General features: G+C 71.0%; 48 protein-coding genes, 3 tRNA genes and 1 riboswitch (1 of these 52 running past the window's edge). Of the genes, 23 read left to right on the forward strand and 28 right to left on the reverse strand.

Annotated elements, in window-relative coordinates; genetic code table 11:
• The first annotated feature begins 269 nt into the window (after positions 1-269).
• The 9 genes from dnaA to TBIS_RS00050 all read left to right on the forward strand — a co-directional run bounded on the left by dnaA (position 270) and on the right by TBIS_RS00050 (position 12,577).
• Positions 270-1,853 carry a chromosomal replication initiator protein DnaA gene (gene dnaA / locus TBIS_RS00010; RefSeq protein WP_013130271.1) on the forward strand — a complete coding sequence of 528 codons (1,584 nt, stop codon included), beginning with the start codon at positions 270-272 and terminating at the stop codon, positions 1,851-1,853.
• A 536-nt stretch (positions 1,854-2,389) separates the two neighbouring features.
• Positions 2,390-3,526 carry a DNA polymerase III subunit beta gene (gene dnaN, locus TBIS_RS00015; protein ID WP_013130272.1) on the forward strand — a complete coding sequence of 379 codons (1,137 nt, stop codon included), beginning with the start codon at positions 2,390-2,392 and terminating at the stop codon, positions 3,524-3,526.
• Between the two features lie 110 nt (positions 3,527-3,636).
• Positions 3,637-4,581, forward strand: coding sequence for a phosphogluconate dehydrogenase (NAD(+)-dependent, decarboxylating) (gene gnd / locus TBIS_RS00020; protein WP_013130273.1), 945 nt, complete (start codon positions 3,637-3,639; stop codon positions 4,579-4,581).
• Between the two features lie 137 nt (positions 4,582-4,718).
• On the forward strand, positions 4,719-5,924 hold the full coding sequence (gene recF, locus TBIS_RS00025; RefSeq protein WP_013130274.1) for a DNA replication/repair protein RecF: 1,206 nt from the start codon (positions 4,719-4,721) through the stop codon (positions 5,922-5,924).
• Positions 5,914-6,465, forward strand: coding sequence for a DciA family protein (locus TBIS_RS00030; RefSeq protein ID WP_013130275.1), 552 nt, complete (start codon positions 5,914-5,916; stop codon positions 6,463-6,465). Before recF ends, TBIS_RS00030 begins: the two co-directional genes overlap by 11 nt.
• Positions 6,466-6,960: 495 nt before the next feature.
• Positions 6,961-8,904: a DNA topoisomerase (ATP-hydrolyzing) subunit B gene (gene gyrB, locus TBIS_RS00035; protein ID WP_013130276.1), complete on the forward strand. Its 1,944-nt coding sequence runs from the start codon at positions 6,961-6,963 to the stop codon at positions 8,902-8,904.
• Positions 8,905-8,932: 28 nt separating this feature from the next.
• The gene (gene gyrA, locus TBIS_RS00040) at positions 8,933-11,437 is read left to right on the forward strand and encodes a DNA gyrase subunit A (protein WP_013130277.1); all 2,505 of its coding nucleotides are present in this window, start codon (positions 8,933-8,935) and stop codon (positions 11,435-11,437) included.
• Positions 11,438-11,528: 91 nt separating this feature from the next.
• On the forward strand, positions 11,529-12,353 hold the full coding sequence (locus TBIS_RS18395; protein ID WP_013130278.1) for a DUF3566 domain-containing protein: 825 nt from the start codon (positions 11,529-11,531) through the stop codon (positions 12,351-12,353).
• Positions 12,354-12,503: 150 nt separating this feature from the next.
• Positions 12,504-12,577, forward strand: a tRNA-Ile gene (locus tag TBIS_RS00050).
• Between the two features lie 365 nt (positions 12,578-12,942).
• Here the strand turns inward: TBIS_RS00050 and TBIS_RS00055 are convergent.
• Positions 12,943-13,275 (reverse strand): YnfA family protein, encoded by a 333-nt coding sequence (locus TBIS_RS00055; RefSeq protein WP_013130279.1) that lies wholly within the window; start codon positions 13,273-13,275, stop codon positions 12,943-12,945.
• A gap of 232 nt (positions 13,276-13,507) precedes the next feature.
• Complete coding sequence (locus TBIS_RS00060) at positions 13,508-14,290, reverse strand: helical backbone metal receptor (RefSeq protein WP_241019784.1); 783 nt, start codon at positions 14,288-14,290, stop codon at positions 13,508-13,510.
• Positions 14,291-14,698: 408 nt separating this feature from the next.
• On the opposite strand from TBIS_RS00060, the gene TBIS_RS18895 reads away from it, so the two are divergent.
• On the forward strand, positions 14,699-15,592 hold the full coding sequence (locus tag TBIS_RS18895) for a hypothetical protein (RefSeq protein ID WP_013130281.1): 894 nt from the start codon (positions 14,699-14,701) through the stop codon (positions 15,590-15,592).
• Positions 15,589-15,990: a type II toxin-antitoxin system VapC family toxin gene (locus TBIS_RS00070; protein ID WP_013130282.1), complete on the forward strand. Its 402-nt coding sequence runs from the start codon at positions 15,589-15,591 to the stop codon at positions 15,988-15,990. Before TBIS_RS18895 ends, TBIS_RS00070 begins: the two co-directional genes overlap by 4 nt.
• Positions 15,991-16,060: 70 nt before the next feature.
• Here the strand turns inward: TBIS_RS00070 and TBIS_RS00075 are convergent, their stop codons facing one another.
• From TBIS_RS00075 to TBIS_RS00090, 4 genes are all read right to left on the reverse strand, one after another.
• Positions 16,061-18,298: a heavy metal translocating P-type ATPase gene (locus TBIS_RS00075; protein ID WP_013130283.1), complete on the reverse strand. Its 2,238-nt coding sequence runs from the start codon at positions 18,296-18,298 to the stop codon at positions 16,061-16,063.
• A gap of 196 nt (positions 18,299-18,494) precedes the next feature.
• Entirely contained in the window at positions 18,495-18,722 is a 228-nt protein-coding gene (locus TBIS_RS00080; RefSeq protein ID WP_013130284.1) for a heavy-metal-associated domain-containing protein, read from the reverse strand.
• Positions 18,723-19,034: 312 nt separating this feature from the next.
• Entirely contained in the window at positions 19,035-20,330 is a 1,296-nt protein-coding gene (locus TBIS_RS00085; RefSeq protein WP_013130285.1) for an ArsB/NhaD family transporter, read from the reverse strand.
• Positions 20,327-20,770: a CBS domain-containing protein gene (locus TBIS_RS00090; RefSeq protein WP_013130286.1), complete on the reverse strand. Its 444-nt coding sequence runs from the start codon at positions 20,768-20,770 to the stop codon at positions 20,327-20,329. The genes TBIS_RS00085 and TBIS_RS00090 overlap by 4 nt, the downstream gene beginning before the upstream one ends.
• 463 nt (positions 20,771-21,233) lie before the next feature.
• Here TBIS_RS00090 and TBIS_RS00095 point away from each other — a divergent pair, with 463 nt between their 5' ends.
• The gene (locus tag TBIS_RS00095; protein ID WP_041430989.1) at positions 21,234-21,773 is read left to right on the forward strand and encodes a DUF488 domain-containing protein; all 540 of its coding nucleotides are present in this window, start codon (positions 21,234-21,236) and stop codon (positions 21,771-21,773) included.
• 31 nt (positions 21,774-21,804) lie between these two features.
• On the opposite strand, the gene TBIS_RS00100 is transcribed toward TBIS_RS00095, so the two are convergent.
• The 4 genes from TBIS_RS00100 to TBIS_RS00115 are packed head-to-tail and all read right to left on the reverse strand — an operon-like array spanning position 21,805 to position 25,512.
• Positions 21,805-22,563: an iron ABC transporter ATP-binding protein gene (locus tag TBIS_RS00100; protein ID WP_013130288.1), complete on the reverse strand. Its 759-nt coding sequence runs from the start codon at positions 22,561-22,563 to the stop codon at positions 21,805-21,807.
• On the reverse strand, positions 22,560-23,594 hold the full coding sequence (locus TBIS_RS00105) for an iron chelate uptake ABC transporter family permease subunit (RefSeq protein WP_013130289.1): 1,035 nt from the start codon (positions 23,592-23,594) through the stop codon (positions 22,560-22,562). The genes TBIS_RS00100 and TBIS_RS00105 overlap by 4 nt, the downstream gene beginning before the upstream one ends.
• A complete protein-coding gene (locus tag TBIS_RS00110) occupies positions 23,591-24,586 on the reverse strand; it encodes an ABC transporter permease (protein WP_013130290.1) in 996 nt (331 codons plus the stop codon). Before TBIS_RS00110 ends, TBIS_RS00105 begins: the two co-directional genes overlap by 4 nt.
• Positions 24,586-25,512 (reverse strand): siderophore ABC transporter substrate-binding protein, encoded by a 927-nt coding sequence (locus TBIS_RS00115; RefSeq protein ID WP_050760364.1) that lies wholly within the window; start codon positions 25,510-25,512, stop codon positions 24,586-24,588. The genes TBIS_RS00110 and TBIS_RS00115 overlap by 1 nt, the downstream gene beginning before the upstream one ends.
• Before the next feature lie 605 nt (positions 25,513-26,117).
• Here TBIS_RS00115 and TBIS_RS00120 point away from each other — a divergent pair.
• Positions 26,118-26,618, forward strand: a complete 501-nt coding sequence (locus TBIS_RS00120; protein ID WP_013130292.1) for a hypothetical protein — start codon at positions 26,118-26,120, stop codon at positions 26,616-26,618.
• Positions 26,619-27,245: 627 nt separating this feature from the next.
• On the opposite strand, the gene TBIS_RS17940 is transcribed toward TBIS_RS00120, so the two are convergent.
• From TBIS_RS17940 to TBIS_RS17950, 3 genes are all read right to left on the reverse strand, one after another.
• Positions 27,246-28,928 (reverse strand): serine/threonine protein kinase, encoded by a 1,683-nt coding sequence (locus TBIS_RS17940; RefSeq protein WP_013130293.1) that lies wholly within the window; start codon positions 28,926-28,928, stop codon positions 27,246-27,248.
• The gene (locus TBIS_RS17945) at positions 28,888-30,606 is read right to left on the reverse strand and encodes a serine/threonine protein kinase (protein ID WP_013130294.1); all 1,719 of its coding nucleotides are present in this window, start codon (positions 30,604-30,606) and stop codon (positions 28,888-28,890) included. Before TBIS_RS17945 ends, TBIS_RS17940 begins: the two co-directional genes overlap by 41 nt.
• Positions 30,607-31,385: 779 nt before the next feature.
• On the reverse strand, positions 31,386-31,928 hold the full coding sequence (locus tag TBIS_RS17950) for an ATP-binding protein (RefSeq protein ID WP_050760368.1): 543 nt from the start codon (positions 31,926-31,928) through the stop codon (positions 31,386-31,388).
• A 722-nt stretch (positions 31,929-32,650) separates the two neighbouring features.
• On the opposite strand from TBIS_RS17950, the gene TBIS_RS19625 reads away from it, so the two are divergent.
• From TBIS_RS19625 to TBIS_RS00145, 3 genes are all read left to right on the forward strand, one after another.
• Positions 32,651-32,770 (forward strand): DLW-39 family protein, encoded by a 120-nt coding sequence (locus TBIS_RS19625; RefSeq protein ID WP_013130296.1) that lies wholly within the window; start codon positions 32,651-32,653, stop codon positions 32,768-32,770.
• A 39-nt stretch (positions 32,771-32,809) separates the two neighbouring features.
• A complete protein-coding gene (locus TBIS_RS00140) occupies positions 32,810-33,526 on the forward strand; it encodes an HAD-IA family hydrolase (RefSeq protein ID WP_013130297.1) in 717 nt (238 codons plus the stop codon).
• A 119-nt stretch (positions 33,527-33,645) separates the two neighbouring features.
• A tRNA-Ala gene (locus tag TBIS_RS00145) sits at positions 33,646-33,718 on the forward strand.
• A gap of 238 nt (positions 33,719-33,956) precedes the next feature.
• On the opposite strand, the gene TBIS_RS00150 is transcribed toward TBIS_RS00145, so the two are convergent.
• The 4 genes from TBIS_RS00150 to TBIS_RS00165 form a co-directional block, all read right to left on the reverse strand.
• On the reverse strand, positions 33,957-34,805 hold the full coding sequence (locus tag TBIS_RS00150; protein WP_013130298.1) for a hypothetical protein: 849 nt from the start codon (positions 34,803-34,805) through the stop codon (positions 33,957-33,959).
• 27 nt (positions 34,806-34,832) lie between these two features.
• Positions 34,833-35,183 (reverse strand): hypothetical protein, encoded by a 351-nt coding sequence (locus TBIS_RS00155; protein WP_148231409.1) that lies wholly within the window; start codon positions 35,181-35,183, stop codon positions 34,833-34,835.
• Positions 35,184-36,116: 933 nt separating this feature from the next.
• A complete protein-coding gene (locus tag TBIS_RS00160) occupies positions 36,117-36,611 on the reverse strand; it encodes a hypothetical protein (protein ID WP_013130300.1) in 495 nt (164 codons plus the stop codon).
• Between the two features lie 186 nt (positions 36,612-36,797).
• A complete protein-coding gene (locus TBIS_RS00165; protein ID WP_050760369.1) occupies positions 36,798-38,645 on the reverse strand; it encodes a hypothetical protein in 1,848 nt (615 codons plus the stop codon).
• Positions 38,646-39,577: 932 nt separating this feature from the next.
• Here TBIS_RS00165 and TBIS_RS00170 point away from each other — a divergent pair.
• On the forward strand, positions 39,578-41,599 hold the full coding sequence (locus TBIS_RS00170) for a hypothetical protein (RefSeq protein ID WP_148231411.1): 2,022 nt from the start codon (positions 39,578-39,580) through the stop codon (positions 41,597-41,599).
• On the opposite strand, the gene mptB is transcribed toward TBIS_RS00170, so the two are convergent.
• Genes mptB through TBIS_RS00200 form a run of 3 tightly spaced genes read right to left on the reverse strand, consistent with a single transcriptional unit; the run spans position 41,499 to position 44,309 of the window.
• The gene (gene mptB / locus TBIS_RS19630; RefSeq protein ID WP_013130303.1) at positions 41,499-43,154 is read right to left on the reverse strand and encodes a polyprenol phosphomannose-dependent alpha 1,6 mannosyltransferase MptB; all 1,656 of its coding nucleotides are present in this window, start codon (positions 43,152-43,154) and stop codon (positions 41,499-41,501) included. The genes TBIS_RS00170 and mptB overlap by 101 nt on opposite strands.
• A 57-nt stretch (positions 43,155-43,211) precedes the next feature.
• Entirely contained in the window at positions 43,212-43,952 is a 741-nt protein-coding gene (locus tag TBIS_RS00195) for a glycosyltransferase family 2 protein (RefSeq protein ID WP_013130304.1), read from the reverse strand.
• 6 nt (positions 43,953-43,958) lie between these two features.
• Positions 43,959-44,309 carry an STAS domain-containing protein gene (locus TBIS_RS00200; protein WP_013130305.1) on the reverse strand — a complete coding sequence of 117 codons (351 nt, stop codon included), beginning with the start codon at positions 44,307-44,309 and terminating at the stop codon, positions 43,959-43,961.
• Between the two features lie 222 nt (positions 44,310-44,531).
• Here TBIS_RS00200 and TBIS_RS00205 point away from each other — a divergent pair, with 222 nt between their 5' ends.
• The gene (locus TBIS_RS00205) at positions 44,532-45,068 is read left to right on the forward strand and encodes a hypothetical protein (RefSeq protein WP_241019788.1); all 537 of its coding nucleotides are present in this window, start codon (positions 44,532-44,534) and stop codon (positions 45,066-45,068) included.
• A gap of 39 nt (positions 45,069-45,107) precedes the next feature.
• A complete protein-coding gene (locus TBIS_RS19390; protein ID WP_013130307.1) occupies positions 45,108-45,281 on the forward strand; it encodes a hypothetical protein in 174 nt (57 codons plus the stop codon).
• 160 nt (positions 45,282-45,441) lie between these two features.
• Here the strand turns inward: TBIS_RS19390 and TBIS_RS00210 are convergent, their stop codons facing one another.
• Complete coding sequence (locus TBIS_RS00210; RefSeq protein WP_148231412.1) at positions 45,442-45,918, reverse strand: ATP-binding protein; 477 nt, start codon at positions 45,916-45,918, stop codon at positions 45,442-45,444.
• 107 nt (positions 45,919-46,025) lie between these two features.
• Positions 46,026-47,942 (reverse strand): PAS domain S-box protein, encoded by a 1,917-nt coding sequence (locus TBIS_RS00215; RefSeq protein ID WP_013130309.1) that lies wholly within the window; start codon positions 47,940-47,942, stop codon positions 46,026-46,028.
• Between the two features lie 96 nt (positions 47,943-48,038).
• Here TBIS_RS00215 and TBIS_RS00220 point away from each other — a divergent pair, with 96 nt between their 5' ends.
• Positions 48,039-48,602, forward strand: coding sequence for a methylated-DNA--[protein]-cysteine S-methyltransferase (locus tag TBIS_RS00220; RefSeq protein ID WP_013130310.1), 564 nt, complete (start codon positions 48,039-48,041; stop codon positions 48,600-48,602).
• 65 nt (positions 48,603-48,667) lie between these two features.
• Here TBIS_RS00220 and TBIS_RS00225 read toward each other — a convergent pair whose 3' ends face one another.
• The 4 genes from TBIS_RS00225 to TBIS_RS00240 form a co-directional block, all read right to left on the reverse strand.
• On the reverse strand, positions 48,668-50,041 hold the full coding sequence (locus tag TBIS_RS00225) for a purine-cytosine permease family protein (RefSeq protein ID WP_013130311.1): 1,374 nt from the start codon (positions 50,039-50,041) through the stop codon (positions 48,668-48,670).
• Positions 50,031-50,147, reverse strand: a riboswitch (TPP riboswitch). Its footprint overlaps the gene before it by 11 nt.
• A gap of 178 nt (positions 50,148-50,325) precedes the next feature.
• Positions 50,326-50,658, reverse strand: a complete 333-nt coding sequence (locus TBIS_RS00230; protein WP_041431003.1) for a rhodanese-like domain-containing protein — start codon at positions 50,656-50,658, stop codon at positions 50,326-50,328.
• Positions 50,659-50,791: 133 nt separating this feature from the next.
• Positions 50,792-51,670, reverse strand: coding sequence for an Fpg/Nei family DNA glycosylase (locus TBIS_RS00235; RefSeq protein ID WP_013130313.1), 879 nt, complete (start codon positions 51,668-51,670; stop codon positions 50,792-50,794).
• A gap of 58 nt (positions 51,671-51,728) precedes the next feature.
• A complete protein-coding gene (locus TBIS_RS00240; protein ID WP_041431006.1) occupies positions 51,729-52,337 on the reverse strand; it encodes a TenA family protein in 609 nt (202 codons plus the stop codon).
• Positions 52,338-52,384: 47 nt separating this feature from the next.
• Here TBIS_RS00240 and TBIS_RS00245 point away from each other — a divergent pair, with 47 nt between their 5' ends.
• The gene (locus TBIS_RS00245; protein WP_013130315.1) at positions 52,385-53,041 is read left to right on the forward strand and encodes a GOLPH3/VPS74 family protein; all 657 of its coding nucleotides are present in this window, start codon (positions 52,385-52,387) and stop codon (positions 53,039-53,041) included.
• 151 nt (positions 53,042-53,192) lie between these two features.
• Here the strand turns inward: TBIS_RS00245 and TBIS_RS00250 are convergent, their stop codons facing one another.
• Positions 53,193-54,128 (reverse strand): LCP family protein, encoded by a 936-nt coding sequence (locus TBIS_RS00250; RefSeq protein WP_241019793.1) that lies wholly within the window; start codon positions 54,126-54,128, stop codon positions 53,193-53,195.
• 511 nt (positions 54,129-54,639) lie between these two features.
• On the opposite strand from TBIS_RS00250, the gene TBIS_RS00255 reads away from it, so the two are divergent.
• Together TBIS_RS00255 and TBIS_RS00260 are read left to right on the forward strand one after the other, a co-directional pair.
• A complete protein-coding gene (locus TBIS_RS00255) occupies positions 54,640-56,202 on the forward strand; it encodes a hemolysin family protein (RefSeq protein WP_013130317.1) in 1,563 nt (520 codons plus the stop codon).
• Complete coding sequence (locus TBIS_RS00260) at positions 56,199-57,203, forward strand: CNNM domain-containing protein (RefSeq protein WP_013130318.1); 1,005 nt, start codon at positions 56,199-56,201, stop codon at positions 57,201-57,203. Before TBIS_RS00255 ends, TBIS_RS00260 begins: the two co-directional genes overlap by 4 nt.
• A gap of 410 nt (positions 57,204-57,613) precedes the next feature.
• On the opposite strand, the gene TBIS_RS00265 is transcribed toward TBIS_RS00260, so the two are convergent.
• Positions 57,614-57,671 (reverse strand) — tRNA-Leu (locus tag TBIS_RS00265); it runs 26 nt beyond the window's last position.

Raw genomic sequence — 57,671 nt, forward strand, 5'->3', positions numbered from 1 at the left:
GTCTTGAAGGCGGGCTGCGCGCCCCGCTACTGTCGTTCGGCCCCGGCCTTCTCTTCATCTCAGCGCTCGTCATCGGCGCTGGCGCGCCCGGGTGGCGCGACCTGCGCCGGCGCGTCCGGGAAGCGCCTGGGCAAGGGACGTGCGGGGGCCGCGTACCGCCAGGCGGATCCGGTTGCGGATCCCTCGGGGGCCGCCCGCGAACGGGTGATGGACGGCGAACGGAACGCCGAGAGCGGCGGGACCGCGGTGAAGGGAGGAGGGGCCGAGCCATGGAAGGCGTGGATCTCGACGCTGTATGGGCTCGGGCGCTCAGAACCCTGCTGGACGAGGGCGTGTCCGGGCAGCAGCGCGCGTTCCTCCAGATGACCCAGCCATCCGGGCTGATCAACGACACGATCCTGCTGGCCGCTCCCAATGACTTCGCCAAAGAGGTCATCGAGGTACGGCTCCGGCCGCTGATCGCGCACGCGCTGGCGCAGGAGCTCGGGCGGCCGGTGCGCATCGCCGTCATGGTCGACCCGAGCGCGGTCCCCGACGCCGGTGTGGACCGGCCCGACCGGCAGCCGATGACGCAGCCGGGCCAGACGGGATATCCACAGCACCGCCCGCAGACGCAGCCCGGTTTCTCCACAGGGCTCACCACCGGTTCCCCAGGTCTCGCCACGGGTGGGGAGAGCGCGGCACGGCATGAGGCCGGGCCGTACTCGTCCTCGGTCCCGCGGCCCGGCGGGCTCGCGGGCGAGCCGCGGCCCGAGCCCAGGCCCGAACCGGCGCACCAGCGGTGGGACAGCCGGCCGAGCCGGTCGTCCAGTGAGCCCGCCCGGCTCAACGCGAAGTACACCTTCGAGACCTTCGTCATCGGGGCGAGCAACCGGTTCGCCCACGCCGCGGCCGTGGCGGTCGCCGAGGCGCCGGCGAAGGCGTACAACCCGTTGTTCATCTACGGCGACTCCGGCCTGGGCAAGACGCACCTGCTCCACGCGATCGGCCACTACGCGCAGAGCCTCTACGACGGCGCCCGCGTGCGGTACGTGAGCTCGGAGGAGTTCACCAACGAGTTCATCAACTCGATCCGCGATCACAAGGCGGACGAGTTCCGCGCGCGGTACCGCGCAGTCGACATCCTGCTCGTGGACGACATCCAGTTCCTGGAGGGCAAGGAGCAGACCCAGGAGGAGTTCTTCCACACCTTCAACACCCTCCACAACGCCAGCAAGCAGATCGTCATCTCCAGCGACCGCGCCCCCAAGCAGCTCGTGACGCTGGAGGACCGGCTGCGCAACCGCTTCGAGTGGGGCCTGATCACCGACGTCCAGCCGCCCGAGCTGGAGACCCGCATCGCGATCCTGCGGAAGAAGGCGGTCCAGGAGGGCCTCGCCGCGCCGCCCGAGGTGCTCGAGTACATCGCGAGCCGGATCTCGACGAACATCCGTGAGCTCGAGGGCGCCTTAATCCGGGTCACGGCGTTCGCCAGCCTCAACCGGCAGCCTGTGGACATCGAGCTCGCCGAGATGGTCCTCAAGGACCTGATCAGCGAGGAGTCCAGCCCCGAGATCACCATTTCGCTCATCATGTCGACGACGGCCGAGTACTTCGGCGTCTCGATCGACGACCTGTGCGGCAGCTCCCGCTCGCGGGCCCTCGTCACCGCGCGTCAGATCGCCATGTACCTCGCCCGTGAGCTCACCGACCTGTCCCTCCCCAAGATCGGCCAGCAGTTCGGCGGCCGGGACCACACCACCGTGATGCACGCCGAGCGGAAGATCCGTTCGCTCATGGCGGAGCGGCGCTCGATGTACAACCAGGTCAACGAGCTGACCACCCGCATCAAGCAGCGTGCGCGCAACGGTTGATACACACCCTGTGGATATCTCTGTGGACTGATCCTTCCTGCTGTGATCGCGCCGTTCGCCCGGCTCCCGGCCCGCCCATTACACCCAATCGGCATCCACAGGTGGGGATGGTCCTGGGGAACTCTTGGGGATTGCCTGAGGAAGGCTTGGGGAAGACTCGTGGATGACCTGGGGACGCCCTGTGCGCAGCCGATTCGGCGCCGCGATCTCCCGTCATCCACCCGTGGACAACCGGTGGAAATCCCGTGGATGACTCGTGGACGAGAGGGCGCCGGCCCGGGGATGCGCTGTGGGGACGGCGCGCCGGTACACAGGAAGCCGCGCTCGTCCACCGCTTCCCGCACACCGCCGGTGGACAGAGAACCCGCCGTGAGCTGGGAGGATATCGGCCATCCACATATCCACCGGTCCTACTTAAGATGACGTGCTTTCTCTCTCCCAGATTGAACGAAGAACCATAGAAGGGCTGCCGGAGGCACCGAGGTGCGGGAGAGTGAAGCCTTGACGATGCAGCGACACCCAGGAGGCTGATCCACGTGTTGTTCCGGATCGACCGCGACCAGCTCGCCGAAGCCGTGGCGTGGACGGCGCGCAGTCTTCCCACCCGGCCGTCGATGCCGGTGCTCGCCGGCATGCGGCTGGAGGTCACCGACGACCATCGGCTGAAGCTCTCCGGCTTCGACTACGAGGTGTCCGCGGAGGTCACCCTCGACCTGGAGACCGGGGAGCCCGGTGTGGTGCTCGTCTCCGGCAGGCTCCTGGCCGAGATCACCAGGGCGCTCCCCGCCCAGCCGGTCAACTTCACCCTCGACGGGGCCAAGGCGGTCGTCACCTGCGGCAGCACCCGGTTCACCCTCCTCACCATGCCGGTGGAGGACTATCCGTCGCTCCCGGTCATGCCCCCGGCCGCCGGGCGGGTCGGCAGCGACGTGTTCGCCTCGGCCGTCGCCCAGGTCGCCGTGGCGGTGGGCAAGGACGACACCCTGCCCATGCTCACCGGGGTGCGGATGGAGATCGAGGGCGATCTGATCACGCTCGCCGCCACCGACCGCTACCGGCTCGCCGTGCGCGAGCTGAAGTGGGAGCCGGCGCAGCCCGGCCTCCAGGCGGTCGCCATGATCCCGGGCCGTACGCTCGCCGACATCGCCAAGGCGCTGGGCGGCACCGGCGCCGAGGTGGAGATCGCGCTCAGCTCCGGCGGGACCGGCGAGGGGATGATCGGGTTCTCCAGCGCGGGGCGGCGCACCACCACCCGGCTGCTCGATCCGGAGTTCCCCAAGTACCGCTCGCTCCTGCCCACCGAGTTCAGCGCCCGCGCCGACGTGGCCACGAGCGCGTTCGTCGAGGCGGTCAAGCGCGTCGCGCTCGTCGCCGAGCGGAACACCCCGGTGCGGCTCACCTTCCGCGGCGGCGAGGTGGTGCTGGAGGCGGGCAGCGGCGACGAGGCCCAGGCGGTGGAGGTGCTCCCGGTCGACTTCGAGGGGGACGAGATCACCATCGCCTTCAACCACCAGTACCTGCTGGACGGCCTCGCCGTGCTCGACTCGGATGTGGCGCGGATGCAGTTCACCACGCCCACCAAGCCGGCGATCATCACGGCCGGCAAGCCCGCGGGTGAGGAGGCGGCCAGCGACTACCGCTACCTGATCATGCCGATCCGCCTGTCGAGCTGAGCCTCGCCCGGTGCGCCGCGGCGGGCATGGTCCGGTCCGGTACGGGTACGCGCCCCTTGCGAAGACGTACACAGGTTTTCCCCAAAAACTGTGGATAAAGGGGGCGCGGGATGCAGATCGGCATGGTCGGGCTCGGCAAGATGGGCGGGAACATGGCCGAGCGGCTCCGCCGCGGCGGGCACGAGGTGGTCGGCTACGACCGCAACCCCGCGATCAGCGACGTCGGCAGCCTCCGCGAGCTCGTCGACCGGCTTCAGGCGCCCCGCACCGTCTGGGTGATGGTCCCGGCCGGTGACCCGACCAGGACGACGATCGAGCGCCTCGGCGAGCTGCTCTCGGCCGGCGACCTCGTGGTCGACGGCGGCAACTCGCACTACCGGGACGACCAGGTGCACGCGGACCGGCTCGGCGCCCGCGGGATCGGGTTCGTCGACGTGGGCGTCAGCGGCGGGGTCTGGGGGCTGCGCGAGGGCTACGCGCTCATGGCCGGAGGCGCCCCCGAGCACATCGAGCGCCTCATGCCGATCTTCACGACCCTCAAGCCGCCGGGGGAGGACGGGTTCGTCCACGCGGGCAAGGTGGGCGCGGGCCACTTCGTGAAGATGGTCCACAACGGCATCGAATACGGCATGATGCAGTCCCTCGCCGAGGGGTGGGAGCTCCTCGAGGCGAGCGATCTCGTCACCGACGTCCTCGCCACCTTCCGGAGCTGGCGCAGCGGGACCGTGATCCGCTCCTGGCTGCTGGAGCTGCTCGTCCGCGCGCTCGAGGAGGACCCGCACCTGTCCGAGCTGAAGGGCTACGCGGAGGACTCCGGCGAGGGCAGGTGGACGGTGCAGGCCGCGGTCGAGCACGCGGTGCCCCTCCCGGCCATCACCGCGGCGCTGTACGCCCGGTTCACCTCCCGCCAGGCCGACTCCCCCGCGATGAAGATGATCGCGGCGCTGCGCAACCAGTTCGGCGGTCATCCGGTCGCCTCGGCCGAGGGCCAGACCGGCAAGGGGGCCGACTCCCCCGGCGCGGACGTCATCCCACCGGCCGAGGCCGAGCGCTGAGCCCGCCGGGCCGCGCGGGCGCCGGTTTTCCACAGCCCGCGGGCGGGTGTGCACACGTCCCGGGGCCGCGCCGTACGCTCCCGGCATGCCGTGCGCGAGGGTGCCGGAGGGCCCGCACCGGGTAATAGCCTTGCCACGTGTACGTGGCGAGCCTGTCCCTCACCGATTTCCGGTCGTACGCCGGGGTCGAGCTGGAGCTCGAGCCCGGGGTCTCGGCCTTCATCGGGGCGAACGGGCAGGGCAAGACCAACCTGGTCGAGGCGCTGGGGTACGTGGCCACGCACACCAGCCACCGGGTCGCCACCGACGCGCCGCTGGTCCGGCACGGCGCGCAGCGGGCGATCGTCCGGGCGGCCGTGGTCCGGGACGGCCGCCGGGCGCTGATCGAGCTGGAGATCAACCCGGGCCGCGCCAACCGCGCCAGGGTGAACCGCGCCCTGATGCCCCGGCCGCGGGACGCGCTGGGGCTGCTGCGGACCGTGCTGTTCGCCCCCGAGGACATCGCCCTGGTCAAGGGGGATCCGGCGGAGCGGCGCCGGTACCTGGACGAGCTCCTCATCGCCCGCGCGCCCCGGTTCGCCGGGGTGCGCGCCGACTACGAGCGGGTGCTGCGGCAGCGCAACGCCCTGCTCCGCTCGGCGGCCGCGGCCCGGAGCGGCCGGCGCGGCGCGCGCCGGGCGGAGGACGAGGCCGCGTTCGCCGCGATCGGCGCCGGTGACGTGCTCGCCACGCTCGACGTCTGGGACGCCCACCTGGTACGGCACGGCGCGGAGCTGACCGCGGCCCGGATGGAGCTGGTCGACGCGCTCCGCTCGCTCACCGCCAAGGCGTACGCCGCGCTCGCCCCGTCCTCCGGAGCGGTGGATCTGGAATACCGGAGCGCGGCTGTGGACGCTGCGGCCGCGGCGCCGTCCACAGGCGGTCCCGGGGGTGGGGATCGCCGCGAGGCCGTGGCCGAATGGCTGCGCGCCGCGCTCGCGCAGGCCCGCCAGGCGGAGCTGGAGCGCGGCGTGACCTTGGTCGGCCCGCACCGGGACGACCTGCTGCTCACCCTCAAGGGCATGCCCGCGCGCGGGTACGCGAGCCACGGCGAGGCGTGGTCGTTCGCGCTCGCCCTCAGGCTCGCCGCCTACGAGCTCCTCCGCGCCGACGGCGGCGACCCGGTGCTGATCCTCGACGACGTCTTCGCCGAGCTCGACCACGACCGGCGCCGGCGGCTCGCGGAGATCGTCGCACCGGCCGAGCAGGTGCTGATCACCGCGGCGGTGCCGGACGACGTTCCGGACGAGCTCAGCGGTGCCCGTTTCGACGTGACCGGGGGGTGCGTGACCCGTGTCCGATGAGACCCCGGAGGTTCCCCGTTCCATCGGCGAGGGACGGCAGTCGCCGGCAGCGGCGGCCGCCCGGGGCGCCGCGCTGGCGCGGGCGAAGCTCGCCGAGGCCAAGGCCGACGCGGCGCGGCGGGGGCGGCTCCCCCGGACCGAGCCGCGGCGGGACGGCGGCGCCCGGCCGCAGCCGCGGGGCTCCGGCGATCCGCAGCCGTTCGCCCGGGCGATCCGCGAGCTGCTCGCCGCCCGGGGGTGGGAGCGGCAGGCCGCGATCGGCGGGGTGTTCGGCCGCTGGGCGGAGATCGTCGGCCCCGAGCTCGCCGCGCACACCCGGCCGGTGAGCTTCGCCGACGGCGAGCTGGTGGTGGCCACGGACTCGACCGCGTGGGCCACCCAGGTGCGGCTGCTCGCGGGCACGCTCGTCCGGCGGCTCAACGAGGAACTCGGCGACGGCACGGTCGCCCGGGTCAAGGTGCACGGCCCCGGCACCGGGCCGCGCCCGGCGGGCCCGCTGCGGGTGCGCGGCGGCCGCGGCCCGCGCGACACCTACGGCTGAGCCCACGCCACCTACGGCTGAGCCCGCGCCGCACCGCGGCGGCGCGAGGGCCGGTCTTCGCCTCGACGGTGGCAGTGCCGCTCCCGGGCCCGCACCGCGGCGGCACGGGGCCGAGCAGCCGGCGCCGCCCGCCGCCGGGCCGGGCCCGCGCCCGTATCGGTGGGAGCCCCACCCGTACCCGCGGAAGCCGTACCGGGCCCCGAAATCGCGTCTGAGGCCCGGAATGCCGCCCCGCGTAGGGCCTGTCGCTTCCGCGTTCTCCATGCGACAGGGGCATCTCAGCCGCTGTCAATGCCCCTTGGGGTCAATCTCAACGGTAGAATGACTATGGACTTAACGAAGACGTCCGGTTTGCGTCACCCGGGCCCGGCGGGCCATGAACTCCCCGATCTCCCTGGGTGAGCGCATCGGGGCACTCACGACGGTGACGGGCACGGCAGAGGTAGCCATTTCAGGGGGCCACCGCCGCGTGTCCGCGGCAGGAGGATTCAGCACTTGTCCTACGACGCTAGCTCTATCACCGTTCTCGAGGGCCTGGAAGCGGTCCGCAAGCGCCCGGGGATGTACATCGGATCTACGGGTGAGCGCGGCCTGCACCACCTGGTGTACGAGATCGTCGACAATGCGGTCGACGAGGCACTCGCAGGGCACAACGACCGCATCGACGTGACCCTGCTCGCCGACGGCGGTGTCCGCGTCGCGGACCGCGGGCGGGGCATCCCGGTCGGCATCGTCCCCTCCGAGGGACGGCCGGCCGTCGAGGTCGTGTTCACCGTGCTCCACGCGGGCGGCAAGTTCGACCGCAAGTCCTACGCCGTCTCCGGCGGCCTGCACGGGGTCGGCGCCTCGGTCGTCAACGCCCTGTCCAAGCGGCTCGAGGTCGAGGTCCGCACCGACGGGCACGTCTGGCGGCAGTCGTACGTCCAGGCGAAGCCGACCGGGCCCCTGCAGAAGGGCGAGCCCACCGACGACCACGGCACGACGGTCACCTTCTGGCCCGACGAGACCATCTTCGAGACCACCACCTGGAACTTCGAGACGCTCTCGCGCCGGTTCCAGGAGATGGCCTTCCTCAACAAGGGTCTGACGATCACCCTCACCGACGAGCGGCCGGAGTACATCAACGGCGAACCCAAGGTGGTGACGTACCACTACGAGGGCGGTCTCGCCGACTTCGTCACCTACCTCAACTCCAAGAAGGAGCCGATCCACGGCTCGGTCATCTACTTCGAGGAGCACGGGGACGGGATCTCGGTCGAGGTCGCCATGCAGTGGAACGCCTCGTACACCGAGTCCGTCTACACGTTCGCCAACACGATCAACACGGCCGAGGGCGGCACCCACGAGGAGGGCTTCCGCGCCGCGCTGACCAGCGTGGTCAACCGGTACGCGCGCGAGCAGCGGTACCTCAAGGAAGGCAAGGACGACAACCTCACCGGCGACGACGTCCGCGAGGGCCTCGCCGCGATCATCTCGGTGAAGCTCGCCAACCCTCAGTTCGAGGGGCAGACCAAGACCAAGCTCGGCAACACCGAGGCGAAGTCGTTCGTCCAGAAGGCCTGCAACGACCACCTGCGCGACTGGTTCGAGCGGAACCCGGGCGAGGCGAAGGAGATCATCAACAAGGCGATCCAGGCCTCCCGCGCCCGGATCGCCGCCCGGCAGGCGCGCGATCTCACCCGGCGGAAGTCGCTGCTGGAGAGCGGCTCCGGGCTGCCCGGCAAGCTCGCCGACTGCCAGTGGTCGGATCCGGAGAAGTGCGAGCTGTTCATCGTCGAGGGCGACTCGGCCGGCGGCTCGGCCAAGGGCGGCCGCGACCCCCGGTTCCAGGCGATCCTGCCGATCCGGGGGAAGATCCTCAACGTCGAGAAGGCGCGGATCGACAAGGTCCTCCGGAACAACGAGATCCAGGCGCTGATCACGGCGCTCGGCACCGGGGTCCACGACGACTTCGACATCTCGAAGCTCCGGTACCACAAGCTGATCCTGATGGCCGACGCCGACGTCGACGGGCAGCACATCACCACGCTCCTGCTCACCCTGCTGTTCCGCTTCATGCGTCCGCTGATCGAGGCCGGCCACGTCTACCTCGCCCAGCCGCCCCTCTACAAGATCAAGTGGGACCGCAAGGGCGAGGATGCCTCGTACGCCTACTCGGACCGGGAGCGCGACGCGATCATCGAGGCCGGGATCGCGCAGGGCAAGCGGGATCCGCGGCTCCACGACGGCGTGCAGCGCTTCAAGGGTCTCGGTGAGATGAACGCCTCCCAGCTCTGGGAGACCACGATGAACCCGGAGACCCGGATCCTCCGGCAGGTCACCCTCGACGACGCCGCCCAGGCGGACGAGCTGTTCAGCGTCCTCATGGGCGAGGACGTCGAGGCGCGCCGCCAGTTCATCATTCGCAACGCCCGTGACGTCCGCTTCCTTGACGTCTGAGCGAGCCCCTAGGCAGTAAGGACTTTCCGTGACCGAAGTGAACACTCCGCCTGGCCCGCCCGCCGATCGCATCGAAGTGATCGACCTCCAGGCCGAGATGCAGCGTAGCTACATGGACTACGCGATGTCGGTCATCGTGTCCAGGGCGCTGCCGGATGTACGTGACGGCCTCAAGCCCGTGCACCGCCGCGTGCTGTACGCGATGTTCGAGGGCGGGTACCGGCCTGATCGCGGTTACTTCAAGAGCTCGCGCATCGTCGGCGACGTCATGGGCTCCTACCACCCCCACGGCGACGCCTCGATCTACGACACGGTGGTACGGCTCGCGCAGCCGTGGTCGCTGCGTTACCCGCTCGTCGACGGCCAGGGCAACTTCGGCTCCCCGGGCAACGACCCGGCGGCGGCCATGCGGTACACCGAGAGCCGCATGGCGCCGATCGCCATGGAGATGCTCCGGGACATCGACAAGGACACCGTCGACTTCCAGCCGAACTACGACGGGCGGTCCCGGGAGCCGGTGGTCCTGCCGTCCCGCTTCCCCAACCTGCTGGTGAACGGCTCGTCCGGCATCGCGGTCGGCATGGCGACGAACATCCCGCCGCACAACCTCCGCGAGACCGGCGAGGCGGTCCAGTGGGCGCTCGAGCACCCCGAGCTCAGCGACGAGGAGCTCCTCGAAGGGCTGATCGAGCGGATCAAGGGCCCGGACTTCCCCACCGGCGCGCTCATCGTCGGCAGGCGCGGGATCGAGGAGGCCTACCGGACCGGGCGCGGCTCGATCATCATGCGCGCGGTGGTCGAGCTGGAGGAGGACGCCAAGGGGCGGCAGTGCCTGGTCGTCACCGAGCTGCCGTACATGGTCAACCCGGACAACCTCGCGCTCACCATCGCCGAGCTGGTCCGGGAAGGCAAGATCTCCGGCATCGCGGACGTCCGGGACGAGAGCTCCTCGCGCACCGGCCAGCGCCTGGTGATCGTGCTCAAGCGGGACGCGGTGCCGAAGGTCGTCCTGAACAACCTCTACAAGCACACGCAGCTCCAGACGACGTTCGGCGCCAACATGATCGCGCTGGTGGACGGCGTCCCGCGGACGCTGCGGCTGGACCAGTTCGTCCGGCACTACATCCGGCACCAGATCGACGTCGTCGTCCGCCGCACCAGGTTCCTGCTCCGCAAGGCGGAGGAGCGCGCCCACATCCTGCGCGGCCTGCTCAAGGCGCTGGAGCGGATCGACGAGGTCATCGAGCTCATCCGGCGCTCCCCGTCCGCCACGGAGGCGCAGACCGGGCTGATGGCGCTGCTCGAGATCGATGAGGTGCAGGCGCAGGCCATCCTCGACATGCAGCTCCGCAAGCTGGCCGCGCTCGAGCGGCAGCAGATCCAGGACGAGTACGACGGCCTGATGGCGCAGATCGCCGACTACAACGACATCCTCGGCTCGGAGATGCGCCAGCGGCGGCTCGTCTCGGAGGAGCTCGGCGAGATCATCGCCAAGTACGGCGACGAGCGGCGGACGAAGATCACGGCCTACGAGGGCGACATGTCCGAGGAGGACCTGATCGCCGAGGAGGACGTGGTCGTCACCATCACCCGCGGCGGCTACGCCAAGCGCACCAGCATCGACGCGTACCGGGCGCAGCGGCGCGGCGGCAAGGGCGTGCGCGGCGCCCAGCTCCGCCAGGACGACATCGTCGAGCACTTCTTCGTCACCTCGACCCACCACTGGCTGCTCGCCTTCACCAACAAGGGGCGGGTCTACCGGTTCAAGGCGTACGAGCTGCCCGAGGCCGCCCGGGACGCCCGCGGCCAGCACCTGGCGAACCTGCTCGCCATGCAGCCGGACGAGCACGTCATGGAGATCCTCTCGCTGCGGAACTACGACGAGGCGCCGTACCTGGTGCTCGCGACCCGCAGCGGCATGGTGAAGAAGACCCGGCTGGCCGAGTACGACTCGCCGCGCTCCGGCGGCCTGATCGCCATCAACCTGCGCGACGACGACGAGGTGATCGCGGCGCGGCTCGTCTCGGAGGAGGACGACCTGCTGCTCGTCTCCAAGAACGCGCAGGCGATCCGGTTCAAGGCCACCGACGAGGTGCTCCGCCCGATGGGCCGGGCCACCGCGGGCGTGATCGGCATGCGGTTCGCCGAGGGCGACGAGCTGCTCGCCATGGAGGTGATCCGGGACGGCGACGAGGAGGTGCTCGTCGCGACCGAGGGCGGGTACGCCAAGCGCACCCCGGCCGATCAGTACCCGGTTCAGGGCCGTGGCGGTAAGGGAGTGCTGACCGCCAAGATCGTGCAATCGCGTGGCAAGCTCATCGGTGCCATCATGGTGCGTCCCGAGGACGAGGTCTTCGCGATCACGTCCAACGGCGGGGTGATCCGGACCAGGGCGGCCGAGATCAAGCGGTCGGGCCGCCAGACCATGGGGGTGCGGTTGATGCACCTCTCGGAAGGTGACAGTCTTGTCGCCCTCGCCCGGAACGCCGAGTCGTTGAACAACGAGGAGAACGGGGCAGGAGACGGGGTATGAGCGAGCGAAGCCGTGAGCGCGCCGGCCTCCGCGCGCCACGTCGCGCACCATGGACCGGATCCGATCCCGGGCCGCTAGTCGAGGACGAGTCATGAGCGAGACCGGCAAACCGCGGACGCCCGGCGCACCCGTGGAGGGCGCGGCACGCCCGGCGTCGTCGTCGAAGCAGGATGCGGTGAGCGAGGCCAAGGGCGTCACCGGCGCCACGTCGGCCTCCGCCAAGGCGGCACCTGCCGATAAGGCCACCGAGACGGTCCGCGTCCGTCCGCCGGCGGCGGACCGGAAGTGGCAGGGAGAGCCGGCCAGGAACGGCGGCGAGCCTGCGGACGGTGCCAGCGGCACCGAGTCGACCGCGGTCTACCCGAGGCCCTCGTTCGACCGGCCGGTGGCCTCGGGCGGTTCGCCCACGCCCGGCGCACCTCCCGCGGGGCCCGCACCGGCCAGGTCCGGGGCGGACGGCGCGGCGCAGCAGGGTCAGCGCCCGGCCGCCTTCGGCGCCGCCGAGAGCCAGGCGGCGGGCCAGAAGAGCAACCGCACCCCGCGGCGGGCGCACCTCGTGGTGCGCCGGATCGAGCCGTGGTCGGCGATGAAGTTCAGCTTCATCATCTCCCTCGTCGCCTTCGTGGTGCTGTTCGTCGCGGTGGCCGTGCTGTACGGCGTCCTGTCGTCGCTCGGCGTCTTCTCGACGATCATCGACACCGTGACCCAGCTCACCGGCAGCGGGGAGAACGGCCAGCAGCCCGTGTTCGACATCGCGAGCTGGTTCGACCCGGTGCGGATCCTCGGCTACACCGCACTGGTCGGCGCGGTGAACGTCGTGCTCATCACCGCCCTCTCGACGATCGGTGCCGTGATCTACAACCTGTCGGCCGAACTGGTCGGCGGTATCGAGGTCACGCTCACCGAGTCCGAGTGACCCGCGTACGGCTGCCGCGGGAGCGCGGTGGCCGTACGAAACGGGCCGGGAGAGCACGATCAGGTGTCCGGATGCGGTACGCTTTACCCAGTGCGAGGACCGATTCGCCACCGGCGACGGAATACGGTAACGTTCCTACCGCACGGACAGGGGGCTATAGCTCAGTCGGTTAGAGCGCTTCCCTGATAAGGAAGAGGTCTCTGGTTCAAGTCCAGATAGCCCCACTTCGAGGAACGCCCCGGACGGCACAACCCGGGGCGTTTCGCTGTTCCGGGCACCTGCGTTCGGGTACGGCAGGCGGGCTCGGGCACTCCCCTGGTGGATCCGCCGCCCTGCCGGGCGCTCCCGCCGATCGATGGCCGTCGGCCGTCACGTCCCCGGATGCGTCCCACGTATCCACAGCCGAGGCGCTGCCGGTGGACGGGCGACCGTGCGGGGCCACGGCGTTCTTCGCCGGATCCGGCCGGGGCAGCCGGCCCAACCCCGCTCCGGCCGTTCTCGCGGGCTTTCCGCGGCACGCGGGCGCTGCGGCAGGCCTGCGGTACGCGCGGGGACCCCACCAAGAACCTCGGCCGTTTGGCGGCTCCGGCTAGCCGCGCGGCGCGTACATGATGACCCCGACCCCGAGCAGGCAGATGGCCGCGCCGATCAGGTCCCAGCGGTCCGGGCGGAAGCCGTCCACCACCATCCCCCAGATCAGCGAGCCGGCGACGAACACGCCCCCGTAGGCGGCGAGGATCCGGCCGAAGTGGGGGTCGGGCTGGAAGGTCGCCACCAAGCCGTACAGGCCGAGGACGAGGAAGCCCGCACCGGCCCACCACAGGCCGCGCTGCTCCCGCACTCCCTGCCACACCAGCCAGGCCCCGCCGATCTCGGCGAGCGCGGCGAGCACGAACAGCAGGATGGAACGCGCGATGGTCATGGCCGCGACTCTAGACGGGCCGGACAGGCGTCTCGGCGGGCGGTCGCGGCTTCTCCTACGGCCTGGCGCCTCTCCTACGGCCTGGCCGCTGAAGGGCCTTGCACCGTCCAGCGGGCGGCCGCAGGCGCGTCCTCCCGCGGCCCGCAGGCGGCGCGGCGGGAGCACGGACGTCCACCTCACCGGATCGCCTCGCCCGGAACCGGGAGACCGCGCGGGCCCGGTCCGGCCGCGCTCAGCCCGCGCTCCGCGCCTTGGCGTCGCGGAGCTGCCCGGTGAGCAGCCCGGGCGCCTCGATCAGGGACGGCCCGTACCAGGAGAGATGCCGGCCGCTGACCAAGGCGGCCGGGATCCCGGGGAAGCACTCGGGCCCGTCGTCCTCGGTGAACCGGTACGGCTCATCCGGCAGGACCACGAGGTCGGGCTCGGTCTCCCGGATCCGGTCGAGCGGCATCTTCGGGTACCGCTCCGGGTGGCCGGAGAAGACGTTGGTGACGCCCAGCCGGGCGAGCACGTCCCCGGTGAAGGTGTCCCGGCCGACGACCATCCACGGCCGCCGCCACACCACGATCGCGGCCCGGCGCGCGGGGGCGAACGCGGGGGCCGGCGCCCGCCAGGCCTCGGCCGCCCGGTCGAGCCAGGCCGGCCGGGGCAGCCGGCAGGCCACGGTGAGCATGCGGTCGAGCGAGCGGAGCGCCTCGTCCACGGTCCGGATGACCGTCGTCCACACCGGGATCCCGGACTCGCGGAGCGCCGCCAGATCGGGCTCCCGGTTCTCCTCGAAGTTGGCGAGCACGATGTCGGGCCGCAGCGACCGGATCAGCTCCAGGTCGGGGTTCTTGGTCCCCCGGACCCTGGGCACGTCGAGGCCGGGCGGGTGCGTGCACCAGTTCGTGGCGCCGGCGAGCAGGCTCTCATCCGTGGCGGCGACGGCCTCGGTGAGGGAGGGAACGAGGGAGACCACGCGGCGGACGGTGTCCGGCACGGGAACGGGCAGGCCAAGGTCGTCGTACTCCACCCGATCACCGTAACCGCTGCACGGCAGGCCCGGCCTGCCCCCTGCCGGCCTTGTGGACACGAGAGGACGATCCTGTCCGGGAATCCCGGTCGGGCACAGGGCGGATGCGGGCTGGGATCCACACGATGCCGACGTCAGGGGCAGCTTGAACGACGCGTGCCGCACTACGTTGACCTCACACGGCCAGAACGCCGACGGGGTGCGATCGAGCTGGGTGTGCATAGCTGCCGCCATGGTGCCCGTGAGGTTTTGAAATCGGTTCGCTCCCGTGGTCATCCATATGCCCGATCTTGCGGGAATCCTTGTCGTGCTCATCTGACTTCCGAGACCGAAAATCGCGAAGGAAGTGCCGCGGCTGGGAGATGGTCTCTAGGGTTACGGTGAGGCGAGGGCGGAGGTGAGGAAGCCATGGGCGCGCTGGATGCCGGAAGATCATCGAATTTTTCGATGACGGTCAGTGTCAGTGGCCCGGTCACCGAAGGCGGCCGGCTGCCGTTGGCTGAACTGGCTCGAATCGCGAGCGGTCTGCAGATGACCTTGGAGCGGCTCGCCCTGGCAAGCACCGGTACGTCCATCAAGCCGGGACGCAGACCACGTGATGTCGTGGACGCCGTGCGGCTGGACTTCACCGGATTTCACGAAGGCTCAGCGGTTCTCGAGGTCTCCAGGCCGCAGGAAGAAGCAATGAACGACCTATTGCGTGAATCGCTGCGGATGCTTGGCGAGGGAATAGAATTCCTCCGCCAAGGACATCCGTTGCCGGCATATCTGACGCCTCCCGTGCTGAATGGGCTCCGCGAGCTGGCCGGTGGTATCAGCCCGCACGGCGTGAGCAGAATTCAGTTCCAGCACCCCGGCGGTGGTTTCGTCATCGATTCCGTCTTCCGCGAGGCGTTGCGCCGCACACCCGCGCAGGCAACAGAGCGAGAAGTCACCGTGGTAGGCCGGCTCCACATGGGCGACTTCTCTCCCGCGACCCTGCGGTGCCGGATAGATACCTATGCGGGAAGCATCCTCGCCGACTTCGGAAGTGATCTTCGTGATGTGATTTTGGACGCCATGGACCAATTGGTCATGGCGAGTGGACGGGCTGAGCTTCAGCCCGACGGCGTGACCGTGCGGGTCATGCACCTGGAGACCGTGAAGCGCCTGACAGGTGCGCCTATCACGCCATTGGACAGGCTGGCTCAGGAACAAGGCGTCCGCCCCATTGGCAACGTCGACGAGCTGAGGGGCGATCCGATCGATGACTTGGAGGAGTTCCTCGAAGTCATCACCGCCGCACGTCGAGGAGAAGAATGAGATACGTCTTCGTGGATACCGACGTGTTCTCCTACCTGTGGCAGGGTGTGAATGTCGAGCGATATAGACGCCATCTCGAGGGCGTCATTCCGGCGTTGAGCTTCGCCTCCGTTGGTGAGCTCTACTATGGGGCTGCAAAGAAGGGCTGGGGAGCGAAGAAGCTCCAAAGTCTGGAAGAAGCGATACGTCGCTATCTCATAGCTCCCTATCACGAGGACATCGCCCGTCTGTGGGGCACGCTGCGGGCGAGGGCGGCCGCGCAAGGGCACGCGCTAGGTGCTCCGCAGCAAGCAAACGATCTTTGGGTTTGTGCCACGGCCATCTACTACGACGCGCCCTTACTCACCGGCAACCATCGTCACTTCGCCAATTTTCCTGGGCTCTCACTCTTGGTGTGACGTCAGCCGGATGGCGGCCGCACGGCGGGCGGCGTGAGACACCTCCCCTGAGGATCGCCGCGCAGCGCGGTCACCGGAAGCGGCGCAGGCGCAGGCTGTTGCTCACCACGAAGAAGCTGGAGAACGCCATCGCCGCCCCGGCGATCATCGGGTTGAGCATGCCGGCCGCGGCGAGCGGCAGCGCCGCCACGTTGTAGGCGAACGCCCAGAACAGGTTCCCCTTGATCGTGCGGAGCGTGCGGCGGGAGAGCCGGATCGCGTCGGCGGCCGCCCGCAGGTCGCCGCGGACCAGGATCAGGTCGGCGGCCTCGATGGCCACGTCGGTCCCGCTGCCCATGGCGAGGCCGAGGTCGGCCTGGGCGAGCGCGGGCGCGTCGTTGACGCCGTCCCCGACCATGGCCACGGTCCGCCCCTCCGCCTGGAGCCGCTTGATCACATCGACCTTGTCGGCGGGGAGCACCTCGGCGATCACCTCGTCGACCCCGATCTCGGCGGCGACCGCCTTGGCGACCGCCTCCCCGTCCCCGGTGAGCAGCACCGGGGTGAGGCCGAGCTCGCGGAGCCGGGCGACGGCCTCGGCACTGGTCGGCTTCACCGTGTCGGCGACCGTGAACACCGCCCGGACCTCGCCGTCCCAGCCGGCGAGCACGGCGGTACGGCCGGCCGCCTCGGCGGCGCGCAGCGCCTCGGCGAGCCCGCCGGGGAGGTGATGCCCCCGCTCGGTGAGGAACGCGGCCCGGCCGACGGTGACCGCCCGGCCGTCCACGACGCCGTGGACGCCCAGGCCTTCGACGTTGCTGAACGCCTCAGGGGTGGGAAGCTCGCCTAGCCGTTCGGCGGCGGCGCGGGCGATCGCCTGGGCGATGGGGTGCTCGGAGGCGTGCTCGAGCGCGCCGGCGAGGCGCAGCGCCTCCTCCTCGGTGGTGCCCTCGGCGGTGGTGAGCCCGGTGAGCCGCATCCGCCCCTCGGTGACGGTGCCGGTCTTGTCCAGGACGATGGTGTCGATCCGCCGGGTGGACTCCAGCACCTCCGGTCCCCGGATCAGGATGCCGAGCTGGGCTCCGCGTCCGGTGCCGACGAGCAGCGCGGTCGGGGTGGCGAGGCCGAGCGCGCACGGGCAGGCGATGATGAGCACGGCCACGGCCGCGGTGAAGGCGGCGGTCGCCCCGGCGCCGGTGGCGAGCCAGAAGCCGAGCGTGCCGAGGGCGAGCACGATCACGATCGGCACGAACACCCCGGAGATCCGGTCGGCGAGCCGTTGCACCTCGGCCTTGCGGCTCTGCGCCTCCTCGACCAGCTTCGCCATCTGGGCGAGCTGGGTGTCCGCGCCGACCCGGGTGGCCCGGACCACCAGGCGCCCGCTCGTGTTGACCGTGGCCCCGGTCACCGGGTCGCCCGGCCGTACCTCGACCGGGACGGATTCACCGGTGAGCATGGAGACGTCGACCGCGGAGGCGCCCTCTTCGACGACCCCGTCGGTGGCGATCTTCTCCCCCGGGCGGACCACGAACCGGTCGCCCACCTTGAGGTGGGCCACGGGCAGCCGGACCTCCCGGCCGTTGCGGAGCACGGCCACGTCCTTGGCCCCGAGGTCGAGGAGCGCGCGGAGCGCGGCGCCGGTGCGGCGCCGGGACCGGAGCTCGAAGTACCGTCCGGCGAGGACGAACGCGGTGACCCCGGCGGCGACCTCCAGGTAGATGTCGCCGGTGCCGCCGTCGCGGGAGACGGTGAACTCGAAGCCGTGGGTCATGCCGGGCTCGCCGGCCGTGCCGAAGAAGAGCGCCCACAGCGACCAGCCCAGCGCCGCGATCGTGCCGATGGAGATCAGCGTGTCCATGGTCGTGGCGCGGTGCCGCAGGTTGGCCAGGGCGGCCTTGTGGAACGGCCAGCCGCCGTAGAGCACGACCGGGAGGGTGAGCGCGAGCGACACCCACTGCCAGTAGGGGAACTGGAGCGCCGGGACCATCGCCATCGCGATGACCGGTACGGCGAGCACGACCGAGGTGATCAGGCGGGCCCGGAGCGCGGCGAGACCGTCGGCGTCCTCGTCGCTGGGCCGCTCGGCGGAGGACAGGCGGGCGCCGTATCCGGCCTTCTCCACCTCGGCGACGAGCAGCTCGGGGTCGAAGCCCTCGGGGATGGTGACCGTGGCCTTCTCGGTGGCGTAGTTGACCGTGGCGATCACGCCGTCGAGCTTGTTGAGCTTGCGCTCGATCCGGTTCGCACAGGACGCGCAGGTCATGCCGGTGATCGAGAGTTCCACGGTGGCGCCGGTCGCTCGTGGGTCCCGGTGGGTGAGCGAGGCCATCACCACTCCTTTCTCGGGTCGAGCCCGCGTTGCCGTGGGCCGCCGGCCCCGGTGCGCAGTGGATGCGGTGGACGTTACGTCGCCAGGGCCGGGATCTTGGTGCGGCCGGCCCCGTGCCGGCGCGGTCGATGCGCGTGCCGCCGGGCGGTGGCCCGGTGCCCGGCGGAGGGCTGCCGGCGTGGGCTCGCCGTGCAGCCTACTCGCCCGTCCCGGAGGCGGGCTCGGTCACCACCTGGTATCCGGCCTCTTCGACGGCGGCGACGATCGCGGCCGGGTCGATCGGAGCGTCGCTCTCGACCCGCATGCGGCCGGTCTCCAGGTCGACGTCGACCCGGGTGACGCCGGGGATGGCGCCGACCTCCTCCTTGACCGAGCTGACGCAGTGGCCGCAGGTCATGCCCTTGATCGTGTACGTGGCGGTCATGGCACCTCGGACTATTCCCTCTTCATCCTATATGCCGGGAAACATACCCTACCCCTCTAGGGTATATCCAGAGGTGTGCGGGCCGCCGGGCGGTGCCGCTCCGGACGGCCGGCCGGGGCCGCGGTGCGCAGGACGCCACACCGCGCAAGAGGGCTCAGGGTACGGCACGCGGCCGGTGCGGCGACATGCGCGCACGGCCGCGGCCGAGGTCGTTCCCGGCGGCACGCGCCGGTTCAGGCGAAGAAGCGGCAGCCTTTCACGCGCTGGGCACGGCGCCCGGCGGCTCCTACCCCGTGCCGTCCGGGGTGGCCGTCAGACCAGGTAGCGCAGCCACAGGTACGGCATGGAGATGGCGATGGTGGCGAAGGCCACCACGGCACCGTACCGGGTGAACTGCCAGAAGCTGATCGGGGACTTGTTCCGCTCGGCGAGCCCCAGGATGACCACGTTGGCCGACGCCCCGATCGCGGTGGCGTTGCCGCCGAGGTCCGCGCCGAGGGCGAGCGCCCACCACAGCACATGCCCGTTGGTGCCGCCCTCGGGCATCTGCTGGACCAGGTGCTCCACGATCGGGCTCATCGCCGCCACGTACGGGATGTTGTCCACGATCGCCGACAGGCCGGCCGATCCCCAGAGCAGGACCATCGAGGTGAGGAACGGGCGGCCCGCGCCGGCGGAGGCGGCGGCCTCGGAGACCGTGCCGATGACACCGGTGTTGACCAGGGCGCCGACCATCACGAAGAGGCCGATGAAGAAGACCAGGGTCGGCCACTCCACGTCGCGGACCACGTCCTCGACCTTGACCTTGGTGATCAGCATCAGCAGCCCGGCGCCGAGGAGCGCGACCACCGACGGTTCGTAGTGGAGCACCGGGTGGAGCACGAACGCGGCCATCACCACGGAGAGCACGCCCAGGCTCTGCTTCAGCAGCACGTGGTCCCTGATGGCCGCCTTCTCATCGAGCTGCATGATCTCCGCCGCGCGCTCCGGGTCGTACGTGAACGCCTTCCGGAACAGCAGGCGGCACAGCCCGAGGAAGGCGACCATCAGCAGCACGACCAGCGGCGCGAGGTGGACGAGGAAGTCGTTGAAGGTCAGCCCGGCCCGGCTGGCGATGATGATGTTCGGCGGGTCGCCGACCAGCGTCGCCGTGCCGCCGATGTTCGACGCCAGCGCCTCCGCGATCAGGTACGGGGCGACGGGCAGGGCGAGCCGCTCGCAGACGAGGAACGTGACCGGTGCGACGAGCAGCACCGTGGTGACGTTGTCGAGCAGGGCCGACGCGCTCGCGGTGATCACTGTGAGCAGGACCATGAGCCGGAAGGGCCGGCCCTGGGCCCGTTTGGCCGCCCAGATCGCCAGGTATTCGAAGACGCCGGTCCGCCGCAGCACCCCGACGATGACCATCATGCCGAGGAGCAGGAAGATGACGTTCCAGTCGACCCCGGAACGTTCCGAGAAGAAGGCGGACTCGGCGTCCGTGCCGTGAATGAGCAGGAGGATCCCCGCGCCGAGCAGGGCGGCCTTGACCCGGTGGATCTTCTCCGTGGCGATGAGGACGTAGACGGCGAGAAAGACGAACGTCGCCAGCCAAGCGGTGATCGTCATGCAGAGAACAGCCTGTTCATGAGGGGGTGGAGGGCGACCGCGCCGAGGAGCCGGCCCTTCTCCACGATCGCCACGAGGGGGCATCGCGTGCGCGCCATGAGCGCGGCGAGCTCGAGGAGGGTGGCGTCGGGATCCGCGATGGGCAGCTCACTGGGCCGGTCCGGGAGTACCTGCCGGACCGTGCGGCGGCTCAGCGCCTCGGCGAACCGGTCCGCGTGCGCCTCGTCGATCACCCGGGCGAGCGCCGGGTCTTCCTGGCAGTACTGGGGAATGGCGAGGCGGAGGACCTGGGTGCCGGAGAGGATCGAGTAGGGCGTCCCGCGCTCGTCCAGCACGATGAGGCCGGGCAGCTTGCTTTCGATCATCAGATTCGCCGCGTCGATGACGGGCGAGTCCAGGCTGACGGCGGGGGACGGAACCATCAGGTCGCGGGCGCGCATCATCTGCTCCTACGGGGTGGGAGGTACCGGAATTCCCTTCCGGTATCACTCAGCAGAACCGCACTCCGCCGACCAGACTTCCCGGCACACCCGGTCCATCCTACAAATCGCCGCGCAACGGGAGCAAGCCTCCAACCTTGGGTTTTTCAGGGCTCGAGGCCCGCGGGTGTGCCGCGCCGTACGGCGGGCCCGGCCGGTGATCGGCGTACCCGACCCGCCGATCACCGCCGCTCACCCGGCGGAGCGGATCGATCGCCCTCCCCGGTGCGCGGCCGTAACCGGTCCTGCGGCCGGTTCCGGCCGGGCGCCCGGGCCCGTCGTGCCCCGCAGGGCCGGGAGCGTCCGCCACCCGGCTTCCGCCCATCCGGCTCCGCGCCCGCGCACGGGCTCCCGCGGCGCAGGCCACCGTCGCCACGGCGCGCCGTACCCGGGCACCGGCCGGGGTGGCATAGCGTCGGGAGGGATGGAGGTGTTCACCGTAGGGCACGGCGCGCGGCGGATCGACGAGTTCCTCGCGGTGCTGCGGGAGGCCGGGGTGACCACCCTGGCCGACGTGCGCCGGTTCCCCGGGTCGCGGCGGCACCCGCACTTCGGGCGCGAGGCGCTCGCCGCCGCGCTCGCCGAGGCGGGCATCCGCTACGAGTGGCACGGCAAGGCCCTGGGCGGGCGCCGGTCCCGGCGGCCGCGGTCCCGGCACACCGCGCTCCGGCACGCCGCGTTCGCCGGGTACGCCGACCACATGGACACGCCGGAGTTCCGTACGGCGGTGCAGGAGCTGGCGGAGCGCGCCCGTGATGAGCGGATCGCGGTGATGTGCGCGGAGACCGTCTGGTGGCACTGCCACCGCATGCTCATCGCCGACGCGCTCGCGATGCGCGGCGTGAGCGTGGTCCACCTGCTCGCCGTCGGCCGGCGTGAGCCGTACCGGCCGCACCCGGCGGTACGGCGCGGGGACGACGGATGGCCGGTGTACGACGTGCCCGACACCCTGCCCGGCCTTTAGGAAGGCAGACCCGGATGGGCGCCGGTGGGCGTCAGGCGAAGTAGACGCCGATGCGGTGGCCGGAGAGCTCGTGCACGTCGATGCCGAGGTCGTAGACCTCGGCGAGGATCTCCGGGGTCATCATCTCGGCGGTCGGACCCTGGGCGATCACCTTGCCGTTCTTCATCGCCACGATCGTGTCGGAGTGGCACGAGGCGAAGTTGATGTCGTGCACCACGATGACCACGGTCTTGCCGTAGTCGTCGGCCATGCGGCGCAGGCGGCGCATCATGTGCACCGAGTGCCGCATGTCGAGGTTGTTGAGCGGCTCGTCGAGCAGCACGTAGTCGGTGTCCTGGCAGAGCACCATCGCGACGAACGCGCGCTGCCGCTGGCCGCCGGAGAGCTGGTCGAGGTGGCGGTCGGCGAGGTCGGTGAGCTCGAAGTAGCGCATCGCCTCGTCGACGAGCCGGTGGTCCTCGGCGGTGAGCCGGCCCTGGGTGTGCGGGAACCGGCCGAAGGCGACGAGCTCCCGCACGGTGAGCCGGACCGGCATGTGGTTGTCCTGGCGGAGGATGGCGAGCCGCCGGGCGAGCCGCTCGGTGGGGGTGGTGGCGACGTCCATGCCGTCAACGGTCACGGTGCCCTCGTCGGCGGGGATCAGGCGGCTGATGATCGACAGCAGGGTGGACTTGCCCGCGCCGTTGGCGCCGATGATCGAGGTCACGCCGCCGCGGGGGATGGTGAGCGACACCCGGTCGACGACGACGTGCTCGCCGTACCGTTTGGTGACGTTCGTTATTTCGATCACCGTCGGGACTCCCGGATGAGCAGGACGATGAAGTAGATGCCGCCGATGAAGTTGACGATCACGGTGAGGGCGGTGTCCATGGTGAAGACCCGCTCGAGGATGAGCTGGCCGCCCACCAGCGTGATCACCGCGATCAGCGCGGCGGCGGGCAGCAGGGCGCCGTGCCGGAAGGTGCCGGTGAGCTGCCGGGCGAGGTTCGCCACCAGCAGGCCGAGGAAGGTGATCGGCCCCACGAGCGCGGTGGCGACCGAGACGAGCACCGCGACGATCACCAGCGCCCGGTTCACCACCGCGGCGTGGTCCACGCCGAGGCTCACCGCGTGGTCCCGGCCGAGGGCGACGACGTCGAGCCGCCGGCACAGGCGGATCGCCCAGATCGCCATCGCGCCGATGAGCAGCGCGGAGAAGCCGAGCAGCCCGGGGTCGACCTGGTTGACGCTGGCGAACAGACTGTCCTGCAGGACGACGAAGTCGTTGGGGTTGATCAGGCGGGCGGCGAGCGAGGAGAGGCTGCCGAACAGGGTGCCGAAGATCACCCCGGCGAGCACCATCACGTACAGGTCCCGCCCGCGGCGGCCGAAGAGCCACCGGTAGAGCAGGACGGCGAAGCCGACCATCGCCACCACCTGACCGGAGAAGAGCAGGCGAGGGTCGGCCGAGGCCAGCGCGAGCGCCCCGAACAGGAACACCAGCACGGTCTGGATCAGCACGAAGAGCTGATCGAAACCCATGATCGACGGGGTGAGGATGCGGTTGCCGGTCACGGTCTGGAACAGCACGCTCGACCAGGCGATCGCGACGCCGACCACGGCCATTGTGGCGATCTTGCGAGACCGGATCGCGAGCGCGAACTCCCAGTTCCCGGCGATGCCGGCGAAGGCGAAGGCGGCGACCGCGCCGAGGGCGAGCAGCGCGAGCACCGCGATCGTGCGCCGCTCGCGCCGCCGGGCCGCCGCGAACGCCTCGCCCGTGGAGCGGGCGGCGGCGCCGGTGCGCGTGGGCGCCACCGTTGATTCGGCCGTCGTGGTCATCGCACCCCCAACCGCCTGCCGCCGCGGAGGAGCAGCACGAGGAAGATCGCGCTGCCGATCACGCCGAGCACGGTGGAGACCGGGATCTCGTACGGGAAGCGGATCACCCGGCCGGCCACGTCGCAGAGCAGCACGAACAGCGCACCGGTGAGCGCGGTCGCCGGAAGGGCGTACCGCAGGTTGTCCCCGAGCGCGAGCGTCACCAGGTTGGGGACGATCAGGCTGACGAACGGGATCTCGCCGACCGTCACCACGACCACGGCGGTGATCACCGAGGCGAGCACCAGCCCGGTGTTCACCACCCGGTCGTACCGCACGCCGAGGTTGATCGCGAAGCTGCGGCCCATGCCGGCCACGGTGAACCGGTCGGCGTACAGGTAGCCGAGGAGGGTCACCGTGCCCGCGATCCACAGCAGTTCGTAGCGGCCGCGCAGCACCGCCGAGAAGTCGCCCGAGGTCCACGCGCCGAGGGTCTGCAGCAGGTCGTACCGGTACGCGACGAACGTGGTGGCGGCGCCGATCACCCCGCCGAACATGATCCCGGCGAGGGGAACGAGGATCATGTCCCGGAAGGTGAGCCGCCGCAGCAGCGTCATGAAGACGAAGGTCCCGGCCAGCGCGCAGGCCACCGCGAGCGCCATCTTGACGATCACGGCCTCTCCCCCGGCGAACAGCGTCGCCACGAGCACGCCCAAGGTCGCCGACTCGGTGGTGCCCGCGGTGGAGGGGGACACGAAGCGGTTCCCGGTGATGTGCATCATCACCAGGCCGGCCACGCTCATCGCGGTCCCGGCGAGCAGTACGGCGAGCAGCCGCGGCAGCCGGGACTCGACGAGGAGGCGCACGTCCTCCTCCCGCGCGTGCAGCAGCCCGGCCGGGGTCATATCGCCGACGCCGATGAACAGCGAGGCGGCGGCCAGGGCGGCGAGCAGCACCACCCCGGCCGCCAGGTGCCACGCGCGGAGCCGGCCGGCGGACGACGGCTTTCGCATCACGACAGGCTGTCGCCGACCGCCTTCACCATGTTCTCCACCGAGCTCAGGGCGTTCGGCGCGATGTACCAGGTGAAGGGGTCCAGGTAGATGATCTTGTTGTTCTTCGCGGCCTTGGTGCCGTTGACGAGCGCGTTGTCGAGCACCTTCTGGGCGGGCTGGCCCTCCTCCCCGATCGCCGCGTCGCGGTCGATGACGTAGAGCAGGTCGGGGTCGGTCTTGGCGATGAACTCGGCGGTGATCGCCTCACCGTGGGTGTCCACCTTGAGGTTCGGGTCGGCCGGCTTCACCCCGATCACGTCGTGGATGAGGCCGAACCGGGAGCCTGGCCCGAAGGCGCTCATCTTGCCGCCGGTGGTGAGCACGATCAGCCCGGTGCGGTCGCCGGCCTTGGCCTTGGTCTCCTGCACGGCCGCGTCGATCGCGTCGAGCCGCTGCTTGACCTCGGCCTCCTTGCCGAAGATGGCGCCGATCGCCTCCATGCGCTGCCGGAAGCTGCCGAGGAAGTCGGAGAAGTCGATGCTGAGGTCGACGGTGCGGGCGATCTTCGTCAGCTCTCCGTACGCGGCGGCGGACCGGGCGGCGACGATGATCAGGTCAGGGCTGAGCGAGTTGACCTTCTCGTAGTCCGGCTCGAACAGCGAGCCGACCTTGGGGTACTCGTCGCCCGCGTACTTGGCGAGGTTGTCCGGGAGGTTCTCCACCGAGGGCACCCCGGCCACCTTGACGCCGAGCTCGTCGAGGGTGGCGAGCACGCCCACGTCGAACACGATCACCTTCTGCGGGTTCTTGGGCACGCTCGTGCTGCCCTGAGCGTGGGCGACGGTCACCTGCTCCGCGGACTGCTGCGGGGTCGCGGCGGTGTCCCTCGAACCGGAGCGCTCACCGCCGCACGCGGCGAGGACCAGCAGTGCTGGCACCAGCATCAATGCGAACAAACGGCGTACTAGGGGCTGGGAACGCACAGAACCTCCAAGGGCGAACCGAGGTTAGGTAAGGCAAACCTAATATGCGTCCGATCCGCTCTGTCACCCACCCCCACTCTTCACGCCAAGTGCAACCCATGGACCGCTGTGCGCAGAGGTCGTCGTGATGTGGTGCTCCGGGGGTGTCCCGCAGGCCGCCGTGCCGAATGTGCCGGCACGGCTCCGCGGAGACCGGTCGAGGATCGCCAGGAGCGAAGGGCGCGCTCCAGGGCCTGTGCTCACGGCTGCCGGGAGCGCGGTGCCGCCGTCGCCCGGACGGTGGCGAGGACACCGAGAGGACGGCGGTCAGGCGGAGCATGGACCGGAGGTCCGGACGCCGGGAATTCGCTGAGACGTGACGGCGCTCGTGGCTCGGCGTGGCGAAGAGGCGTGAGATTTCCGCGGATCACTTTGTGGCCGACCCATTTCGGTTTTCGTCTCCGGTGGATAATGCCCAGGGCATTGTCACGGTCTGTCGATTTGGTCAGTGAATGCTGCCTTGGTCGCGATGATCGGATCCGCTTATCGTCCTTGTAGGGCATTCGTGGCAGACGAGGGGGCGAATAGTGGAAACCGAAGCTTCTTCCGGCCGGGACACGTCATTTTTGAAGAATTTCCTTCGGGTGCTGACCGGCCGCGAACTGCGGGAGCTGCGCGAGGAGAGACGCAGATTCCTCGACGACAAGAACGCGCTGCTGGCCGAGCTCAGGAGCGTCGTCGACGAAGCGAATCGCGTGACAACAGCGCTGAGAGAGACGGCTGATGAGGCCGTGAATGAAATCAAGAAGGCGGTCGAGGAAATCCAGCAGGAAACCGATTCCGCCCCCAGCATGGGCGAGCGCCTCTCTCACGAGCTGCTTCAGCACTGGAAGCAGGAAAGGAACTGGAACACGAGCGCCATCATGAGCCTCGAGGCGCTGGCCGTGAACGGGAAAACGGATCTCGCCCAGTGGGCTGCAGCCGAGCTCCGAAATGGCGGCACGATCAGTCTCGGCAGGGACGCCAAGAAGCGGCTCATTTTGCTGTCGGAAGGAAAGGTGACCCCCGGCGCAGGGGCAAGACGGTGAGCCCGTCGAACGGCCGGACTCCTCCGGCATCGGCTGGCGGAGGCAACGGGACCGGGCTGACGCACGGCCAGCCGCCGGCGTTGGACTTCTCCTCGAACCCGTCTGGGCCGGAGTCCGTGAACCCGGCTGTGTTGCCGGAGTCCTCGAACGGCGTCACGGCACCCTCACCCGAGCACGGGGAGTCACCCGCACCGGCGGTGGAGATCCGACCGTCGCAGTGAGACGCGACCGGTCCGTCGCCGGGGCCGTGAACGCGACCGATGCACCGTTCCAAGGCGGTGGCGCTGCCCCGAAGACCGCCGCGGTCGGCTGACACATGGACAAGAGGGGCGGCTTTGACTCCGGGTCCGGGGCGGCGGCTCCGGCGGGTTCTGACCCGGCCATGGCGCGGGCGGTGGCGGAGCTCGCCGGTGCATGAGCTGCGGTCCACCCGGCCTGCACTCCGCGCATGGACCGCGGTTCACATCTGCGGAGATTGTGTGTGGAGGGCGCCGCCGCGTTCGCCGGGCGCGGGGCCGTACCCGGCGGCGGGGCTCCGGCGGACGGGGTGATCGGCTTCCCGCGTCCGCCAGAGCCGCTCGCCGCTGAACGGCATCGCCCCCACATCAGAGCCCGACGCGGTCGAGGTCACTTGGGGAACCTGAACGATCTGAGAATGTCGTCGACCTGGGCTCTGCGCTCGGCCGGCAACTCATCGATCAAAATGGTGAGCCGGGTCACCGGAAGCACCAGGATCTCGGTCTCGACCGTCGTGCCGCTCTTGCAATAGCTCTTGGCCTTCCGATAGTAGGCTTTGCGGTCCCCGATACGGTACAGGCCGGACTTGAGCATTCGCCCGGGCCGTGCGAGCGGGTCGGACTCCCCGCACGGGCCATAAGGGTTCCGAGTACCGGTGATCTCGTCTGGGTCGCTGATGTCTTCCAGCCGGAATTCTCCGGCATCGTCCTGCCAGGGCCAGATCGCCATGCCGTATTGATGGCAGAACCAGTACTCGTCGTCCTCCTTGTCTTTAGGACGCAGGCAGAAGGCGTTGATGTCATGCGTGTTGTTAGGGAAGTACATCCAGTCGTCCGGCAGGACGAACGAATAGCCTTGCACCATCGTCACCCTTCGGCCGGCACGCGCAGAGGGCGTCGGGGACGCGGTGACCGGAGAAGCCGGCGCGGTTATCGAGGCCTCCGCAGGGATCGCGGTCGGCTGACCCGCGGCTGCTGGGCTCTGCACGGCACCGGCGACGGGTGATGCCGGGGGTTGCCTGCGCGCGGCCGCCTGCTGATCGGTATCTCGACCGGCTCCGAATACGGTGACCGCACCGATCAACGCCGCGCATGCCACCGTCACGGCGACCGCCAGGCCCAGGCTCCGCCATGGCCGCCGCCGACCGGGAACGATCCAATCCGTCTCCTCCGGCGCGGGCATCACCCAGGTCTGGTCGAGAAGGCGGGTGACCTCCTCCTCCGCACTCCCGGATGCCTCTGCGTCCGGGCGCCAGATCCGGCTCACGGACTCGAGGAGGTGGGCCGCGTCGGGCCGCTCGCCGGGATCCTTCGCCAGCGCCTTCGCCACGAGATCCTTTAGAGGCTCCGGCACTCCTTCGAGGTCGGGAGCGTCGGTCAACACGCGCATGGCGATGACCTCCGGCCGCCCTCTGCCAAAGGCCGTCCGGCCCGTGGCCGCGTACAGCACGAGCAGGCCCCACCCGTAGACATCGGCAGGCGGCCCTACCTCGGCACCGCGATACTCTTCCGGGCTGATCCAGCCGGGTGATCCGACGAGCACTCCAGTACGGGTAAGGCTGGTCTCGTCCACCAGGCGAGCGATGCCCATATCGACGAGACGCGGGCCGCTCGGGGAGAGGATGACGTTGGACGGCTTCAGATCGCGATGCACGACTCCGGCGGCATGCGTCGCCTTTATCGCCTCGGCAAGGCCCGCCGCGAGCGCCAGCAACTGATCGCCGGTGAGCGGCCCCGCCGCTGTGACGTGCTGTTCCAGCGTCGGCCCGGGGACGTACTCCGTCGCGAGCCATGGCCGCTTCGCATCGACGTCCGCGTCGAGCAAGCGCACCGTGCAGGTGCCCGCAACGCGTCGCAGGACCACGACCTCACGGGCGAAGCGGGCGCGGAACTCACTGTCGTGCGCCAGCTCGGGGTGCACCAGCTTGACGGCCGCACGGCGGCCACGGGCATCGATACCTGCGTACACGACGCCCATGCCGCCCGCGCCGAGGCGGTGCGTGATGCGGAACGGACCGACGCGACGCGGCAGGTCATCCGCGTCTTGCACTGCGGAGTAAGGACCGACGCCCATGGCTTACGTAACTTCGATTACTTGGCGCTACCGGATTTGTTAATCGTCCCTGGTATTCGTATTTTCTGCCGAATGATCCAACGATGAGGTTCATATCCGATTCGGCGACACGGTGCCCGATGATCAGGCTGTCCAGTGCGCGAATATAGGCGGAATATGCCGTGAATGTTCGATCATTCTTACATATAACCTGGTACTTTCGGAATTCGTATGCGTGGCCAACGTTGTTAAAGCGCAATTCGCGCTGGTCAACGGAGATTCCGTGCATATCAGCACAGTAGGTTCCACCTAATGAAAATCCCAAGGGGAAGGTATGCTCCGGGATATCGAGGTTGATTTCCCGCCCCACCCCGACTCCGTAGGCGATGATCACCCCACGCGCTGCGCAGTCCGGCGAATCCGGTGGGCGAACGCAGGTCTCGCCACCGCTCGCGCCAGCCTCTTTCGTGACCGTCCAGCCGGGTGGGTGCAGGAAGAGCCACCCGTCGGCGCTCCGGGCTCGCACCGCGTACCGCGTGGCATCGCTCGCCGGGGTGGTCCCGCTAGCGGACGCCGTGACGGTCGATGACGGCGTCGACACGGGCGAGGTGGATACCGCCGGTGGGGCGGACAGAGCGGTCCCGCGCACCTGAGGCTGCGCCCGAGGCCCGGCCTCTGTCGCGACCGGCCCACCCGGCAGCCCGGTGACGGCCAAGGCGCCCGCGCCGAGCACGGCCATGCCCAGCATTGCGGCCAGTGCCGGCACCACGAGCCGGCGGCGTGCGGGTGCGGGGACTCGCCATTCCGGTTCGTCCGTCGCGGGCATGACCCACGTGCGTTCCAAGAAACGGGTGACATCCTCGGCCTCCGCTTCCACGGCCCGCCATGCGCGCCGGCACCCCTCCCGGATGGCGGCGAGATCCGGACGGCGCTCCGGTTCCTTGGCCAATGCGCTGCGGACCAGCTCATCCAGAGGGGCGGGAACGCCGCTGACCTCGGGGACCTCGGTGAGCACCCGTGTCGCGAGGACCTCCGGGCGTCCGGTGCCGAAGGGCGGCCGCCCGGTGGCGGCGTACAGCACGAGCAACGCCCAGCCGTACACGTCGGCGGCCGGTCCCACCTCGTCCCCCCGATACTCCTCCGGGCTGATCCAGCCGGGAGAACCGACCACCATCCCGGTGCGGGTGAGGCTCGTCTGGTCCAGCGCCCTGGCTATGCCCAAGTCGATCAGCCGCGGCCCGATGGGCGAGAGGATGAGGTTGGACGGCTTCAGGTCCCGATGCACCACATTGACGTCGTGCAGCGAGCCGATGGCCTCGGCGAGCGCCGCCGCGAAGCCGATCACTTCCTGCTCGCCGAGCGGGCCCTGTTTGGCGATCCGCTGGGTGAGCGTCGGTCCCGGGACGTACTCGGTGGCCAGCCACGGCTCGGCGGCATCGGGGTCCGCGGCGAGCATGCGGGCCACGAACTCGCCCTGCACACGCCCGAGCAGAGCGATCTCCCGCCGGAACCGTTCCCGAAACTCACGATCACGCGCCAGCTCAGGGTGGACCCGCTTGACCGCGACCCGGCGCCCCTGGTCGTCCACCGCCGCGAAAACGGTACCCATGCCGCCGACGCCGAGACGGTGCACGAGCCTGTAGGGGCCGATGACGCGCGGATCGTCCTCACGCAACGGCGTGGGTTCTTGATCAGCCATGGGCACACCCCTACGGCCGACCTGGACAACCGACGCCCATGTCCGCGTTGGTGCAGCGGTAGGCCCAGATGCGGATGTCCGGCCTTCTCCCCAACTTCGCTTGTCGTGATCTAGTGGACTTAGCGTAGCAGCAGCACTCGTGAACTAACAACACACATCTGTTGGGTGCAAACCAGAGTCTCTCGGGTGAGGAGGGGTGAGATCCGGAGTAGGTCGTCGTCCACCGGGCTGAGCGCGATCGGCTCGACATGCTGCGCAGCTACAAGAACAGCACCCCGGCTCGATTACCGGAACGGGGGTGACCATCGGGGCGGCCGACCGCAACCACAACCTGCCGATCGATACCGGCATCTTCCCTACTTCGACGGCGAGACATACGGGTATACCGGCTCGCCGTGAACCCCCTGGTCCGCCCGGCTCGTCTGTAACGGGTGAACCGGGTGGTGGCGCGCGGGGCCCGCGGGCTCCGCGCCGTCGTGGCCGGCGGTGGGCCGGCCTCGCGGTGCGTCGGTCGGCCCGCCCGGCCTGGCGGTCGCCGCTCCGGCCGGGGGCCGGGGTGAGCCGGACGCTCCGGCGGGCTGCGCGCTCGCAGGGATTCCTTATAAGAAAGCGGTCACGTGCGAGCAGCGGTCACGCGCCGGGTGCCGCCGATGGCTCGGGGACGGTGGCGGTGTTCCGCGGCGTACGGCACGGCACGGCGGCGAGGGGGCCGGCGGTGGGCGACCGGCGGCCGCGGCGACGGGTCCGGCGGGTGGCCGGCCGCTGCGACGGAGGCCGGGTCAGGTGGCGCAGGTGAAGCCGGGCCGGGCGGGGGACACCGTCCGGCGGACGCCACCCGGCGGCATGGAGGCCGGCCTCGCGGGGGCGCCGTAGGCGGGGGCGGAGACCGGTTGGGTGCGTACGACCGCGGGCGGCACCGCGGACTCGGGAGGCGGAGGAGCGGTGAAACTCGCCCAGACCGCCTTGCCCGTGGGGAGCGGGCTCCACCCCCAGCGTTCGCTGATCCCGGCGACCACCTGCAGGCCCCGGCCGGTCTCGGCGGTGCGGTCGAGCGACCGGGGACGGGGCGGTTCGCTGCTCGGGTCGAGGACCATGCAGAGCAGGGAGCGGGACACCCCGAACATCAGCAGGCGGATCGGGGTCAGGTGGGCGGTATTGCGCAGCCCATGGTTGATCGCGTTGGCCACGAGCTCGCAGACCACGAGCTCGACATCGTCCCGGACGTCCGGCATGTCCCAGCGGCGCAGCACGTCGACGACGAATCGCCGGGCCGTCCGCGGGGCGAGGATGTCGGTGCCGAGCTCGCAAACGGCGACGCGCACGTCGCCCCGTTGGCCGTGCGAGGTCCACGGCCAGGGCGTTTTGCCGGAAAAAACCTGTTTGAGGGTGGTCAGCCAGCGTTTGTGCCCATCGGGGGTTAATTCAGGATTTGAGACATGGGCTGTCCGATCAGCGGTCATGGGGGAGCCCTAAGGACGGTGCGTCGCCGGAAGCAGGGGATGAGAGGGTGCAAGTAAATATTGCTACCGCTGGTACCTCTGTGCAACTTCAGATGCACGTGCAGCTATGCGTGGTCGTTAGTGAAATTTTGACTAAATTGACGGATGGGGCACTTCGGGTGCCTGTGAAGCGGCGAAGATGCTGTTCTGTAGGGTGTTGCGGTGATTAGCCCGTTTTAGCTAGTCCGGCGGCACCGGTGTAATCCGGCCGTACGGCAGGGCGGGCCGCCACCCGGATCACGGCCGGTGAGCGGGGTTCCGCCGGGCCATAACCAGCGGGAAGACGCGTGTCCGAAATCTCATCAAGCGTCACTTCAGCACATCGGATTCCCAGGGTTAACATGGGCGGGACCTGGGCATTCTGTCCTCGGCATGCTGCCGGATGAGCCGGAGATCGCGCCGATGGAGGATGTCGGCAATCGGCGATTCGGCTCGTCCGATATGCCGGCCACCGGAGCCGGACGGGGAAGCCTTGCTAGGCTGCTGAGACGTGAGACTGGGCGCTGTCTCACGAGAGTGAGACCGTCGAGAAGTGGGGTCAGACCGTGAAGAAGCTGCTCGTTCTGGCGTTGGTCGCCCTCGGTGGGCTGCTGATCTGGCGCAAGGTGCAGGCCGACCGTGCCGAGCTCGACCTGTGGACCGAGGCCACCGGCAGCGAGAACTGACCATCAGGGATGGTGCTGGATCGTGGTAAGGGTACGGGGATGGCACCCGTGACACTCGCCTGCCTCGACCTGGCAGGCACCACGATCGGTGACATCGACATGGTGGAGCGGGCGTTCGCCGAGGCGATCGCCACGCAGGGCATCGTTCCCGGGACCAGTGCGTATGCACGGGCCATGGTGCATGTGCACAGGTCCCGGGGCTGTCCCAAGATCGAGGTGTTCCGGGGGATCTTCCCCGGGAACGAGGCCCAGGCGCAGGCGGCGAACCTCGCGTTCGAGCGGTCCTTCGAGAGCGCGCTCGAGCGAACCGGGCTGGTCTCCCTCCCTGGGACGGTCGAGGCGCTCGAGAAGCTCCGCGACAACGGGATCAAGATCGCCCTGATCAGCGGTTTCAGCCGGAACACGCTGAGCCGGGTGCTCAGCAACCTGAGCTGGGCCGACATGCTCGACCTCGCGCTCTGCCCGGAGGACGCCGGACGCGGACGCCCCTACCCCGACATGGTCCTCACCGCCGTTCTCCGGCTCGGTATCGACGACGTACGGCAGGTCGCCGTGGTCGGCGACTCGGAGAGCGACATGCTCTGCGGCCGCCGGGCCGGCGCCTCGCTCGTCGTCGGCGTGCTCACCGGCGTCCACAGCCGGGAGCGTCTCATCAGCGGCGGGGCGACCCACATTCTGGACTCCTTCGCCGACTTCCCCGCGCTGGTGCTCGACAGCGAGCCCGACACCCCGGAGACGGTGACCTCGGCGCGCTGATCCGCCGGCATCCGGATTCGCCGGCCATCGGAGTATCGATTGGCGCCGGGGCACGGGCTGTTGCTACCGTGGAGGCCCGAGGGCTGGCGATCTACGTGTTGCGTGGCAGCGCTCACCCAGGGGCCTTAGCTCAGCTGGCAGAGCGCCTGCTTTGCAAGCAGGAGGTCAGGGGTTCGACTCCCCTAGGCTCCACCGCAGTCAGAGGCCGCTTCCCCGCCGGGAGCGGCCTCTCCGCTTTCAGCGGATGTCGGTATGGCCGCCACCGCTTCCGCAAACGGGTGACGAGCTCTTCTCCGATCGCGGCCGGCCATCCCGCATGCCGACGGGGTACGGATCGGACCGGCGGACATGCGAGCGTGCGGCTCGACGGTCGGCCGTTGAAAGCGAAAAGCGCGGTGCCCGCGGGCACCGCGCCTTCCTCTGGGTCAGGTCACGAGGCCGGGCAGGGCGGGGGCGTGAAATCCAGGACCCTGCCACTGACATTGTGAGAGGTGATCATCAGCCTCACCCGCATCAGGTCACGCGCCGTCAAGGGGGAGCTCTCCAAGCGGTGCGAGACGGTGACCGTGCTCGGCCCGGTGGTCTCGAACGACCCGGGCACGGTGAGCTCGCCCTCGTTGAAATCCCATCGGTACTCGACGCGGACCGGACCGTTCACCTGGACGGGAGAGCTGAAGGTGATCGCGGGCCCGTATCCGGGAGTGCCGCAGGCGGACAGATCGATCGACCTCTGGATGTTGAGGATCGTGATCTGCAACGGCTGGCACTCCACCTGCGTCTGCGCCGTGGCGGACACGGCCGGGTTCGGCGAGCTGATCTCGATCCACCGCTGCACCGGGCCGCTGGCGGTCACCTCCACGCTGTGGGAGACGTTCTTGGTCAGCGGGTCGCCCTCGGCGAAGGTCAGCGTCTCGGTCGGTCCCTGAAAGTCCGGGCCCATCCAGCGGTACTGCACGGTGGTGCCGCCGGGCTCGATCCGGTTGACGCTCACGGTGCCGGTGAAGACGCGGGTGATCGGGCAGGCACCCGTGTAGTCCTCCGGCGCCGTCGCCGATGCCGCCGTCTCGACCGGAGGCGCGGGCGGCTCCGGCTCCTCGCACGTCACCTGATAGGCGTTGTGCGCCGAGCGGCCATAGCGCGGGGAGACGATCTCCAAGGCCACCCAGCCCTTGTGACTCTCGTTCGGCTTGAAGGTGTAGGAGATCCTCTTGTCGCGGATGACCTTGACCGTGCCCTTGCCGACGACCCTGCCGTTGTGCACCCACCGGTACTTCACCACGGTCGGGCGGAAGGTCTTGATCAGGCCCTAGGCCGTGACGCCGCGGGACGGCGGGCACACACCGGTGTAGTCGGGCACGTGGACGTACGCCTTGACGAAGTCCGGCTTCTTCCCATGTCCCGGCTTGCCCGGCTTGAGCCGCACAGGGAGCTGGCAGGACACCGCGAAGTACGTCTTCCCGGTGGTCACCTTGCGCGGCGACAACAGCTGGAGCGCCATCCAGCCCATGGCGCTCTTCTTGAAGGTCACCTTCTTCACAAAGGTGACGGTCTTGATGCCGTTGCCCTTGACGGTCGTGGTCTTGACCGCGCTCTTGGCACCGTTGCTGAGCACCCAGCGGTAGGCGACGGTGGTCTTACCGCGAACCTTCAGCCGCACCTTCGCCGAGAAGGTGAGCGTGGCCGGACAGCGGCCGACATACCGTTGCGGTGACACCGTGGGCGTCTTCACCGACACCGCCGGTTTGGCCGGAGCGGTACCCGCCGCCAGAGCGGTACCTGCCACCGGGGCGGTACCCGCCGCCAGGGCCGTACTCGCCACCGGGGCGGTACCCGCCGCTGCGGGAGTGGCCAGGAGCCCCGATGCCAAGGCGGTGAGCGCGGTCACGCCGGCGGCGGCGAGCCGGGCTAAGCCTGTGGAGATCATGGGGGAAGCTCCATTCACAAAGGAGTTCTGTGGAATCCACGGGATGACTTTGGAACGGTCGAGGATGTGGCTCGGCGTTCCGGACGGTCAGGATTCGTCGCGCCGGTTGCCCATTGAGTCGGCCGGCAGGGGCATGCATCGTCCGCCACCGCGACCGGCCCCACTCCGCTCCGCGGTGGAACGCCTTTCCGCTGGAAGTCCAAGACGATCATGGGGTTGCAGCAGACCTCCGGGCTTCCTCGCACGATCGACGCGACAACGGTACACCCACCGCTCCATTTAGGAAGGACTAAGACCTCATTTCGGGACGGAGGACGCTGGCCGGTAGGTGTCTTTCCTTCTTTACTTACCGGAGTCAGGATTCGACATCACCGGCTTTTCCACAGGTCAGAGGCCGTTCCGCTCGTGCGCAGCCGCTTGATTCCAGCATTGCCCGTTTTCAGCAGAAATAGGAGCAGGCCGCCCGGGCAGGGGCGTACGCGCGCCGGTGGACACGGTGGGGCCGGAACACCCGGCGTCTCGTACGGTCGCCCTGATCGGTGGCCGTGGCGGAAAGCGGACAAACGGCCGTGCCGGCGAGGATTTCCCGCGAGGGGAATCGTCGGCCCTTCAGAGGGAGGGGATCGTCGCCTCCTCGGTGGTACGCGGGCGAACGTGGCCCGGCCGTCACGAGCGGGGAAGTGAGGCACGCATCCTGTGGATGGCCCGTAAGACGTCATCACGGTTCTTGGCCGACGTCACCCATGCGGGCAGCCGGGCCAGCATGCTCAGCGAACCCGGTACGGCACGCCGCTCCCTCAGCCGTGCCGCGACCCAGGACTCCAGCAGATCCAGGTGCTGGACGTTGTAGGCCCACAGGACATGGCCGCGGCAGCCGGCTTGCAGCCAGAGCGGAAGCCGGAAGAAGGGGTCGACCGGGCCACCGAACAGGAACTCGGAGAAGAACTCGTCCTTGCCGAACCCGCATGCCCGGCAGCGGAGCCGCCGGCGGCCGCTCAAGGCGCTGCTGAGCTCCGGTACGCGATCGGCGGCATCGAGATCCCGTAGCACGAGCGCGCACCCACCGCAGGCGGGGCAACGCACCAGGACGGTGTGGGTCAGCTGCCAGACGTGGATCCGCGGATCCCGGAACCGGCCGCCGGCCTCGCCGCCGACACTCACTCGATCATTATCCGGTGCTCGTGACCGGGAGAGCGGTCTTCCGCATGGATGCGTGCGATCATGCGGCGACGCGACCTGCCGGCATCTCGTGCGCGGCAGATCGTGACGGCTGATCATCCGGCTTTTCCTAGTCGGGCACCGCCTGGCGCCGGACGAGCACCCGAGCGACGGCATGCGCGCCTCAGGTCAGGACGGCCACGGCCGGTCCGAGACGTTGTCCAGCAAAGCGATCCCCGGATTGCAGTCGCCGGCGATGATCCGGCGACCTGCCGGGCCTGTCTCGACCAGGATGAACGCCGTGGTGGGCAGGGACTGCAATGTCGTGGGTTCCACCATGTATTCGTAGACCCGTGACATGGTCCGCCCGACGGTCTCCGAGTCTGCGGTCGCCCACTTGCGGGTTTCCTGCCAGCTCCGTGACCATGATTCGCTGGTCGAATGGTGACCGCCGCCGCTCTTCGTCGTGCCGTCGGGTCCTCTGCTGGTCGACCAGCTGCTGCCCCAGCTCTCCCCTTCTTGATGCTGTACGCCCCACGACTCCGCGCCACCGGTGACGAGCGTGCGACCGACCTGCTCGGTGATCTGGCTGAGCGTGAACCTGAACCCACGCCCGATGTAGTCCGCGGCCGTCGTGGCTTCTTGGTGGTTGCGCAGGCACATCAGGAACGTGGCGCTGTCCGTCCCGCCCATGAGCTGCTGCAGCTCACCCCGGAGATGCTCGATCAGCAGCACTAACCGGACATCGGCCCTGCGGGCGTACTTGGTGATCGCCTCCAAGGTCTGGAGGCCGAGATGGTCGGCGCCGGCGACCACGACGACTCCCTGGGGCTCGCGGTTGGACAGCGCGCGCACGAGCTCCTGTGCCAGCACGTGATCGGTGAACTCCTTGCGGCGTCGGTTGTTGTCGAAGGTGGCCACTATGGTCAGTCCGCGCAGGTTCCACGGCGAGTCGTACCCGGTGCCCGGCTCCGTGCCGTCTGACGCCATCCGCCGCGCCCCGCCGTCCACCGCGAGGAGATGCAGGGTGTTGCTCAAGAAGCGAAGTTCTTTCAGGGTGAATTCCGATTGGCCGAGGGTGCCGGCATAGGCCGACAGCCGTTCGACCTCCGCGCTGTGCAGCGGACCGCCGCCGGAAGGCTCGTAGGCCCCCTGCAGTACGGCCAGGCCGGCGGCGATGCGGGTGAAGGAAAGGGGACCGGACAGTCGCTGGAGCACCGCGTTGAGCAGGTCGGCATGGAGTGCCCGGGCGTCCGCGTGGTTCGTGGACTGCCGCAGGCCGTGCACCGCCTCGGCGAGCAGTTCGGCGCACTCGTCCGTGCTCGCGGTGGCGAGCAGGTCAATGCGGTGCAGTTCGTTCGGTAGCGCGATCCGGTTGACGGGGATTCCCCGTACCGCGGTGAGAGCCGCCAATCCTCCGCCGACGTCGTGCTCGGTGAAATCGAGCAGGACCAAGTCCTGACGGGCGCCGAGCAAGGAACCGCCTGCCGTGGCCAGCAGGCTCGCCCAGCCTTCAGGGGTTCCGCCGAACACGTCGACCCTGGAGGGTGCCGAAACGAGCCGGATGGGATACCAAGAAACGGCGGTCTCCCATCGCCGCCGCTCGGCCTCGTCATACGCCGCAACGGCCTGTTTCCAGTTCTGTACGGCAACCTGGTACTGCGCGAACGCTGCATCACGCACTTTCCGGTATTCGTGCTGCAGCTGGTCGATCCGCTGCTTGTTCAGGTTCGGCCGAATGAACCACTGGAAGCCGAACCATGCGGCGACAGGGAGCAGGATGAACATCAGCGGCGGAAGGGTCGCGCACGCGAGCATGGTGATCATGTAGCGGATCCGGTCCTTCCGCTTCGCCTCCGCCTCCTGTTGCGCCTGCAACAGGTCGACCAGCTCCTCGGGCAACGGAGGCTCTTGCCACACCGGCTCTTGGTCAAGGTAAGGGTTTGCCCGGATCGGTTCCGGCTCGCGGAACTCGAACCCCCATCGCTCATCAGGCACGAACAGCCGGTCCGCCAGCTGCATGTTCAACTCAGCCACCTACTCCCGCGGCCCGACGACTCCGCTTCATTCGGTTCCGGACACCTTTTCTGATGAATAAGGACTATCCGCTTTTCTGGGCAGGCTGCGTTTCACCGCTCTCGATTAGTGACTCAGGACGTACGGCAGAAGCCGGCTGTCCTGTCTGGAATGCTTGGTTGACCCCGCTTATCAACTCTTGAAAATACTGACCATTTAGGTTCACGTCTACTGTAAGTGCGCCCGGTGGGGGAGCCGCCTCACATGCGGGAAGTCAGCGGTTCGGCTCCCTTGGCTTCGACTACATATCACCGCTTTTGGCCTTTTTGTCGTCAATCGAGCCATTGCGGGTTTCGAGGGCGAGGCTTCCGGCCGGGCGCGTGTCCGGCTCTGTGGCGCGCTTATCGTTGTCCCTGGATGTGGCCGCGCCACAGGGGTGTGCGCCGGCCGTACCGATCGAGAGCCGAGGAGCCAGGAGAGTGCCTGCCATGAGCGGTGAGCCCTGGCCGGCGCCTGGTGCTCGGTGGCCCTCTCGCCGGCACCCGGTGGACCGGCGCGTGCCGGCGGCCGCCCCGCTGATCGCCGTGCTCCTTTCCCTGATCGCCGTCGTGTTCGGCGCGGTGTCACCGGCGTCCGCGACCGCCGTACCGGCCTCCCCATCGGCCGTTGCTCCGGTGCCGGGACGAGCGCCGGCCGCCGCCGCGGCGACACCGGCCACCGCTCCCCACGCCTCCCCGCCCGCATCCCCGGCACGGGAGCCCGCCGCCGCCGTCTCTCCGCCCGCATCCGCGGCAGGGGAGCCGGCCGTCGCCTCCGTCTCCGTATCCACGGCAGGGGAGCCGGCCGTCGCCTCCGCGCCACCGGCCGCGGCGGCCGCCGCACCCCAACCCCGCGAGGCTCGATCAGGAACGGTCTCCCCCGCCGACCAGGCGCAGCGGGTCGCGGTGATCGGCGTGCCCGGCCTCCGGTGGGGCGACCTCGACCCCGAGCGCACCCCCAACCTCTGGCAGCTCGCCACCGAGGGCGCGGTCGCCTCGCTCTCCACCCGGACCATCCCGCCCGAGGGGACGTCGGTGAACTGCCCGGTCGCCGGGTGGCTGACGGTCTCCGCCGGGCAGCGGGCCGCCGCGCCGGGCCCGGGCTGCCCACCCGCCCCGGAGCCGGTCCGCGCCGCCGACGGGTCGGCCACCGTCCCCGGGTGGTCCGAGCTGGCCGCCCTGCAGCGGTCGAGCGCCTACCAGGCGAGCATCGGCCTGCTCGGCCAGGCGATCACCGCGGCCGGGGGCCGGGTCGCCGCCGTCGGCCCCGGGGCGGCGCTCGCCGCCGCCGACCAGAACGGCCGGGTCGCCACGTACGCGCGCACCCCGGGCGAGCTGCCCGACCTCACCCCGTACGCCGCGGTCTTCGCCGAGGCCGGGGAGATCGCCAGAGCGTGGTGGCGCGCGGGTCAGGGCCGCGCGGTCGAGCTCGACGACGCGGCCCGCGCCACCGCGGTCCGCGCCGCCGACCGGACCGTGGGCGAGCTACTGCGACACCTCCCACCCGAGACCCTCGTCCTCGTCGCAGGCCTCTCCGACGCCGGATCCCTGGCGCACCTCCACGTCGCCATCGCCCTCGGCCCCGGCCGGGGCGAGCCGTACTGGCGGAGCACGCTCACCGCGGCCTCCACCCGCCAGGACGCCCTGGTCACGATCACCGACGTGACCGCGACCGTCACCCACGTGCTCGGCCTCCCCACCCCGGAGGGCGCGGTGGGCCGGCCGTGGCGCCCCGCCGGACCGGCCCCGGAGGACCCGGTCGCCGAGCTCGCCGCCGCCGACCTGGCCGGCCAGGTGCTCCGGGAGATCAGGCCGTCGTTCTACACCGCCCTCGTGATCGTCCAGCTCGCCTTCTACGGCATCGCCGCGGCCGTGGTCCGCCGGTTCCGGCGGATGCTCACCGCGGTCCAGGTGGTCGCCGTGGTGAGCGGGGCGGTCCCGGTCGCGACGTTCCTCGCCCAGCTCGTGCCGTGGTGGAGCGCCGGGCGCCCGATGCTCGCCCTCAACGCGGTGATCCTCGGCTTCGCCGTCCTGATCGCCGGGCTGGCGTTCGCCGGGCCGTGGCGGCGGCACGTGCTCGGCCCGCTCACCGTGGTCGCCGGGGTGAGCTCGCTCACCCTGCTCATCGACGTGATGACCGGCTCCCACCTGCAGGTGAACGCGGTCACCGGGTACGAACCGGTGACCGGGGGCCGGTTCTACGGGTTCGGCAACATCGCGTTCGCGGTGTTCGCGACCGGCACGATCCTGTTCCTCGCCGGGCTGTGGCGGCTGCGCTGCGGCCTGCTGCGGCCGGTGGTCCTCGGCTACGCCCTCTTCGCGATCGTCGTGGACGGCTGGCCGGGCTGGGGGGCGGACTTCGGCGGGGTGCCGTCGTTCGTGCTCGGCGTGGCCGTGTTCGCCTTGCTGGCCTTCGGGCTGCGGATCTCCCCCGGCCGGCTGGGTCTCATCGCGCTCGGCGGCGCGGTCCTGATCGCCGCGCTCAGCGTCGCGGACTGGCTGCGGCCCGCCGACCGGCGCACCCACCTCGGGGCGTTCGTCGACCAGGTGCTCGCCGGGGAGGGCTGGCCGATCGTCACCCGCAAGCTCTCCGCGATGCTCAACACGCTCGGCAACGTGTGGCTGACCCTGCTCGCCCTGGTCGCGGTCGCGTTCCTCTTCCTCGTGCTCCACAAGCCGTCCCGGTGGGGCGCGTCCGCGCTCTCCCAGGCGTACGGCAGGGCGCCCGAGCTGCGCGCCGGGCTGTTCGGCGCGCTCGCCACCGCGATCTGCGGGTTCGTGCTCAACGACTCGGGGATCGCGATCCCCGCGATGGCCCTGACGGTGGCCGTGCCGCTCACGCTCGCGGCCGCGGTGCGCGCGCTCCGGCTCGGGCCGCCCACCACAGCAGACCGATCGTCAGCGGAATCAGCGCGCACGGCACCGCCCACTCCCTGACCACGCTCACCAGCCAGCCGAGGTCCGCGGGCTGGCCGTGCTGCCGGGCCGGGAGGTACCCGAGCGAGAGCGCGGTGAGGTGGGCGACCAGGAACGCCTCGAGCGCCGAGGCGGGGACGAGCGCGAGCAGCGCGAACGCCAGCCCGGCGTACCAGGGCAGCACGTACGGCGCGGCGAACAGCCAGGCGGCGGTGAGCGCGAGCGCCACCGCCGCGCCCTCCCGGTACGGCACGGCCGCCGGTGTGCCCGCCACCGCCGTGGCCGGCGGGAGCGCGGAGCCTGCGGGGTCACCCGGTCCTTCCGCGCCGGAGCTCCGGTCCACCGGGCGGGAAGGCTCGGCGGCCCCGGCCGCGCCCAGGGGGCCCGCCGCTTCAGCCGCGCCCGATGGGCCCACCGCTCCGGCCGGGCCGGAGGCCCGCGCCGCGCGATCCCGGGCGAGCAGGCGGCGCAGCAGGAGCCCGGCGAGCGACGCGAGCAGCGCCAGGGAGCCTGCTTGGATCCACGGCCGGTAGGCCCCCGGACCGAAGAGGGCCTGCAGGGCCCGCTGCACCAGCTTCCACGGCGTGGCGAGCGAGATCGACCGGCTCGCGTTCAGCACCTGGTCGAGCGCGTGCGGCCCGGCGAGCCGGTAGGCGACCAGCACCGTCGCGGTGGCGGTGACCACCACGAGGGCGAGCCGGGCCGGGCGGCGCCGCAGCTCCCAGGCGAGCCCGGGGGCGACCAGCCCGGCGGTGACCTTCACCGCGACGCCCAGCCCGAGCGGCACGCCCGCGCAGGCGACGAGCCCGGCGACGGCGAACGCGATCGCGAGCGTGTCGAGGTGCATGCCGGCGGCGAGCTGGTAGATGAGCAGCGGGTTGGCGATCCACAGCAGCGCGGCGCGGCGCTGCCGTCCCCGGTCCCCGCGGGTGGCGTGGTGGAGGAACAGCCCGGTGGCGATGAACGCGGCGGCGTTGGCGAGCGCGAGCACGAACACGGTGAGCCGCACCGACTCACCGCCGATGTGGCCGGCGAGGGTCTGCAGGGCGGTCGCCACCGGGCCGTAGACGCTCGGGGTGTTCCGCCACTCCTCGACCGCCCCGGTGACCGGGTCGCCGGGCAGGTCGGCGGGCACGGTCACGTACGGGTCGTGGCCGAGCACGGCGATCCGGCCGTAGGCGGCGTAGTTGAGGTGGTCGGCCGAGCCCGACGGCGGCAGGAACGCGAGCACCGCGGCGGCCGCGCACCCGGCGGCCACCAGGGTGCGCGCCCCGGGCAGCCGCTCGGCCGCGAGCAGCCCGGTGGCGAGGCCGGCCGCGCCGAGGACGATTGCCGCGGCGGCGAGCGCGATGACGAGGTGGCCGTCCGGGGCGAGGCCGAGCGAGTACGGCGGGTGCCAGGCGGGCCCGGGGAGCGCGGGGACCATGGCCGACGGCCCGAGCAGGCCGATGGTGATGGTGCACAGGATGGACAGCCAGGAGGCGGCGACGGCGAACCGCGCCGCCGCCGTGCCGTTCAGAGGCCGGACGCCGGATCGCCCGAACGGCCAGGCCGGCCTCGCCGTCTCCGCAGCCACCCGGAAATTTCACCACATCGCCGGTGCCGCCCGATCCGTCTGACGTCCGGGCCCGGGTCAGCGGCGGAGCGCGCGGATCGTCCGCACGCCCTGCGCGATCACGGGCTCGCGGGCGGCGAGGGCGAGCGCGACGTCACGGAACTGCTTGGCCCGGTGGAGCTGCGACCGCCAGTCGGTGCCGGTCGCCCGGTGGGCCATGTCGACCTCGACCTCGAGGACGCGGAAACCGGCCCGGAGCAGGTCGATGGTCATGCCGGTCTCCACGCCGAACCCGAAGGCGAGGGGCAGCGCCGCCTCGAAGGCGGCGCGGGTGAGGCAGCGCTGGCCGTTGAGCGGCTGCCTCGCCTCCCACCCGGTGAGCCGCTTGATGCCGTCCCGGGCGAGCCGGACCACCATGCCGTGGCCGCCGAGCTTCACCCGGGTGGTGAAGTTCGCGATGGTCATGTCGGCGGCGCCGGAGCGGACCGGGGTGATGAGCGCGTGCGCGGCCGCCGCGGTGTCGCCGAGGTCGGCGTCGAGGAAGAGGAGGTGCCTGGGCTGCTCCCCGTCGAGCAGCCGGACGGCTTCGGCACCGGTCTCCATGGCCGCCGCCTTGCCCCGGTTGCGGCTGTGCCGTACCACGCGGGCCCCGGCCTCCGCGGCCACCCGGGCGGTCTCGTCGGCCGACCCGTCGTCGACGACCACGACGAGATCGACGCCGGGGAGCTTCGCCGCGGCGGTCACGGTGGCGCCGATCCGCTCGGCCTCGTCCTTGGCCGGGATCACTACCGCGGTGTCCGGGGTGATGCGTTCGTTCATGAGCGGTCAGCCCTTGTGCTCGGTGGTGAGCAGGTCGTCCGGCACCGCGTCGTGCACGGTGAAGACCGAGTCCAGGCCGGTGACCTGGAGGATCTTCCGTACCGCGGACCGCGGGGCCGCCACCTCCAGATCGCCACCGCGCTCGCGCAGCCGCTTGAGCGCGGAGAGCAGGACGTTCACGCCGGTGGAGTCGCAGAACTCCACCTCGGACATGTCTATCACCACTCGCTGGGGCGAGGTGCTGATAAGCCGCGCGAATTCCGCTTGTAGCTGAGGCGCGGTATATAGGTCGATTTCGCCGGATACGGCCACTATGGCCGTTCCGCCGCTGGATCGCGTCGCGACTTTGAGCTCCACGAGGCGACACTAGCGCCGCACCGGCTCCCGGGTCACGCTTCGCCGGAGCCCACACAATAGTTGCCGCGTTTCTCCGCGATTCTGTAGGCAAGCGAACGCCGAGTACGCAAAGCTTGACGCTGAGCGATACCGGCCTGGCCGGAAGGAGGGCCCGGAACCTCCGCGTCTTGGCCATCGCTTCACGAAGGAGGGCGGGCGCCGAGCACAATGGGCCCGGAAAAGATGAGCAGCGGCATTCCTGAAGACCCAAGTCGGCAGCGGGTCCGCGAGCACCTGGAGATCATCCAGAGCCGCGGCGCGAAGGCGTCGATCTGGCGCGAGACGATCGAACCGTTGCGTCAGTTGATCAATCGTGAGGGCCACGTCCCGGTCACGACCCGGCTCACCCCCGAGGATCTCGACTTCCTCGCCGAGGCGCGGGATGACGTGCTCACCCTCACCGAACTTGTCCTCCGCCTCCTCGAGCTGCACCAGCCGCGGGACGCGGGCGGCATCACCACCGACCCGTCCCGGCCGATCCTGCGGTGCCGGAGCTGCATGTGGCGGTGGCCCTGCCCCACGTTCCGGGCGATGAGCGAGGCGTTCGCGCCGCGGGAACGGCCGGAGCGGATCAACCGCTACCCGATCGGTACGGCATGGCAGGCGCAGCGCGGCCTGCACCGGGCCGGCGAGGGAGCCGCCGGGCCCCGGGTGCCGGGCATCCCCGAGCCGGCGGGGGGCGGGGAGGCGGCCGGGCACGACGTCCCGGGCGAGCCCTGAGCGGTCGCGCCCTCCGGCCCGGTCGCGTACGGTGGCGGTATGGCCCGTATCGCGCTCACCGTCCTGGGGATCTTCCTCGCCCTGTGGCTCGTGTTCGGCTTCGTGCTGCCGACGCTGTTCGCGATCTTCAAGTTCCTGCTGTTCGCCGCGGTCCTCGCGTTCCTCGGGTTCGTGGCGGTCACCCTCGTCGGCAAGGTGTCCGGCAGATCGTGAACCCGGCACGCCCCGGCGGTCACGTCACCGGCTGAGCCGATCGGTCACGTGACCGCCTGAGCCGATCCATCACGTCAGCGGCCGAGCCGATCCCGGGCGCCCGCCGCACCGGGCGCCCGTACCGGGCCGGACGGGCGGGCGACGATAGGGCCGATTCCGGTCACCGGTTTCCCCGGGTTTCGGTACGGCCCGCCGCGCCCGGCGGGTGCTCGGCCGTGTGCGGCCCGGTCCCGTTCTTCGACTCCCAGGAGGCGGTGATCCGCGCCCAGACCGTGGTCTGCCGGTCCTCGTGACGCACCCCCCACCGCTCCGCCACGTAGTCCACGATGCTCAGCCCGCGGCCGCCGAGCGAGGAGAGCGTCAGGCACCCCGCACGCGGCTCGGTCGCCGCCCCACCGTCGCTCACCTGCACCTCGACGTGGCTCTCGGAGCAGCTCCACGCCACCCGGAGCTTGCCCGAGGGGAGCGGATGGGCATGCCGGAGGGCGTTGCTCAGCAGCTCGCTCAGCACGAGAACGACGTCATCGACCGCGGAGGAGACCAGCCCCGCGGCCTGCAGCTCGGCACTGAGGCGCTGGCGGGCGATGGCGACGCTCGACGGCGCGTACGGCAGCATCACAACGCGCGACGCAATCACCTCCCCGCATCCGTTTCCCGGAGGAAACCAGCCCCCCAGTACGGCCGAAATGCCCCGTGAAGTCACCAGAGAAACCGAAGCATCGATCACAGATTGCTGACATTCGACTATTGATCAGTGGTCATCGGGGCCTTCTGCTTACCCTGCCCCGAATCGGGCACCGCACACGGCAGCACCACCCGCATGCGCGTACCCCCTCCGGGACGGGGGTGGGCCGTCACCTCCCCTCCTTGAGCCCGGGCCAGGCTCCGCACGATGTAGAGGCCGAGGCCCACACCGCCGAACCTGCGCCGGTTGCCGCTGTCCGCTTGTACGAACCGTTCGAAGATACGCTCCCGGTCCGCGGGCGCGATGCCCACCCCCTCATCTTCGACCACGACCACCACGCGGTCGCCCTCGGCCCAGGCCGCGACGCGGATCAGGCCCCCGTCCGGCGAGTACTTGAACGCGTTCTCCAGGAGCTGGCCGAGCAGGATCTCGGTGGCGAGGGCGTCCCCGTGGACCAGCGGGAGGCCGGGCTGGACGTCCACCTCGATCCGGTGCCGGTCGGAGAGCGCCGGCAGGCCGAGCGTGGCCGCGCGGATCCGCTCGCCCAGGTCGAACGGCTCGGTCGTGATGGTGAGCGCGCCCGTGCCGGCCCACGCGCCGAGCAGCAGGTGGTCCATGAGCCGCCCGAGCGCGTTGGCGCGTTCCGCGATCGTGCGCACCGCCGACCGCCGCTCCGCGTCGGAGAGGGCGTCCCACCGGCGGTCGAGCGTGCTGGCGAACCCGCGCACGATCGTGATCGGGGTGCGCAGCTCGTGGCCGGTGACGGCGAGGAACAGGTCCTTGGCCTCCTCCAGCTCCTTCGCCCGGGTCACGTCCCGGAAGTCGACCACGGCCTCGCCGGTCTCCGGGATCTCGTTGCACAGCACGTCGAGCCAGCGGCCGGACGGCAGCCGGAAGGTCAGCTTCTCCCCCGGCGCGGGCAGCGGGAACGGCGGCGGCTTCCCGATCACCTCGGCCGCGGTGAGCCCGGTCAGCTCCGCGGCGGCCGCGTTCCACCGCACCACCCGGGACTCGCCGTCGAGCACCGCGATCCCGTCCGCGCACGCGTCGAAGACGGCGCGCTCGTGCGCGCGCTGCCGTACCGCCTCCTGGTAGGCCATGGCGTTGCCCACCGCGATCCCCACGTGCCCGGCGAGCAGCTCGAGCAGCTCCAGCTCCACGTGGCTCGCCCGGTGTCTCGCGAACAGGGCGTACAGCGCGCCGTACGGCCGGCCGCCGACCGCGGCGAGGCCCACCGCGATGGTGTGCACCCCGGGGACGTACGCCCGGAGCGGCTCCTCGCACCCGTCGCCGACGCCGGTCTCGAGCAGCACCGGCCGGCCGGTGCGGAGCAGCTTGCCGACCAGGCTCGTGGCCAGCTCCGCCGTGCTGCCCCGGGCCTCCTCGGGGAGCCGGTGCAGGCCGACGAGCCGCAGCCGGTCCCCCTCGATCGACGCGAACGCCCCGGCGTCGGCGCCGGTGAGCTCGGTGAGGCTCGCCGCGATGCGGTCGAGCACGATCGGCAGGTCGAGGTCGGCGTTGATGTCCGCGACCACGTCGGTGAGCCGCCGGACCAGCCTGGCCCGGCGGGCCGCCCCGCCCTGGGCGGCGTCGTCGTCCTCGACCGAGTGGTAGACGCTCACGTACCCCAGGAGCGCCCCGGTGGGGGAGCGCAGCGCGCTCGTGTCCACCCGCACGTCGAGGAGCCGGCCGTCCCGGTGGTAGCGCCTGCTGCGCAGGGAGACGCGCCCACCGGTGCGGACCCGTTCGAGCACCGCGTTGTGCTCGGCCATCAGCTCCCTGGGCACGATCGGCGCCCGCTTGCCGACGAGCTCCTCGGCCTGCCAGCCGAAGAGCCGCTCGGCCGCCGCGTTCCAGCTCACCACCGCCAGATCGCGGTCGAAGGCGACGATGGCGTCCGGGGCGCTGGCGACGACCGCGCCGGCGACGCCGTCCGCATCCCCGTCGGTCACCCAGGAGCCGTCCACGTCACCCATCGTGCCCGCTATCCACTTTCGATTCCGTGGTTTTCCGCGGGCCGGGCACGCTCCGATACGCTTCCTCCACGCAGTGAGAGGAGAAGTGGCACGCCAATGTCCTCTGGGGACCTCGAAGCTCTCCTCCGGGTGACCGCACCGGGGTACAAGGGCGAGCCCGCTCCGGACATCGCCCTCGGGACCACCGACGGCCCGGTCGGCCGCCTTGTGCTCGCGGTGACCGCACGCGGTGTGGTGGCGTGCAGCTATGAGGACGAGGACACGGTCTACGCGCGGATCCACAAATCGCTGGGCGGGTCCATCGGTTCCGACCCGCGGCGGATCGACCCGGTGCGGCGGGAGCTCGACGCGTACTTCGAAGGCCGGCTCCGCGCCTTCTCCACCCCGGCCGATCTCCAGCTCGCGGCGCCGTTCGTGCGGACCGTGCTCCAGATGATGCTCTCCGTGCCGTACGGCACGACCACGACCTATCGGGACATCGCGGCGCGCATCGGCCGGCCGCAGGCGGTGCGGGCGGTGAGCAGCGCGCTCAGCGCGAACCCGGTCTGCCTGTTCGTGCCGTGCCACCGGGCGGTGGAGTCCGCCGAGTCGCTGGGCGGGTACGCGGGGGGCGCCGAGGCCAAGGGGTACCTGCTCCGGCTCGAAGGCGCGCTCGCCTGATCCCGCCGGCGTACGGCCCGGCCGATCGATGCCCGCGGTCATGGCCGATGAGCCTGGTCCGGTGGTCACCGGCCGGTGAGCGCCGGGTCCCGCCGCTCCGCCTCGGCCATACGCCGCCGCCGGACGATCGGCCCGGCGAGCAGGGTGCCGGCGGCCGAGATCACGAACGCGGCGAGCGCGGCGTTCAGCCATGGCGGGCTGGTGAACCCGATGGCCGAGCGCGCCGCGGCCCAGATCGCGTCCCACCAGCCGACGGTCGGCGTGGCCGTCACGAGCCAGTAGGCGGCGAAGCCGAGCAGCCACGGCACGAGCATGAGCCAGCGCGCGGGGGCGTCCTCCGCGGTGTTCCAGCGGGACGCGCCGCCGAGCACGAAGTAGTCCACCGCGAGCACCGCGAACATCGGCACGAAGACCGCGCCGATCACGCTGAGGAAGGCGCCGTAGGCGGTCACGTCGGCCACGAGCGCGATGAGGATGGTCACCACCCCGACCGCCACCGAGATCACCCGCCGGTCGAGGCGGGGCCGGAGGTTCTGGATCGACATGGTGGTCGAGTAGACGTTCGCGAACGACTGGTCCACCTCGCGCAGCACCAGGATCCCGAAGAACAGCCCGCCGAGCGGGGCGGCGACGAAGGGGTCCCAGACCCGGTCCGGGTCGTTGCCCACGATGGCGAGCGCGGCGATCCCCAGCGCGAGGCAGGCGACCTGGGCGATCGTGTACCCGCCCACCACCCCGGTGAACGCCGCCGCGCTCGACCGGGAGTGCCGGGTGAAGTCGGCGGCGAGCGGCACCCAGGAGACCGACAGGGCGATCACATAGTCGACGGCCGGGGCGAACGCGTGCCACGACCCTTCGCCGAGCGAGGGCACCCGGGCGAAGAGCACCACCGAGAGCCAGACCATCGACACGATCACGCCCGCCGTCACGTACCGCCGCAGCAGCCGCAGCGAGCCGAGCGGCCGGATGGTGAGCGCGATCGTCACCACCCCGGCGAGCACCACCCACAGCGCGTACGGCGTGCCCGGCCCGAAGATCGCCTGGGCTCCCCGGGCGATCACCCACAGCTCGAACGCCCCCCAGCCGAGCATCTGCACGATGTTGAGCACGGTGGGGACGTAGGAGAGGCGGGTGCCGAACAGGCCCCGGAGCAGCACCATCGCGGGCCGGCCGGTCTGGGTGCCCGGGATCGCCGACACGCCGACCATCGCGGTCCCGATCAGGCTGCCGATGACCGCGGCGAGCAGGGCCGCGGGGAAGGTGAGCGGCTCACCGCCGAGCGGGTCGAGGAGGAACAGCGCGCCGGAGAACCCGAGGAGGCTCACCCCGAGGTTGGCCCAGAACGCCCCCTGGTCGAGCAGGCCGAGGGTCTTGGGCGGCTCTTCGTCGAGGGTGAGCGGGGCTTCGGAACGGTCGGAACCGACGCGGCCAGACGTCATCGCACACTCCCTACGCCGGTATTACCCGGACAGGTTCAGGCGGTCGGCGGCGCCGTGTCAGCCGCCCTCTCAGCCCGGTCAGGCCCGAGCTCCCGCGGTTCGATCGAGTTTTGCCGACGTGATTATGCGCACTGGTCGGTGATTTGTCACGCCCGGTCAAGCCGCGCGGTAAAGAATCCGCAGGCCGCGGCGCGGACCGGGGCAGGCCCGCGCGGTGGAGAACGCCAGGTGGAACGCCGGGCCCCGTCGGCCGCGCCGGGGCCGGCGGCCGGTCCGCGCCGGTGTCAGGCCACGTACGGGGGCATCCCGGTCTCGCTCACCATCGGGCGGCCGGCCGCCGCCCATGACTGCATGCCGCCGCCCACGTTGATCGCCTGCTTGCCGATGTGGTTGAGCCACGCGGCCGCCTGCGCGGACCGGCCGCCCGCCCGGCAGATCACGTAGATCGGCTGGGCGTCGGGCACCTCCCCGATCCGGGACCGCAGGTCGCCCATGGGGATGTGCACCGCCTGCGGCGCGTGCCCGGCCCGCCATTCGTCGAGCTCCCGGACGTCGAGCAGGAAGGCGTTCTCGGGGACCTCGCTCGCGTCCACTTCGTGCACCGTCATGCGTGCCATTCTGCAGGCCGGCGCCGGGTGCTCGCCCCGGCGGGGAGCGGACGCCTGCGCCTGAGCCGGCCCCGCGGGGAGCGGACGCGTGCGGCTGAGCCGCCCTTGCCCCGAGCGGACGCGCTTCCGCGGCCGGCCGCCCTCACCGGAGCAGCCGGGACAGCCGCCGGTCGGCGAGGGGCCTGCCGCCGGTCTGACACGTCGGGCAGTACTGGAGCGCCGAGTCCGCGAACGACACCTCGCGGATCGTGTCCCCGCACGCGTGGCACGCCTCGCCGGTACGGCCGTGCACCCGCATGCGGAGCCGCGGGTGCGGTTCCGGGCGCTCGGCGGCGAGCGCCCGCGCCTCGGCGACCGCCTCGCCGAGGACGGTCACGATCGCCGAGTGGAGCGCGGCCACCTGGTCGTCGGTCAGCGAGTCGGCGAGCTTGAACGGGGAGAGCCGGGCGGCGTGCAGGATCTCGTCGGAGTACGCGTCGCCGATCCCGGAGATCAGCCGCTGATCGCGGAGCAGCCCTTTGACCTGGGTACAGCCGGCCCGGACGATCTCACGGAGCCGGGCCACGGTGAAGCCGTCCGACAGCGGATCGATCCCCAGGCCGGCGATGCCCGGCACCTCGGCCGGGTCGTGCACCACGTAGAGCGCGAGGCGCTTGCGCGGGCCCGCCTCGTGCAGCTCGAACCCCGGCGCCCTGCCCTCGGGGTCCGGCGAGAGCCGTACCCGGGCGGCGAGCGGACCCCGCCCGGACCGGGCGGGCCGGGCGCCGGTGAGGTCGTCGCGCCAGCGCAACCGGCCGCTCCGGCCGAGGTGCGCGACCAGGTGCAGGCCCTCGCACTCCAGGTCGAGGAACTTGCCGTGCCGGTGCACGCCGGTGATCGCCCGCCCCACGAGCGCCGCCGGAGGCGGGTTCACGGTCTTCAGCGCCTGGACCGCGACCACGTCGGCCCCGGCGACCGTACGGCCGCCGGCCCGCGCGCGCAGGAAGGCGGCGAGCGCCTCGACCTCGGGCAGCTCCGGCATGCCCTGCAGGTACCCGGCGCCCGCCGCGGCAATCCCGCGGCCGCCGTGGGCCGCCGGATCAGACGGGGACGTCCCAGAAGGCGAGCTCGTGGTTCATGCCCTCGATGAACAGGGCCTTGGCCCGTTCGGGGTCCGGGTTCGCCTCGTCGAGCATCACCGCGATCCGGTCCGCGAGCGCGGCGAAGTTCGGGTCGGCGTAGGTCTCCACCCACCGCCGGTACCGCGGCTCGGCGGGCGGGTTCTTGGCGAGGATCTGGCCGAGGGTGGAGTACCCCCACATGCACGGGTAGAGCGCGGCGAGACCCTCGGCGTAGTTCGCCGCCGCCTCCAGCAGGAACGAGGTGTAGGCGGCGCAGGCCGGCCCCTTCACCGCACCCTCCAGGTCCGCGCCGAACTCGGCGGAGAGCGACCGGTGCAGGTTGAGCTCGTCGTGGAAGGTCGAGTACGCCAGGTCGACCAGGTCGCCGAGGTGCTTGTCCGGCGCCTGCCAGGCGAGGCGGCAGAACACCCGCACGTAGTCGTGGAGGTACAGGTAGTCCTGCTCCAGCCACGACCGGAACACCTCCTCCGGCAGGTCACCGTTGGCGATGCCCCGGACCGTCGGGTGGGCGAGCTGGGCGTCGAGCATCGGCCGCCCAATGGCCTGCAATTCCTGCGAGATACCCATGAAACGCATTCTGCCCGGGGGCCGGAATCGCCGCTTAGGGTGGAACCGTGACGCTGACGATCGCCGAAGAACTCCTGCTGCTCGGCTACCACGACGAGACCGGCCGCCCCCAGGCCGGGAGCGTGGAGCTCGACGCCGCCGTCGCCGGCGCCCTGCTGGCCGAGCTCGCCGTCGCCGGCCGCATCGACCTCCGGGACGACATGGTCGTGGTCACCGACCGCTCCCCGGTCGGTGACGAGGAGCTCGACGCCGTCCTGGCCCGCGTCCACGGCGAGCCCAAGCCGCGCAAGGCGCAGTGGTGGGTGGAGAGACTGCGCTCCGGCGAGCTCCGCAAGCGCCTGCTGCGGCGCCTCGCCGAGCGGGGTGTGCTCAGTGAGGAGACCACCAAGCTGTTCGGCCTCATCCCCCTGCGGCGCTACCCGGAACGGGACCCGTCGGCCGAGCAGGAGATCAGGCGGCGGATCGAGAACGTGCTGACCGGGGCCGACCCGGACCCGCGGACCGCGGTCCTCATCTCGCTGCTCCACGCGGCGAGGCTCGACCGCAAGGCGTTCCCCAAGACCCACCGGAGGCGGATCAAGGAGATCGCCGAGGGAGAGTGGGCCGGCGCCGCCGTGTACCGGGCGATCGTCGCCGTCCAGGCCGCGGTGACCGCCGCGGTCGCCGCCGCGATCGCGGCCACGAGCGCCGCCGCCGGGAGCTGAGCCCTCGCATCGGCGCGGTACGGCCGGCGGCCTCGGGTCTCATCCGCCGGCACCCGCTCCGTGAGGCGACCTGCGCGGCGTGGCGGCCGGTGCCGGGCCGCCCTCCGCCGTCGCGCGGGCCGAGGCGGCTCGGAACGCCCCGGTCACCGCGCTACTTGTTGCTGAGCACGTCCTTCGGGACCGGCCGGTCCTCCTTGAGCGCGTTGAACAGCCGCAGCGCCTTCTCGGTGTCCCACTTCACCACCGCCATCCCGTTGATCGTGGGCAGGGCGCCGATCGGCACCGCGGTGGAGATCGGCTTGTCCCGCATGGCCAGGGCGAGCCGGAGCAGGTCGATCGGCCCGGTGCCCGGGTCCACGGTGACCGCGTCCGCCGCGCTGAGCGCGAGCGGCACCGAGCTGAACGGGTTGAGCAGGGTGCCCGGGCTGGCCGCCTTGCTCACCAGGGCGGCGAGGAACTGGCGCTGGCGCTGGGTGCGCTCGAGGTCGGGGATGGCGCCGGTCGCCCGGGTGCGGACGTAGCCGAGCGCCGTGCCGCCGTCCATGACCTGGCAGCCCTTCTTCAGGTTGATGCCGGCCTTGGGGTCCTTGATGTTCTGCTTCACGCAGATCTCGACCCCGCCGATGGCGTCGACGATGTCGACGAACCCGCCGAAGCCGATCTCCATGTAGTGGTCGATCCGGATCCCCGTGACCTGCTCGACGGTCTTGACCAGCAGCTCCGGGCCGCCGAACGCGTAGGCCGCGTTCAGCTTGTTCCTGCCGTGCCCGTCGATCGGCACGTACGAGTCCCGGGGCAGGCTGACCAGGGTCGGCCGGCCGTCCCGGGGGATGTGGAGCAGCATCACGGTGTCGGTCCGCCGGCCGCCGACCGAACCGGTGGCGAGCCGCTTCCGCTCGGCCGCGGTCAGCCCTTCCCGGCTGTCCGAGCCGACCAGCAGCCAGTCGGTGCCCGGCGTCTCCTCGGGCCGCCCGGGGTAGTCGGAGAACGCCTCGGTCGTGGTGAGCCGGGAGCCGATCCAGAAGTAGCCGCCCACCACGAAGACGAGCAGCAGCACGAGCGCGCAGACGAGGGTGGTGCGGATCACCTTGCCCAGGGACCGCCCACCGCCCATCCCCAGGGCGGGCCGCCCGCCGGACCCCGCACCGCCGTCCCCGCGCCCGGATCGGCGCAGCGGCCGTACCGGCTCTCGCCCGGGACGCGGCCTGCCGTATACCCTCGAGGTGATGCGCGGGATCGTGGTCGATCCGTCCCCGGGAGAGGCGCCCGCACCACGGGGCACGTTCTCACCGGAGGGATCCCTCTGTGCCCCGGCGGGGCGGCGGATCACTCGGGTCGCTTCGTCGTCCTCGGCCACCGTCGTTCCCCCGCTCGTCACTCCAACGCGTGTTCTCACGGTACGCGGGCCCTCGTCAGCTGCGTATAAGCCGCTCGGTCACACATACCGAGCCGGCCGACGGGAAACATCGAGACGAGGTCGACCGTTACCCGTGATTGGACATCCCTAGCGAAAGGATGAGTGTGTCGTCCGCTTCGGACCCATGCAGTACCGGCCCGTGCCTCGGCACGGGACCCCATGATCATATGGCGGGCGCCAGATGAGCGCCGCCATAGGCCTGCTGGCCGTTGTGATCATCACCTTCGCGACCGGCTTCTTCGTCGCCCAGGAATTCGCCTTCGTCGCGGCCAACCGCACCGTGCTGCGCGAGCAGGCGCTGCGCGGTGACCGATCCGCCGAACGCGCCCTCACCGTCACGTCGCGGCTCTCGTTCATGCTCTCGGGCGCCCAGCTCGGCATCACCGTGACCACCCTGCTGGTCGGTTTCATCGCCGAGCCCGCGATCGCCGCGGGCGTCCGCGGCCCGCTGCTCGCCATCGGGGTGCCGGAGGAGATGGTCCCCGGCGTGTCGATCACCCTGGGCATCGCGTTCGCCACCGTACTGCAGATGATCTTCGGTGAGCTGGCGCCGAAGAACCTGGGCATCGCCCGGCCCGAGCCGGTGGCGAGGTTCCTCGCCCGGCCCACGCTCGTCTACCTCAAGGTGGCCGGGCCGGTCATCCGCCTCTTCGACTCGGCGGCCAACCGGCTGATCCGCCTCGCCGGGATGGAGCCGGTCGAGGAGCTCGAGCACGGGGTCACCGCCCGGGAGCTCGCCCGGATCGTGGACGAGTCCGCGGCGGCGGGTGAGCTGCCCCGCCGGCTCGCCGACCTGCTCGACCGGGCGCTGGAGTTCGGCGACCGGACCACCGAGGACGTCATGGTGCCGCGCCCGCGCGTGGTCTCCCTCCGCGCCGACCGGCCCGTCGGCGACCTGCTCGAGGCCCTGCGCAGCCACGGCCACTCGCGGTACCCGGTGCTCGGCGAGGCCCCGGACGACGTGGTCGGCGTCACCGGGCTGACCGAGTACGTGCGGGCCGGATCGCCGCGGACCGGGGTGATCCGCGACATCACCCGGCCGGCCATGCTCGTCCCGGCCACGCTGCCGCTCCACGCGCTGCTGGAGCGGATGACGGCCGCCGGGGAGACGTTCGCCTGTGTGATCGACGAGTACGGCGGGCTCGCCGGCGTGGTCTCCATCGAGGACCTCGCCGAGGAGCTGGTCGGGGAGCTTGTCGACGAGAACGACCCCGAGCCGCTCGGCGTCGTCCGGGTCGGCGACGACGGCTGGAATGTGCCGGGCACGCTCCGGCTCGACGAGGTCGAGCGCGCCACCGGCGTCCGGCTGCCGGAGAGCGAGGACTACGAGACGATCGCCGGCCTGGTGCTCGCCCGCCTCGGCCGCATGGCCGAGGTCGGCGACGAGGTGGCGGTCGCGGTCCTCCCGGACGACGACCTGTTCGCCGAGGAGGAGCAGCGGCACGCCGCGCTCGGCGTGCTGAGCGTGCGCCGCCGGGTGCCCGAGTGGGTACGGCTCACGCTCCGGATGGGGCCGCCGCCCAACCCCGGCGACGACTCCACGGCGGAACCGGACGTGCGGTGGGCCCACGGACGGCGGCTGCCGGTCTCCCCGCCGCAGGGGAGGGGCGCCGGTCGCCCCATGGGCGGGCCGGCCGCGCCGCCTCCGGTGAACGGCGCAGCGGTCCCTGAGGGTGAGCCGGTCTCCCCGCGGGCCGCGTCCGAGGCCGGCTCGAGCGAACCACTGGGCTGGAGGGCGCGATGACCGACCTCGGCGCCATCCTGCTCGGTGTGCTCCTCCTCATCGGCAACGGCCTCTTCGTCGCCGCCGAGTTCGCGGTGGTCTCCGCCCAGCGGCACCGCATGGAGGAGCTGGCGCGCGCCGGTGGGCGGCCGGCCCGGATCGCCGCCCGGGCCGCGGTGCGCAGCAGCCGGGAGCTCTCGCTCATGCTCGCCGGCGCGCAGCTCGGGATCACGCTCTGCTCGCTCGGCCTCGGCATGGTCGCCGAGCCCGCGGTCGAGCACCTCCTCGGGCCGGTGCTCGTCTTCCTGCCCGAAGCCATCCACACCCCGGTGGCGTACCTGGTGGCGCTGGGGCTGGTGACCTTCCTGCACATGGTCGTGGGCGAGATGGCGCCCAAGTCGCTGGCGCTCACCCACCCGGAGCGCGCCGCCCTCGGGCTGGCCCTGCCGTTCCGCGGCTTCGTCTGGATCGTCCGCCCGCTCCTCGCCCTGCTGAACGGGCTGACCAACGCGACCCTCCGGCTCGTCGGGGTCCGGCCGCGGGACGAGCTCGCCGTGGCCAAGACCCCGCGGCAGCTCGCCATGCTGGTCGCCGAGTCGGGCCGGATGGGCATGCTCGACCGGCACAAGCACGACCTGCTGCTGCGCGCGTTCCGCGCCCAGACCCGGCGGGTCGAGGAGCTCATGCTCCCGGTCGACCAGGCGCCGGCCGTCCCCGCCGGGGCGAGCGCCGACCTCATCCGCGCCACGGCCGCCCGTGACGGCGGGCACCGCATGCTCGTGGTCTCACCGGACGGCGTGCTCGGCGTGCTGCACGTCAGGGACGCCCTGATCAACCCGGACCGGCCGCCGGAGACGCTCGCCACCGCGGCGCCGCGGATCCCGGCCGGGACCACCGTCCCCGACGCGGTGACCGTGCTCCAGGAGGCCCGGGCACAGCTCGGGCTGGTCACCGACGAGCGCGGCGCGGTGATCGGTGTGGTCGATCTCACCCGGCTGATCGGGGAGCTGCTCGCCGCCTGACCGCCGGACACGGCCCGGTGCGCGAGCCGCGGGGGCGCCCTCGCGGCCGGCGCGCGCCGGGCCCGGCCCCGTCCCGGGCCCGGTCCCGCCTCGGCGAACCGCGCGGTGGCCGTGCCGTTCTGGCCGACCGGCCGGATCCGGCGATCCGCGGCACCCTCGAACGGATCCCTCACGCCTCCCGCACGCCGACGAGAGATGGCTCCGGGCACCGGGCGGGGCCACCGGGCGTCTCCCCGGTCGGGGCCGTACGGCCAGCCGGGCGGCGGGCCGTACGGGGCAGGCCGGAGCCGGGCCGCGCGGGGCTGCGTGGGCCACGCAGGAGAACTCGCAGGAGAAGACGCGGTAGAGACGCGACGCCGGGAGACGACGCCGGAAACGAAAAACCCGCCGGATCGCTCCAGCGGGTGACCTGGTGGGCAAGGGGGGAGTTGAACCCCCACGTCCGAAGACACACGGACCTGAACCGTG

Origin of the sequence: Thermobispora bispora DSM 43833 (genome assembly GCF_000092645.1) — a bacterium.
Classification (GTDB): domain Bacteria; phylum Actinomycetota; class Actinomycetes; order Streptosporangiales; family Streptosporangiaceae; genus Thermobispora; species Thermobispora bispora.

Bases quoted from the DNA above. Each gene is read 5' to 3' on its own strand.
- TBIS_RS00075 (WP_013130283.1), bottom strand. From the start codon at position 18,298: ATGGCCTCGCTCACCCACCGGGACCCACGAGCGACCGGCGCCACCGTG.
- TBIS_RS19390 (WP_013130307.1), top strand. From the start codon at position 45,108: ATGGCCCGTATCGCGCTCACCGTCCTGGGGATCTTCCTCGCCCTGTGG.
- TBIS_RS18895 (WP_013130281.1), top strand. From the start codon at position 14,699: ATGGGCGCGCTGGATGCCGGAAGATCATCGAATTTTTCGATGACGGTC.
- TBIS_RS17940 (WP_013130293.1), bottom strand. From the start codon at position 28,928: ATGGGCGTCGGTCCTTACTCCGCAGTGCAAGACGCGGATGACCTGCCG.
- TBIS_RS00195 (WP_013130304.1), bottom strand. From the start codon at position 43,952: ATGAACGAACGCATCACCCCGGACACCGCGGTAGTGATCCCGGCCAAG.
- TBIS_RS00085 (WP_013130285.1), bottom strand. From the start codon at position 20,330: ATGACGATCACCGCTTGGCTGGCGACGTTCGTCTTTCTCGCCGTCTAC.
- TBIS_RS00080 (WP_013130284.1), bottom strand. From the start codon at position 18,722: ATGACCGCCACGTACACGATCAAGGGCATGACCTGCGGCCACTGCGTC.
- TBIS_RS00070 (WP_013130282.1), top strand. From the start codon at position 15,589: ATGAGATACGTCTTCGTGGATACCGACGTGTTCTCCTACCTGTGGCAG.
- TBIS_RS00115 (WP_050760364.1), bottom strand. From the start codon at position 25,512: ATGCTGGTGCCAGCACTGCTGGTCCTCGCCGCGTGCGGCGGTGAGCGC.
- dnaA (WP_013130271.1), top strand. From the start codon at position 270: ATGGAAGGCGTGGATCTCGACGCTGTATGGGCTCGGGCGCTCAGAACC.
- gnd (WP_013130273.1), top strand. From the start codon at position 3,637: ATGCAGATCGGCATGGTCGGGCTCGGCAAGATGGGCGGGAACATGGCC.
- TBIS_RS00215 (WP_013130309.1), bottom strand. From the start codon at position 47,942: ATGGGTGACGTGGACGGCTCCTGGGTGACCGACGGGGATGCGGACGGC.
- TBIS_RS00205 (WP_241019788.1), top strand. From the start codon at position 44,532: ATGAGCAGCGGCATTCCTGAAGACCCAAGTCGGCAGCGGGTCCGCGAG.
- TBIS_RS00110 (WP_013130290.1), bottom strand. From the start codon at position 24,586: ATGCGAAAGCCGTCGTCCGCCGGCCGGCTCCGCGCGTGGCACCTGGCG.
- TBIS_RS00255 (WP_013130317.1), top strand. From the start codon at position 54,640: ATGAGCGCCGCCATAGGCCTGCTGGCCGTTGTGATCATCACCTTCGCG.
- TBIS_RS00055 (WP_013130279.1), bottom strand. From the start codon at position 13,275: ATGACCATCGCGCGTTCCATCCTGCTGTTCGTGCTCGCCGCGCTCGCC.
- TBIS_RS17945 (WP_013130294.1), bottom strand. From the start codon at position 30,606: ATGGCTGATCAAGAACCCACGCCGTTGCGTGAGGACGATCCGCGCGTC.
- TBIS_RS00090 (WP_013130286.1), bottom strand. From the start codon at position 20,770: ATGCGCGCCCGCGACCTGATGGTTCCGTCCCCCGCCGTCAGCCTGGAC.
- TBIS_RS00235 (WP_013130313.1), bottom strand. From the start codon at position 51,670: ATGCCGGAGCTGCCCGAGGTCGAGGCGCTCGCCGCCTTCCTGCGCGCG.
- TBIS_RS00240 (WP_041431006.1), bottom strand. From the start codon at position 52,337: ATGGGTATCTCGCAGGAATTGCAGGCCATTGGGCGGCCGATGCTCGAC.
- TBIS_RS00260 (WP_013130318.1), top strand. From the start codon at position 56,199: ATGACCGACCTCGGCGCCATCCTGCTCGGTGTGCTCCTCCTCATCGGC.
- TBIS_RS00225 (WP_013130311.1), bottom strand. From the start codon at position 50,041: ATGACGTCTGGCCGCGTCGGTTCCGACCGTTCCGAAGCCCCGCTCACC.
- TBIS_RS00140 (WP_013130297.1), top strand. From the start codon at position 32,810: ATGGCACCCGTGACACTCGCCTGCCTCGACCTGGCAGGCACCACGATC.
- TBIS_RS18395 (WP_013130278.1), top strand. From the start codon at position 11,529: ATGAGCGAGACCGGCAAACCGCGGACGCCCGGCGCACCCGTGGAGGGC.
- TBIS_RS00095 (WP_041430989.1), top strand. From the start codon at position 21,234: ATGGAGGTGTTCACCGTAGGGCACGGCGCGCGGCGGATCGACGAGTTC.
- TBIS_RS00230 (WP_041431003.1), bottom strand. From the start codon at position 50,658: ATGGCACGCATGACGGTGCACGAAGTGGACGCGAGCGAGGTCCCCGAG.
- TBIS_RS00105 (WP_013130289.1), bottom strand. From the start codon at position 23,594: ATGACCACGACGGCCGAATCAACGGTGGCGCCCACGCGCACCGGCGCC.
- TBIS_RS00220 (WP_013130310.1), top strand. From the start codon at position 48,039: ATGTCCTCTGGGGACCTCGAAGCTCTCCTCCGGGTGACCGCACCGGGG.